The 57671-nt window shown below is 37.4% G+C and carries 55 protein-coding genes (1 of these 55 running past the window's edge); 21 read left to right on the top strand and 34 right to left on the bottom strand.

What is annotated here, in order from left to right; genetic code table 11:
- Together pheS and ACKWB9_RS00270 are read left to right on the top strand one after the other, a co-directional pair.
- A protein-coding gene (gene pheS / locus ACKWB9_RS00275; protein ID WP_414000969.1) for a phenylalanine--tRNA ligase subunit alpha crosses the window boundary here: on the top strand, nt 1-97 show its final stretch. The gene continues 926 nt to the left of window position 1, outside the view; the window shows 97 of its 1023 coding nt (coding positions 927-1023); its start codon lies beyond the left edge, outside the window; its stop codon occupies nt 95-97.
- 6 nt (nt 98-103) lie between these two features.
- Nucleotides 104-499 carry a hypothetical protein gene (locus ACKWB9_RS00270; RefSeq protein ID WP_414000968.1) on the top strand — a complete coding sequence of 132 codons (396 nt, stop codon included), beginning with the start codon at nt 104-106 and terminating at the stop codon, nt 497-499.
- Between the two features lie 59 nt (nt 500-558).
- On the opposite strand, the gene ACKWB9_RS00265 is transcribed toward ACKWB9_RS00270, so the two are convergent.
- Genes ACKWB9_RS00265 through ACKWB9_RS00255 form a run of 3 tightly spaced genes read right to left on the bottom strand, consistent with a single transcriptional unit; the run spans nt 559 to nt 2185 of the window.
- Nucleotides 559-1050, bottom strand: a complete 492-nt coding sequence (locus ACKWB9_RS00265; protein WP_414000967.1) for a YciI family protein — start codon at nt 1048-1050, stop codon at nt 559-561.
- Nucleotides 1047-1520: a CYTH domain-containing protein gene (locus tag ACKWB9_RS00260; RefSeq protein WP_414000966.1), complete on the bottom strand. Its 474-nt coding sequence runs from the start codon at nt 1518-1520 to the stop codon at nt 1047-1049. The genes ACKWB9_RS00265 and ACKWB9_RS00260 overlap by 4 nt, the downstream gene beginning before the upstream one ends.
- Nucleotides 1517-2185: an NAD(P)H-binding protein gene (locus ACKWB9_RS00255; RefSeq protein WP_414000965.1), complete on the bottom strand. Its 669-nt coding sequence runs from the start codon at nt 2183-2185 to the stop codon at nt 1517-1519. The genes ACKWB9_RS00260 and ACKWB9_RS00255 overlap by 4 nt, the downstream gene beginning before the upstream one ends.
- 27 nt (nt 2186-2212) lie before the next feature.
- Between ACKWB9_RS00255 and dinB the strand changes: the two genes are divergently transcribed.
- Nucleotides 2213-3313 carry a DNA polymerase IV gene (dinB, locus tag ACKWB9_RS00250; RefSeq protein WP_414000964.1) on the top strand — a complete coding sequence of 367 codons (1101 nt, stop codon included), beginning with the start codon at nt 2213-2215 and terminating at the stop codon, nt 3311-3313.
- A gap of 59 nt (nt 3314-3372) precedes the next feature.
- Here the strand turns inward: dinB and ACKWB9_RS00245 are convergent, their stop codons facing one another.
- The 8 genes from ACKWB9_RS00245 to ACKWB9_RS00210 form a co-directional block, all read right to left on the bottom strand.
- Entirely contained in the window at nt 3373-3762 is a 390-nt protein-coding gene (locus ACKWB9_RS00245; RefSeq protein WP_414000963.1) for a cupredoxin domain-containing protein, read from the bottom strand.
- Nucleotides 3763-3863: 101 nt separating this feature from the next.
- Nucleotides 3864-4412, bottom strand: a complete 549-nt coding sequence (locus tag ACKWB9_RS00240; protein WP_414000962.1) for a carboxymuconolactone decarboxylase family protein — start codon at nt 4410-4412, stop codon at nt 3864-3866.
- Between the two features lie 273 nt (nt 4413-4685).
- Nucleotides 4686-5534: a helix-turn-helix domain-containing protein gene (locus ACKWB9_RS00235; RefSeq protein ID WP_414000961.1), complete on the bottom strand. Its 849-nt coding sequence runs from the start codon at nt 5532-5534 to the stop codon at nt 4686-4688.
- Nucleotides 5535-5697: 163 nt separating this feature from the next.
- Nucleotides 5698-7059 carry an ATP-binding protein gene (locus tag ACKWB9_RS00230; protein ID WP_414000960.1) on the bottom strand — a complete coding sequence of 454 codons (1362 nt, stop codon included), beginning with the start codon at nt 7057-7059 and terminating at the stop codon, nt 5698-5700.
- Nucleotides 7060-7319: 260 nt separating this feature from the next.
- Nucleotides 7320-8021, bottom strand: a complete 702-nt coding sequence (locus tag ACKWB9_RS00225; protein WP_414000959.1) for a Cthe_2314 family HEPN domain-containing protein — start codon at nt 8019-8021, stop codon at nt 7320-7322.
- A gap of 262 nt (nt 8022-8283) precedes the next feature.
- Entirely contained in the window at nt 8284-8976 is a 693-nt protein-coding gene (locus tag ACKWB9_RS00220) for a hypothetical protein (RefSeq protein WP_414000958.1), read from the bottom strand.
- Nucleotides 8977-8978: 2 nt separating this feature from the next.
- Nucleotides 8979-10829, bottom strand: a complete 1851-nt coding sequence (locus tag ACKWB9_RS00215; protein ID WP_414000957.1) for an Ig-like domain-containing protein — start codon at nt 10827-10829, stop codon at nt 8979-8981.
- A 321-nt stretch (nt 10830-11150) separates the two neighbouring features.
- On the bottom strand, nt 11151-11375 hold the full coding sequence (locus ACKWB9_RS00210; protein WP_414000956.1) for a helix-turn-helix domain-containing protein: 225 nt from the start codon (nt 11373-11375) through the stop codon (nt 11151-11153).
- Between the two features lie 56 nt (nt 11376-11431).
- Between ACKWB9_RS00210 and ACKWB9_RS00205 the strand changes: the two genes are divergently transcribed.
- Nucleotides 11432-11629: a hypothetical protein gene (locus ACKWB9_RS00205; protein ID WP_414000955.1), complete on the top strand. Its 198-nt coding sequence runs from the start codon at nt 11432-11434 to the stop codon at nt 11627-11629.
- Between the two features lie 495 nt (nt 11630-12124).
- Here ACKWB9_RS00205 and ACKWB9_RS00200 read toward each other — a convergent pair whose 3' ends face one another.
- The 21 genes from ACKWB9_RS00200 to ACKWB9_RS00100 form a co-directional block, all read right to left on the bottom strand.
- Nucleotides 12125-12652 carry a DUF6933 domain-containing protein gene (locus ACKWB9_RS00200; protein WP_414000954.1) on the bottom strand — a complete coding sequence of 176 codons (528 nt, stop codon included), beginning with the start codon at nt 12650-12652 and terminating at the stop codon, nt 12125-12127.
- A 140-nt stretch (nt 12653-12792) separates the two neighbouring features.
- The gene (locus tag ACKWB9_RS00195) at nt 12793-13833 is read right to left on the bottom strand and encodes a Fic family protein (RefSeq protein WP_414000953.1); all 1041 of its coding nucleotides are present in this window, start codon (nt 13831-13833) and stop codon (nt 12793-12795) included.
- 302 nt (nt 13834-14135) lie between these two features.
- On the bottom strand, nt 14136-14810 hold the full coding sequence (locus ACKWB9_RS00190; protein WP_414000952.1) for an HNH endonuclease signature motif containing protein: 675 nt from the start codon (nt 14808-14810) through the stop codon (nt 14136-14138).
- 173 nt (nt 14811-14983) lie between these two features.
- Entirely contained in the window at nt 14984-15721 is a 738-nt protein-coding gene (locus tag ACKWB9_RS00185; protein ID WP_414000951.1) for a DUF2927 domain-containing protein, read from the bottom strand.
- Between the two features lie 266 nt (nt 15722-15987).
- Nucleotides 15988-17043 carry a hypothetical protein gene (locus tag ACKWB9_RS00180; RefSeq protein WP_414000950.1) on the bottom strand — a complete coding sequence of 352 codons (1056 nt, stop codon included), beginning with the start codon at nt 17041-17043 and terminating at the stop codon, nt 15988-15990.
- A complete protein-coding gene (locus tag ACKWB9_RS00175; protein ID WP_414000949.1) occupies nt 17043-18407 on the bottom strand; it encodes a DNA cytosine methyltransferase in 1365 nt (454 codons plus the stop codon). Before ACKWB9_RS00175 ends, ACKWB9_RS00180 begins: the two co-directional genes overlap by 1 nt.
- A gap of 2 nt (nt 18408-18409) precedes the next feature.
- On the bottom strand, nt 18410-18718 hold the full coding sequence (locus ACKWB9_RS00170; RefSeq protein WP_414000948.1) for a helix-turn-helix domain-containing protein: 309 nt from the start codon (nt 18716-18718) through the stop codon (nt 18410-18412).
- Nucleotides 18719-19427: 709 nt separating this feature from the next.
- Nucleotides 19428-21059: a hypothetical protein gene (locus ACKWB9_RS00165; protein ID WP_414000947.1), complete on the bottom strand. Its 1632-nt coding sequence runs from the start codon at nt 21057-21059 to the stop codon at nt 19428-19430.
- Between the two features lie 477 nt (nt 21060-21536).
- Entirely contained in the window at nt 21537-22238 is a 702-nt protein-coding gene (locus tag ACKWB9_RS00160) for a hypothetical protein (RefSeq protein WP_414000946.1), read from the bottom strand.
- Nucleotides 22239-22401: 163 nt separating this feature from the next.
- Nucleotides 22402-23298, bottom strand: coding sequence for a hypothetical protein (locus ACKWB9_RS00155; RefSeq protein ID WP_414000945.1), 897 nt, complete (start codon nt 23296-23298; stop codon nt 22402-22404).
- Between the two features lie 279 nt (nt 23299-23577).
- Nucleotides 23578-23979, bottom strand: a complete 402-nt coding sequence (locus ACKWB9_RS00150) for a hypothetical protein (protein WP_414000944.1) — start codon at nt 23977-23979, stop codon at nt 23578-23580.
- Nucleotides 23980-24203: 224 nt separating this feature from the next.
- Nucleotides 24204-25367, bottom strand: coding sequence for a hypothetical protein (locus ACKWB9_RS00145; protein ID WP_414000943.1), 1164 nt, complete (start codon nt 25365-25367; stop codon nt 24204-24206).
- A 40-nt stretch (nt 25368-25407) separates the two neighbouring features.
- The gene (locus ACKWB9_RS00140) at nt 25408-26259 is read right to left on the bottom strand and encodes an IS3 family transposase (RefSeq protein WP_414001419.1); all 852 of its coding nucleotides are present in this window, start codon (nt 26257-26259) and stop codon (nt 25408-25410) included.
- Between the two features lie 80 nt (nt 26260-26339).
- Complete coding sequence (locus ACKWB9_RS00135) at nt 26340-26630, bottom strand: transposase (RefSeq protein WP_414000942.1); 291 nt, start codon at nt 26628-26630, stop codon at nt 26340-26342.
- 159 nt (nt 26631-26789) lie between these two features.
- The gene (locus ACKWB9_RS00130; RefSeq protein WP_414000941.1) at nt 26790-27269 is read right to left on the bottom strand and encodes a hypothetical protein; all 480 of its coding nucleotides are present in this window, start codon (nt 27267-27269) and stop codon (nt 26790-26792) included.
- A 191-nt stretch (nt 27270-27460) separates the two neighbouring features.
- Nucleotides 27461-28624, bottom strand: a complete 1164-nt coding sequence (locus tag ACKWB9_RS00125) for a hypothetical protein (protein ID WP_414000940.1) — start codon at nt 28622-28624, stop codon at nt 27461-27463.
- A gap of 579 nt (nt 28625-29203) precedes the next feature.
- A complete protein-coding gene (gene pyk / locus ACKWB9_RS00120; protein ID WP_414000939.1) occupies nt 29204-30646 on the bottom strand; it encodes a pyruvate kinase in 1443 nt (480 codons plus the stop codon).
- A 2-nt stretch (nt 30647-30648) separates the two neighbouring features.
- The gene (locus tag ACKWB9_RS00115; protein WP_414000938.1) at nt 30649-31113 is read right to left on the bottom strand and encodes an IPExxxVDY family protein; all 465 of its coding nucleotides are present in this window, start codon (nt 31111-31113) and stop codon (nt 30649-30651) included.
- 117 nt (nt 31114-31230) lie between these two features.
- Nucleotides 31231-31962: a ribonuclease III gene (gene rnc / locus ACKWB9_RS00110; protein WP_414000937.1), complete on the bottom strand. Its 732-nt coding sequence runs from the start codon at nt 31960-31962 to the stop codon at nt 31231-31233.
- Nucleotides 31963-31971: 9 nt separating this feature from the next.
- A complete protein-coding gene (gene fabF, locus ACKWB9_RS00105) occupies nt 31972-33222 on the bottom strand; it encodes a beta-ketoacyl-ACP synthase II (RefSeq protein WP_414000936.1) in 1251 nt (416 codons plus the stop codon).
- Nucleotides 33223-33331: 109 nt separating this feature from the next.
- Complete coding sequence (locus tag ACKWB9_RS00100) at nt 33332-33565, bottom strand: acyl carrier protein (RefSeq protein ID WP_047247024.1); 234 nt, start codon at nt 33563-33565, stop codon at nt 33332-33334.
- 301 nt (nt 33566-33866) lie between these two features.
- Here ACKWB9_RS00100 and purN point away from each other — a divergent pair, with 301 nt between their 5' ends.
- The 4 genes from purN to ACKWB9_RS00080 all read left to right on the top strand — a co-directional run bounded on the left by purN (nt 33867) and on the right by ACKWB9_RS00080 (nt 38189).
- Nucleotides 33867-34475, top strand: coding sequence for a phosphoribosylglycinamide formyltransferase (gene purN / locus ACKWB9_RS00095; RefSeq protein WP_414000935.1), 609 nt, complete (start codon nt 33867-33869; stop codon nt 34473-34475).
- A 31-nt stretch (nt 34476-34506) separates the two neighbouring features.
- Nucleotides 34507-35142 carry a ribonuclease H1 domain-containing protein gene (locus ACKWB9_RS00090; RefSeq protein WP_414000934.1) on the top strand — a complete coding sequence of 212 codons (636 nt, stop codon included), beginning with the start codon at nt 34507-34509 and terminating at the stop codon, nt 35140-35142.
- Between the two features lie 108 nt (nt 35143-35250).
- Nucleotides 35251-36177 carry a PfkB family carbohydrate kinase gene (locus ACKWB9_RS00085; RefSeq protein ID WP_414000933.1) on the top strand — a complete coding sequence of 309 codons (927 nt, stop codon included), beginning with the start codon at nt 35251-35253 and terminating at the stop codon, nt 36175-36177.
- 113 nt (nt 36178-36290) lie between these two features.
- The gene (locus tag ACKWB9_RS00080; protein ID WP_414000932.1) at nt 36291-38189 is read left to right on the top strand and encodes an amidophosphoribosyltransferase; all 1899 of its coding nucleotides are present in this window, start codon (nt 36291-36293) and stop codon (nt 38187-38189) included.
- A gap of 908 nt (nt 38190-39097) precedes the next feature.
- Here the strand turns inward: ACKWB9_RS00080 and ACKWB9_RS00075 are convergent.
- Nucleotides 39098-39706, bottom strand: coding sequence for a superoxide dismutase (locus tag ACKWB9_RS00075; protein WP_414000931.1), 609 nt, complete (start codon nt 39704-39706; stop codon nt 39098-39100).
- A 121-nt stretch (nt 39707-39827) separates the two neighbouring features.
- Between ACKWB9_RS00075 and ACKWB9_RS00070 the strand changes: the two genes are divergently transcribed.
- The 4 genes from ACKWB9_RS00070 (at nt 39828) to ACKWB9_RS00055 (ending at nt 48415) form a co-directional block, all read left to right on the top strand.
- Nucleotides 39828-42923, top strand: coding sequence for a UvrD-helicase domain-containing protein (locus tag ACKWB9_RS00070; RefSeq protein WP_414000930.1), 3096 nt, complete (start codon nt 39828-39830; stop codon nt 42921-42923).
- A 7-nt stretch (nt 42924-42930) separates the two neighbouring features.
- On the top strand, nt 42931-44124 hold the full coding sequence (gene kbl / locus ACKWB9_RS00065) for a glycine C-acetyltransferase (protein WP_414000929.1): 1194 nt from the start codon (nt 42931-42933) through the stop codon (nt 44122-44124).
- 113 nt (nt 44125-44237) lie between these two features.
- A complete protein-coding gene (locus ACKWB9_RS00060) occupies nt 44238-45602 on the top strand; it encodes an OmpA family protein (protein ID WP_414000928.1) in 1365 nt (454 codons plus the stop codon).
- A gap of 74 nt (nt 45603-45676) precedes the next feature.
- A complete protein-coding gene (locus ACKWB9_RS00055) occupies nt 45677-48415 on the top strand; it encodes a PD-(D/E)XK nuclease family protein (RefSeq protein ID WP_414000927.1) in 2739 nt (912 codons plus the stop codon).
- Nucleotide 48416: 1 nt separating this feature from the next.
- Here ACKWB9_RS00055 and ACKWB9_RS00050 read toward each other — a convergent pair whose 3' ends face one another.
- Nucleotides 48417-49127, bottom strand: a complete 711-nt coding sequence (locus ACKWB9_RS00050) for an SDR family oxidoreductase (protein ID WP_414000926.1) — start codon at nt 49125-49127, stop codon at nt 48417-48419.
- Between the two features lie 328 nt (nt 49128-49455).
- Here ACKWB9_RS00050 and ACKWB9_RS00045 point away from each other — a divergent pair, with 328 nt between their 5' ends.
- From ACKWB9_RS00045 to ACKWB9_RS00005, 9 genes are all read left to right on the top strand, one after another.
- Nucleotides 49456-50316: an AraC family transcriptional regulator gene (locus ACKWB9_RS00045; protein ID WP_414000925.1), complete on the top strand. Its 861-nt coding sequence runs from the start codon at nt 49456-49458 to the stop codon at nt 50314-50316.
- Nucleotides 50317-50419: 103 nt separating this feature from the next.
- Nucleotides 50420-51742 carry an L-fuconate dehydratase gene (locus tag ACKWB9_RS00040; protein ID WP_414000924.1) on the top strand — a complete coding sequence of 441 codons (1323 nt, stop codon included), beginning with the start codon at nt 50420-50422 and terminating at the stop codon, nt 51740-51742.
- Between the two features lie 13 nt (nt 51743-51755).
- The gene (locus tag ACKWB9_RS00035) at nt 51756-52526 is read left to right on the top strand and encodes an SDR family NAD(P)-dependent oxidoreductase (protein ID WP_414000923.1); all 771 of its coding nucleotides are present in this window, start codon (nt 51756-51758) and stop codon (nt 52524-52526) included.
- Between the two features lie 9 nt (nt 52527-52535).
- On the top strand, nt 52536-53390 hold the full coding sequence (locus ACKWB9_RS00030) for a fumarylacetoacetate hydrolase family protein (protein ID WP_414000922.1): 855 nt from the start codon (nt 52536-52538) through the stop codon (nt 53388-53390).
- A complete protein-coding gene (locus ACKWB9_RS00025) occupies nt 53387-54217 on the top strand; it encodes an amidohydrolase family protein (RefSeq protein WP_414000921.1) in 831 nt (276 codons plus the stop codon). Before ACKWB9_RS00030 ends, ACKWB9_RS00025 begins: the two co-directional genes overlap by 4 nt.
- A gap of 3 nt (nt 54218-54220) precedes the next feature.
- A complete protein-coding gene (locus ACKWB9_RS00020) occupies nt 54221-55003 on the top strand; it encodes an SDR family oxidoreductase (protein ID WP_414000920.1) in 783 nt (260 codons plus the stop codon).
- A gap of 22 nt (nt 55004-55025) precedes the next feature.
- A complete protein-coding gene (locus tag ACKWB9_RS00015) occupies nt 55026-56156 on the top strand; it encodes an alpha-hydroxy acid oxidase (protein ID WP_414000919.1) in 1131 nt (376 codons plus the stop codon).
- A 291-nt stretch (nt 56157-56447) separates the two neighbouring features.
- A complete protein-coding gene (locus ACKWB9_RS00010; protein WP_414000918.1) occupies nt 56448-57065 on the top strand; it encodes a Panacea domain-containing protein in 618 nt (205 codons plus the stop codon).
- Entirely contained in the window at nt 57058-57513 is a 456-nt protein-coding gene (locus ACKWB9_RS00005; protein ID WP_414000917.1) for a hypothetical protein, read from the top strand. The genes ACKWB9_RS00010 and ACKWB9_RS00005 overlap by 8 nt, the downstream gene beginning before the upstream one ends.
- The last annotated feature ends 158 nt before the right edge of the window (nt 57514-57671 follow it).

Raw genomic sequence — 57671 nt, 5'->3', positions numbered from 1 at the left:
CCGTATTGCCCTTTTGCTGCATCAAATCTCCGATATCCGTTTATTGAGCGAAAACGACATTCGCTTTTTGGAACAGTTTAAACGTGCATTGTACTAGGGCTTTATGAAAAAGGATATTGAAATCCCTATAGCCAAGGATGTATATGTGGCCCTAGTCCACGAATGGAACGAGGAGTTTCTTTCCAAAGATTGGAATGCTTATATTTTGAACGATCGTACTTCTCCCATAGAAATGGTCATCATAGTATCCAAAGGGTATAACGGAGACCAAAAAACATCTACCATGCGCCATGCCATTGGTAATGTTGCTGCTAAATCCTATGAAAAAATAGAGGTGGTCCAAGAAGATGTGCTACAATTGAACAACGAATTTTTTGTAACCTATTATGCGGATGGCAAACTGTACGAGAAACGTTTTTTATTTGAAAAAAGCAGTGTTGTCACCGCTAATCTCACTATGATCCCCCTAATAGAAAAGGATGGGGTCTTTGCAAAATAGGAAAGCGTTAATCCCTTATCTTTAATTCACATTCGGATGCCGAGCTTGATGTTATATCCCTATCTAAGTGGAAAGCCTTTGGCCGCCCACCAGGGATGTACCTCTATGACCAATCTTCCCGCCATGACCATGGGATCTGCGTTTGCCAAACTATCGGCCATTTCCTGCGTAGGTGTATTGTAAATGGTTATTCCCCTAATTTCGCCATCATCTCCAAAAGGCCCGGAAATATCGGCATGGCCCAGTTCATACATTTTTCCCAAATGTGCCAAATGTAATGCTTGCAAGCTGTCCGTTTCCTTTTTGGATTGCGATCTATTGTCCCCTCTTTTTAAAAATGCGATAAAATATTGCTGCATTAACACGGTGTCCTTAGCCTTTTCGTCTACATAATCAATTATTTGAAAGCCTTTTGCGGTGAGTTCCTCTTTGATCTGCTTGGCAGATGGCTTAATTTCCTCCGTTGTGTTTAAAACTTCTTGTTTTGCAAGCTGTTCCCGCTTACAGGAAAGTATCGTTATGACGAACAATATAAATGCTAGATTTTTCATAAGTTCCATGTATTATAAGGTTTTATGGTCAATTGCGAATTGTAATATTTAACATCTCCCGTTACTTCCCTGCCCAACCATTCAGGTTGCTCAAAAGGTTCATTTTCAGAACCCAATTCCACTTCGGCCACAATAAGTCCTTTATTCGCTCCATAAAATTCATCTACCTCGAACAGATGGTTCCCGACAGGGACAAGATATCGTTTTTTCTCTAAAATGGGTTTTTCACAAAGTGCCAGCAGTACTCTGGCTTCGTCAATATCGATTTCCCTTTCCCATTCAAAACGGGAGGTTCCGCTTGTATTCGATTTTCCCTTCACTGTAATAAAACCACTTTTTCCTTTTATGCGAACCCTAACCGTACGTTCCGGATGTGTACTTAAAAAGCCTTGTACAATCTCGCTTTGCGAAGTGGATTCAGGCTTATACTTATTGGATTTTACTAAGAATTTACGTTCAATTTCAATCATGGTCCTGCCAACTTTTGTAATTCATCCGAAGGTATGCGTTCTTTCTCATAGGTATGGTTATCCAACCAGATCATGGCTTGTACAATTTGTTCTAGTCGAATAGATCTATATTTTTCCAATCCGCCTATCAAAATAGGGTCGACCACTTTCATTATTTGTTTAAAAACCCGTTCGCCCGTTCGGTTTTCTTTTCGGTTGCCTCCGATCAATGATGGCTGTAATATATGTACTTTGGGTATTTGCCGCTTTAAAATAGCCATTTCCATTGTTCCTTTGACACGATTATAAAAAATACGGCTATCGGAATCTGCGCCCAAAGCCGAAACAACTATAAAGGAAGGAATGCCATTCCGCCGGGCAATTTTAGCGGCGGCCACGGGAATACCATAATCTATTTTGTGATACAGCTCCTTATCCGGGGTTTTTGCAGCGGTAGTTCCTATACAGCAAAAAACCGTATCTCCCCTAAACTCATCTTGAAATGAATCAAAGTGAAACAAATCTACCAGAAATTCTTCCAATTTTGCATGGTCCAGACCAACACTGGATCTTGAAAAGAGTTTTATTTTGGCATAACGGGCATCTTCCAAGAGGTATTGAAGCAAGATGTTTCCCGTTAAACCCGTAGCCCCAAGAATAATTGCTGTTCTTCCCTTGAATCCCATCCAATTAATATAGGCTAATTTTGTAGAATGGCAAATAATCTTCCCCTGCGCAAAATAATACATGTGGATATGGATGCCTTTTATGCTTCCGTGGAGCAGTTGGACAATCCTGAGCTTAGGGGAAAGCCTATTGCCGTTGGTGGAAGTTCCAAAAGGGGCGTTGTGGCAGCCGCCAGTTATGAAGCAAGGAAATTTGGGGTACGCAGTGCCATGAGCAGCGTTTTGGCCCAACGCAATTGCCCTGAACTGATCTTTGTTAAGGCCCGTTTTGACCGCTATAAGGAAATATCAAAAAAAATCCGTACTATTTTCTTAGAATATACAGATCTGGTAGAGCCCTTGTCCCTGGATGAGGCTTATCTGGATGTTACCGTTAATAAAAAGGGAAATCCGTCCGCTACGCTTATCGCAAGGGAAATAAGGAAGCGTATCCTGAAGGAGACCGGTTTGAACGCCTCTGCGGGTATCTCCATCAACAAGTTTATTGCCAAGGTGGCCAGTGATATCAATAAACCTAATGGTCAAAAAACGGTCAATCCAGAAGAGGTAATCGCTTTTTTGGAAGGTCTGGAAATCCGAAAGTTTTATGGGGTAGGCAAAGTTACGGCAGCGAAAATGTATAAACTGGGTATTTTTTCGGGACACGATCTGAAGGCAAAATCACTGGATTTTTTAGAGACACACTTTGGGAAAAGTGGCAGTTACTACTATCATGTGGTAAGAGGTATCCATACCAGCGCCGTAAAACCGCACAGGACTCCAAAATCCGTAGGAGCGGAACGTACCTTTCGTGAAAACCTGAGCAGTGAAATATTTATGCTGGAACGTTTGGAACATATTGCCCATGAGCTGGAACATCGCCTCAAGAAATCCAATATTGCCGGAAAAACGGTAACCCTTAAAATTAAGTACAGTGATTTTACGTTGAACACACGTAGCAAGACACTCCCTTATTTTATTTGGGAAAAAGCACTTATCCTAGAAACGGCAAAGGAATTGCTATACCAGGAAGAACTTCAAAATTCCGTAAGGTTGCTCGGTATTTCATTGGCCAATCTGAATACGGAAAAGAAAGAAAAAGAGAATGGGGAAGAAGCAATATCCGTGCAATTGAGGTTTGAGTTTTAAAGCAAAAACCCCCATTGGCAATAGACCAATAGGGGTTTTATTAAACACTTGAACAAATTTTATAATACAATCAACGTGTTATCCGTAGATGTTGGGTTTAACGGGCAGAAATATACATACTCCCCTTTTTCCAATTTTGTAGGTTTTGATGATTGCTTTTTGCCTGTTGCCACTTGCTCCGTTACATAGGCAGTCTGGATGTGGTTCTCCGGTTTGGAGGCATCTTGTCCCTTTTTTACCAAAACAAAGCCTACATTATGACCCACGGCATTGTTGGAAATTTCAAATACATAAGTACCTGCTGATACTGTAATTTGCTTTTGGGTAAATTCTCCCGGTGTTTGCTCCAATGCAATGGTCTTAGGCGCATCTTTCATCATTTTATCCTGTGCGTTAGTGGATAAGATAGTACCAAGGGCCAATACAATTACTGTGATTACTTTTTTCATGATTTGTGATTTTTGATATTCCTTTTAATTAAGGAATCTTGTTTATACTAATTTTGATTTTGACCATACTTTAGCGGACGGCCTTCGCTTTTATTTGTATTTTACGCTTCAACTGCCTCTAAAGGTTGGGCTACTGGAAAATCCACGGGAACATCCGTAGTTTTGTGCAGATAATTGGAAATGGTCTTATCACCGACCAAAACAATGGTATCTACCAGGTTTTCTTTGGTCCATCCGGCATTTAAAAAATTATCTACTACCTCGGCATCCGTAGCACCTCTGTTCTCGGTAATATTTTTGGCCAATTTTGCCAAGGCATCGAACTTTGTATCAAAAGAAGCGTTACCACCTCTCAATTCAATGATCTGTTCATCTGTAAATCCGTTCATTTTTCCTATCGCCGTATGTGCGGACAAACAATATGTACAATTGTTAACTTGGCTTACGGCAAGGTTTACTACTTCTTTTTCCTTAGCGTTCAAGGAGGTTTTGACATTGCTCAATGCCAAATAGTTTCCCAATGCATTTTCTGAATGTGCATAGGTGGCATATAGATTTGGTACAAAACCTAGGGCTTTTTCCAAATTATCAAAAATTGCCTGGTTATTCGCTGTTACTTCTTCTCTTTTGGGTACATTAAACGTGCTCATAATATAGAATTTAAAATGTTATTGAATTAAATTGATATAAAGGGTTTCTCCGTATCACAATAAAAATCATGATGGTGTTTTTGATCGCAATGTGTTTTGGGACTTATCGTATTTACAGTCTCTTTTTTGCTTTGTCTAAATATTTCAATAAGATTGAAAATGGATATATGTCTTAATTTCATCTTGTCTTGTTTTTAATTACACTACAAAGATGCGACAACAAATAAGGGTTATGTTAGGAGCCATTGCCCGAGTACTGGTACAAATTTCCCTTTAGGCGGAAAGCTCGATCATTTCCCTAAATTGAGAGGGGGAGGTACCGGTCATTTTCTTGAAGAACTTGCTAAAATGCGCCGGATCGTTAAAGCCCAGTTCATAGGCGATTTCCTGATTCTGCTTATCCGTATAGTTCATAAGGCGTTTGGCCTCCAGGGCTACGCGTTCCAAAATAATCTGCTGTGGAGATTTTTGACCGTACAACGCAAAAAGGTTGGAAAGTGTTTTAGGGCTTTTAAAAAGAAGATCGGCATACTCGCTCACCTTTCGTTTTGTCCTAAAATGTGTATCCACCAAAACATTGAACTTTCGCACAACGTCCAATTGATCATTGTCCAGCACCTTTATAGTATGCTGCTCTTTGGCCAACCTTGTACAAATAATGATCAACCTTTTTAGCAGCATCTGAAGCATATCTCCCTGTATCTTGTCCTTGGTAGAAAACTCCTCTACAAAAATTTCGAACAACAAATTGAATTTATTCAACTGTGTTTCGGGAACGGTAACTATGGGTAAATCCTGAGTGCCAAAAAAAAGAATCCCATTGCAGGAAACCTCGCTGTCATGGTCATTTATACAATAAAACTCCCTGTTGAACAGAAATGCGGTCAAAGGAAGCCGTGTTCTTGAAAAACTAACATGTTGGAGGTAGGTAGTGGTCACCAACTGATTTGGAAGCAATTCTATGGTAAAGCCATCGATACAAAAATCTATGGGTTCCTCATTTCTATTCCAAAGAATACTAATATTCCCATCCTTTAGGGAAAAGCTGTCTTCATAGGTTTTTATATCGTCCGTGAACCCAAAAATGGAATTTAATTTGGAATCATGAAATTCAAACTTCATAAGCACTTCTTTTTAAATAGTAATAGCATATACTGTAATTATTAGTCTCTTTTTATGTTCGGCCTTTACACCCAAAATACAATTCTTTAATCGAATTCATTAAACAATAATGTTAATCATTATCTCTATTTTTCTATAAAGAAAAAGAGGGGTACGGCTTTACTTAATAAAAAGAATAATTGCTTACAAAATACTCGATATACTTTGGTAATTGCGTTCCCAAATAATAAGGCAAATTCATTAATAAAAAAGAAGTGCCTTCTATTGTTGTTGAATTTTCCACTTTAAATTCTCCCGCATACATTCTAATAGCATATGGGTGGCCTGCCTTGTCCATGAATTGATGCAGGGATTTCAATGTCCCCGTTGCGCCCGATTTAATTTCTATGGGAATGATCTTATTACCATGCGGATATACCAAATCTACTTCCGAGGAAGACTGTTTCTTTTCACGGATCCAAAAATTTGGTTTCGTATCTGTTATTGTATTCAATGATATGACCTCTTGGATTATCAGATGCGGTATTATGGCTCCTTTGAACGTATTGTCCAAATCCTCCATTCCTAACATTTGGGCCTGTATTTCTAAAGTATAATTCACCAGACCTGTATCTAAAATTTGTAACCTTGGTGATTTTTTGATGTCGGGTTTCATCGGTGGTTCTATATCCGTGGTAGGGTAAATCAATTGTATGATTTTAGCGGCATCCAAATTACGCATGGCTTCCCCTACTTCCCTGGACCTATAATTTGACTTTCCGAAATTTTGGAATTTAATACGCTGGTCAATATAAAGATGGGCCGTATCCGTAATATGTTTGATTACCCTCCTTTGACTTCCGTTGGAAGCATATTTCTCCACATCATTTTTATACGTCCCCCATATACTTTCATAGACCTTGGGGAGTTCTGCCAAATTATTATTTTCTATATCTGTTTTCACAATTTCCGGCATGCCACCAATAATGGCATATCTATGGAACAGATCCAACAAAACTTTATGTACCACGGGTTTAAGGGGAATAGCATTCAACTGTTCCATAGCGGCAGTATGTTGAATGGCCCCTAGATACTCATGGAAATTTAAAGGATAGAGATACAAATATTCGATACGGCCCACGGGAAAACTCTCTACATCCTTCATGGCAAATTCCAATAAGGACCCGGCCGCAATGACGTTTAAATCGGGAACTTCCTCAAAAAAATAACGCAATGATCGAATAGCTTTGGGTAATTCCTGTATTTCATCAATAAAGAGCAAAGTATTCCCCTGTTCCTTCGGACTGATGTTATTGGATAAGAATAATGCCTCTACAAGTGTTCCAACATCATCATAAGTTTCAAAAAACCTTGTATCCGATGCTTTTTCAAGATTTAGGAAAATATGATGCTTATAGTTCTTGGCAAATTCCTTTACCAAGGTCGTCTTTCCTACCTGCCTTGCCCCTCTCAATATGAGCGGTTTCCTGTTTTTACTGACTTTCCAATCCTTCAAATAAGCAGTGGCATGTCTTTTAAATTTCATTTTTTAACCAATTTGTAACAAAGTAAGGGTAAAATTTAAAATATTTTGTAACAAAGTAAGGGTAAAATTTAAAAATAATTGATTTTTAAACTGTACGAAAAACAGGGAAGCCTTCATTTTAAGGGAAGCTTACAGAGGGTTTTCCGAAGAAAAATCAGACGTAGCAAACGTGCAACGACCTTTGTTTTAGCCTAACACTAGCAATTTTTTATATACGGTGTTGTGCAATGTTATTTTAATTTTCGTTTCATTTTTTCATATTATAAATTTAAGTCGTTAAAAATCGGTAGCATACTTTTAAAACAACTCTCATTCGTTTTATGAAATTCCTCTTTTTTTTCTTTTATAAAGTCCGTTAATTCCTTTTTTCTAAAATGTTTAAAATACGGTTTTTCATTCAGAAGTTTTTTTGAAAAGTCTAAATGATAAAACATTTGAATTCGTCTTAACTGATTGTCAAGATAGGAATGTCTATGAACAATTGTATTTCTCTCACTACTATATCCATTTAGCGTTTTTTTAAATTCATTAAAGTGTTTTGTAGTTTCAGTTCTTGATACTTTAAGATTTCTTATGATTACTCTTTCATTAACGTCTTTTTCGTCTATTCCTAAATGAAATACTGCATTTATTGTTTGCAAAATTCGGTCAGTTAATGATGAAAGTCGGATTATATAATTTTCAATATTATATGTTATATGGTCGCCTCTGCTTATTTCCTTTTTTGAATAGTTGAAGTTTGAAAATAATTCCAATGCATTTTCAAGTTGTTTGCATAACTCTAGTAAATGAACACCATAAAATCCAGTATTATGAATATAAAACTCAAATTCCGAAAATTCAGGGTCCTTTTCTAATTCAACATCTGATAGACTTAAATCATAATCGACAAGTATTAATTTACTGTCATCTAATAAATTAGTCACAAAAGTGTGGGTTAATAATTTGTCTAAATTGGTCATCCTCTAATATTGCACAACGGTTCGGCTAAGCGTAGTGCGGGAGCAAACTGGCGTTTGCTTTCCGCCGCGCACATAGCGAAATCTTTTGGTTTTGATTTATTCTTTCCTGTACAGAGCAAAATCCAAAAGATTTTGCGGTCTTTAGAAAAATACGCAAACCTTTCGTTTTAGCTCAAAAGTCCGCATTACGTATAGGTTGTGTTACCTGTTGGCTTTTTGATTTTAGTAATTTTGTATTTCGTTCAAAGTAAAATTAAAGCTGCTATTGATTATTTAATGGGATTGCTATACCGAGAGCGGTTCTTAAGCCTGTCCAATTTGTTTTGACCTTTTCACCGGCATTGTTTTCTAAGTGAAAATCGCTGTTCTCTTGAAACATCAGGGTTCCACCAAAAGTTAAATCAAAACCTACCGATGCCTTGATAATCAAAAATGATAACGGATACTCATAAATTACCCGTGCCCCAACACCCAAGTTTATCGATTGAAAATCTATATTTTCTTCTGTTACGTCATCTAATATCTCGGTGAAGTTCTCCAAACTCATTGTTGAATACATTCCAAATCCACGCAAGCCAAGAGTGAAATTACTATCTGTTTTATTGAAAGGCACTAAATATTCAGCACCTAAAGTATACCCTTTTAAAGATTCCGTAATTCTCACGACCCCTGAAAAATCTGAATACGATAGTTTTCCACCTGTGGTATTGTAGCTCCCAAAAACAAGCACATTGGCATTTACTATTTCATAACCCAGAGTGAAACCAATGTTTCCAGGGAAATCGTCGGTTGTTTGAATCGGTATTTCTGGCAAATCAGCCTTAAACTCCTCTTGAAAATCTGAAAGTGATGCTTGTGAAAAGGTGTTATAATTGGTTTCAAAAACAAGTTTTCCGCTTTGCGAAAAAACGCCAAACGATGAAACCAATAATAGTATTGAAATTAGTATCCTCATAATTATTGGAAATCTTTTAAAACATATCCGTTAGGCGAAATCAGAAAGTCTTTCTGTGCTAAATAGAAGTAGTCATCGTCTTGAATTTCTATTCTTTTACTATTGGTAGTACCTGAATTTAAATCATAGAATACCAAGTAATATTCAGACTGTAGCGATAGAATCTTGCCCTGTGAGGGTATGTATTCTACTCGATCTCTATTCGAGTGGTTCGGAATCTGATTTATCGCTGACGTCAACAAATCTACTTCCCTCACAAAACTTGTTGCCAAATATACTTTGTTGGTATCGAGGCTATAATCCGTATGCAATTCGTTATTATCATATTCATGTGCATAGACCTCGGTCAGACTGCTATTTGTTTTGCGATAAATTTTACTATTAATGTTCAAGTAATTGCCATTGACCGACATGCCGAATGTATTGCTCCTACGTCGATAGCTCTCAATTACCAAATCTTTAGACGGAATATCATAGACCATCACAGTCTTAAAATTCTCAACGTCATCAATAGCGAATGTATTATTTCTAAATCTGGCAATTGTAGTATTTGTCTGCGCTGCGCTGTTGAATTCTGATATTTGGTATTCGCTAATGATATTAAAAGTAGTGCTGTTGACCTCTATTGATTTTGTATTTAAGTCAACTATAAAATTATTGCTTTGATTAAAAGAGAAGTCACCAATAGCATTGTTCGAATTGATAATTAAATTTCTTTTTATCAGCGCTAAGGTGTTTGGATTTAATTCATCAATATAAATTGAACCATCATCTTGAACACTTAAGGCATACAGCTTGTCGGTTAGTTCATTGTACAAAAATCGCTTGTAATTATCTACCTCGAACACTTCACCACGATAGTACTCACCTGTTAACTGTTTTCTCGGTGTTTGATAATACGACAGGTTATTGTCATTGGCGGTCAACTCTAAACGGTAATCATATTTTCTACCGAAAACATAATTATCGAAAGGGGCATTGTGTATTAATTCATTAGCGGTAATATCAATACCGACTTCATCTCTGAAACCAGAGGTATCATAAACCAGAAGCGCATTTTTGATGTTGTTGTATAGGGGATAATCCGTCCATTGAAAATGAAAATCGCCATCGGCTGTTGATGGTACGCTCAACTCGAAAGTATCAGGAATAGTGATTTCTTTCATTTCGGAATCGATAAAACCGAAACTGTTTTCAATTCTGATTTTGTATCGTAAGTTGAGATCTAAGGATATATTGTCATTAATAACGCCACTTTCCAAAATCGCTTTAGTTAAATCTAATTGACCTATAAGCTGATCTAATTCGTCATAAATTAAAAGCCTTGGGGTTAAGCTTTCACCAATCTCTTCGATTAACGAATAGTCATCAAAGTAGATGAAAATAGAACCATCAACCAATTCAACATCCTCTATTTCTAATGCGATGCCTTTTTTATCTACCGTAAAAGAAAACTCCTCTATATTGAAATAAGATTCTGCACCAACAACTTCGGCCAAACTGCCTGAATTGGTTTTATAGTAGTACTCGACGCGTAAGATGTGTTCACCATCTTCTAAATTTTCAATGTTTAGCGAAAATGAGCCTATTGATTGCGTATAGGTATCTACGAGGGTGCCATCGACATAGAATTGTATTTCGTACAATTGATTATTGCTAGGTGCTGAATAGTTATACGTAATGTCTTTCGTATCTCTAAAAGTGTCACCATCGTTGAAATTATTTAAGCTTAAGCTAGCGGAAGGTTCGATTAGCTCTATTTCTTTATAATAATCATTCGAGAATTGGTACTCACAGCTGAAAAATAGAAGGGCTATGGCAATCGACAAATACCTTAAAGATTTATTTTTCATTAATTTGTCCGTTTTTCGCACATTAAATTCGTTCAAACTAAAATAACACGAGAACAGCTTTAAAAATCATTTTTTCGGTCATAATCTTATTTTTTAGCTTACAGGTAACGTTATTGTGTATGGTTTCGTTGCGGACATTTCCATCGGAAATTGTCCGCCTAGATTCAAACCATTGCATAAAATTAAGGATTTCCACCAAGGAAATCCACCGCAATTAATTATAGGTATTGTTATCTTCTGTAGCGACACGTTCGAGTAAGCACGCTCCGCTATTTTCTTTTTTATTCCGCCCGAGTAAAGTCCATTATAACGGCGGGTCGTCTAAAAATCCACTAAATCTTTGACTTCCAATCCCAAAGCATCGGCCAAAGCCTTAAGGGTACAAATTGTCGTGTTGATATCGCCTCTTTCTATTGCGTTTATCTGACTACGGGAAACATTGGATTCGTAGGAGAGATCGTAGGTAGAGATGTCTTTTTCGGTTCTGATCCGTCTTAGTCTCTTGCCGAGTGCCTTTAAGTATTTTTCATCCCTAATTTTAGTCATGGGGCTAAAGTCCCAAATATTGTTTAGATTTATAGTCCTATATATCGGACTATGTTATGTGTGAGAAACAACAAGATGATTTGTTTGAGATGATAGATGAAAGTTATGGTTCTCCTGAGAAATTGGCCAAGCATCTGGATTTGGCCTTAGAAATGTTGTTCTATGTTGAGGAGGACACTTTTGATAGGAGGGAAGTTCGGTCCGTTGTTTCGGCTCTAAGGACTATAATCAGTACTTTGAGACAGCAAGATTAAATTCCCCATGTCCATTTAGTCTGTCCGAGTAAGAAGTCCGTCTACGCAACAGTTACTTTCAGATTGGCAATTCCATCCACACGTCTTTCATGATATCCTATTTCGTTTTCATTTTTTTCAGATGAGCAAAGTCCATCGCAACAGTTGCGCTTGAGTAGGATATTCAGGTTTGTATATTTAAATCTAGCTTACAACACCAAAAAAATTTAGCAGACAATAGGCTAAGAAAAAAATTAAAAAGGCACGCCAAATCCATTTTCCAAATTTATTTTCATAAATCCATTCCCTAAATTCCTTTTTTAATTTATCCACGAACATTAAACTTTTTTGAGCTATTGAAGATAACGGCTCAGTATAACCGTCAGTTACGGGTTTATATGCGTTAATTTTCGGTTTAGCACTGACCTTTGCAATTCCGAGTGGATTCGGACGTAGTCGTCCCGATAGCTATCGAGGACACCGTAATTGCGGTTATACATTGTTGTACACCGTTTTTTATTCAATCAACATTTTTTTCATTTCCTTAATGGAGTCCGTATATGCTGATACTTGATAGCCTTTTCCGATTCGGATCGGCGCATCGTTCATTCGATTGGTCAAATCCCTTATTGGCATATTTTCAAGATTTTCAAATTCACGTTTCCACCAGTCCAGTTCATAAAGCCTTTGGTTTTGAAATCCGGTCGTACTGCGGTCACTGTCGGTCGGCAAAAACTCCAACTGTCCGATTGTCGCGTCCAACTTTTCAAAGTCCATTATTATTCCGTCGTAAACCAGTTGTCCATATAACGACTCTTTGAAAATTGTCTCGATGTTTATCAAGTCCGCCGTTTTGATATCCGTCAATATCACGTTGTATTTGGTAATTCCATTCGTAAGTAACCAGCATTTTTTTCTGTCCACGTAGAAAACCGTTGCGTTCCATTTCCCAAGTTTTCCCGAATCGGTATTTTGTTCGGTCGAAATCAATTTCTTGACCAACTTTTCAAGTTTTTTCGTAGTATGGATTTTTGTTTTATTCAAATGGTGTAGAACGGTTGGTGTATGTGGAGTGCCGAAGTCTGAAGCTCTTTCCTGTCAGACCGTGATGAAGTTAGTACGAGAGCTAAAGCTCAAATTAACCACCACATTCGGCATTACATATACATTGTTATAGGGCGTTTTCATTTTATTGAATAATTTGTTCCTGGTCCAGTTCCATATTTTTCAATTAGGTTTTGTTTTATTAATTCTGGCAAAACCCGCTTAACAGTCGGACTTGGAATACCAAGTTTTTTGGCAATATCCCCAGATTTACATCCTGCATTATTTTCTATAAATGTCAAGATAGATTTTTCTCGTGGCGACAGTCTTGTTTCTACCCCTTTGCTTTCCAACTTTTTCATTAATTGTCTTTGAATATTACCAAGAGCATCAAAAAAGAATCGTATCCAATCAGTTACATCCTCATTTGGTCTTTGCGCCTGACACCCACGCAATACTCTATAATATTCTGTTTTCCTACTTTCAATTTCGTGCTCAAAACTTACATACTCTATCCATTTATATCCGTTTTTTAATAAAAGTAAAGTTGCAAGTAATCTACTCAGTCTTCCATTTCCATCTTGAAATGGGTGAATACTTACAAATTCATAAGCGAACAAAGCACATTTCACTAAGGGGTGGGGTTCTTTGTCAGTAGCATACCAATCCACGAGTTCTCGCATTGCATCCTCTGTAGGAAATCCTACCTCTGTTGTTTGAAAAATAATTTGTCGAGTGCCATCAGGCAGGTTTGCTTCCACAGCATTACGATGTTGTTTATAATCCCCTTTATGCCATTTGTCCTTTTGACTGTATTTCAATAATGTGTTGTGTAAGCTTTTTAAACCATTTTCAGTTACTGGAATATCTTGAAAAGATTCTGAGATTATGTCTAATGTCTCAAAATAACCAACGACTTCTTGGGAATCTCTATCAACAATTTTCGTTATGTCTATTTCCTTAAGCAGAACCTCAACTTCTTCATTAGATAATTTCGAGCCTTCAATTCTTGTCGATGCCCCAACACTTCTAACAGTAGCAATTGTTTTGAGTTGCTTTAAGCTTTGTCCTTCCTTCTTTTCTATGGAAGTCCAAGAAGCATCAAACCTGTCTATTTGGCTAATTAACCTAATGAGTTCCCAATCAATATTTAATTTATACGTATGCACTTTATTTTCCATAAAACAAAACTACAAAAAACACTATTACTGATACGATATGATTCGTTTTTATCCGATAGATATACGAAAACAATGATACGATATGAGCCTTTTTGATGCGGTAATGAGCTGTTTTTCAAATGCCCTGTAACGGTCTCGTATAACCGTCAGTTACGGGTTAATATGCGTTAATTTTCGGTTTAGCACAGGCTTTAGCAATTCCGTGTGCCTGCCTACGGTATGCAGGGGTTTGGGCATAGTCGTATCGATAGCTATCGAGGACGCCGTAATTGCGGTTATACATTGTTGTACACAGTTATTTCTCAATTCTTTTTTTTGACGTAAGTTTTATTTCCATTTGAATTTATGTAATATTTTCCTCCTCTTGGACCTGTCTGAATTGTTCTACTTGAAGAACTACTCGGAATCGAATAACTTGGCGAGGAATAAGTCGGACTCGAATAATAGCTATTTGAAGTACTTTTTTTAGATTTCACATAGACTTTTTTTCCGCTACTATTGTAGTAGTATTTTCCGCCTCTACTTCCAGTATAAATTGTTCGTCCGCTATTGTTTGTTCCAGAATAAGTGGATTTTGGTTTTGAAGTATTTCTGTAAAGGCTGTTATATGTCGAATTGGAATAATAATTCCGTTTAGTAGTAGAATAAGTAGAGTTACTTCTGTTTGCTCTTTCTCTTGCAGTTTTTCTTTTATGTTGTTCTACAGTCAATAATTGCATATTGCTTGGATCATCTGTTCCTCCTTCTGATAGAGGAATGATATGGTCAATTTCATATCCATATGGAATTTTATAATAGCCTTTAGCTTTTAAAAATTCCTTTTTGTTTGCTTCACTTCTCTTAACGAGTGGTTTTCCTGTTGTCGAATAATATTGCCCATAATAATATTCGGTTTTTCCAATCTTGTAGGTTTCTTGAGCATAAGTCAAAAAGCCTATTAGAAGAGAAAATGTTAGAATTAATAGGTTCTTATTCATTTTTATCGGGTTTAATTGCTTATAACGGTTTTGTATTATGGTTTGTTGCGAGAAAATCCGCTATGATTTTCGGACGTGACACAAAGTTAATTAATACGCTTTGATTTCCTGCCGGAAATCAACCAGCAATAAATTATATACGGTGTTGTAAAACGTTTTTTATAGATTCATTATTATTTAATAATTTCTCTTAGAACCTGTTCAGTTTCTAACCTGTTCAATCCTGTTTCTATTTTTTTGTTATATAATAATTGTATTAATTTTTTATCAAATTCGGAAAAGCTCAAGACACTCTTTTTTGTATCGTATTTAGCTTGATAAAAAACACTGTTTGAGTATAAATCAGAGTCATTTCCAAAACCAAGTGATTGAGTTATTTCTTCGATAATTGCAGTTTTTTGAAATTCAATAGGTTTTGATGTGTTAATAAAAATGGATGTGTTATGAATTATATTTTCACGAAAATTATAGTTAAAAAAGCCAAAACTATTTTTATTCACATTGTTAAATATTTTCTTGAAAGGTTCAGGGTAAGTTTTGAGTTTTTCATCTGAACATAAGAATAAATGACCATTTGCATTTATAGGGTCATTAGATATTGAAATTTTAAAATTATCAGAAACTAATTCATTTATTTTTTCAACTGACTCTGTTATAAAATCAATTTGTTCTTTATAATTTTTATCTTTTACTATATATAAATTTAGTGGTGTTTTCCATTTTCGAGTAACCTTTTTTGAATTCCCATATTCTGCTCCTAAACAAATCTCATTGAAATATAATATTAACTCTTCTTTTGATTTATCTACAAACACTATTTTTTTATCAAATTGATATTTATAATAATTGTTTCCTAAAAAGATTAGGAATAAAAAGGAAATTATAAAATAGATATTTCGAAATATTCTCATTCAGTTAAATGTTTTACAACGGTCTTGTGTATGAAACGTAGCGGATTTTATACACTCACTTTTCGGTTTAACACAGACCTTTTTTATATTTACTCACTTTGGTTTAAGCACCAAAACCGCTATTTTTTATATACTTTGTTGTGTTTTCGTACTTTTTCCCGCAAACTTGCTAGCGTTGGCAAAGACATACTCTTTTGCGATTTTTGGCTTGTGTTTTGGCTGTAGCGAATTGCAAATGTGTATGACTTTTAGCGTTGGCAAATCCGTCAGAGTATTAATTCTGTTAACATTTGTTTTATGTCCAAATGTTTTGCTCCTTGAACTGACTTTGAGTTCATTCCAACCAACTCAATCCAATCCATAATTTTTTTCTTTTCGGTCGTTTTTTCATTCCAATATCCCGTCAGCTCAATTGCAGAAGTATTAATCAAGATTTCCAAAACAGAATCTATATTGTCAAAAAGTTTGATAAATACTCTCGGAATGTTTTTATATGTTTTGTTTTTAATCAAATAATCGGCTTTTCCTCCAGCTGTAAATAAATCTCTAACATTCGGACAAACAACAGCCTCTCTCGTTATAAGCCAAATTGCAAGTCGAGCAAACTTATCTCCACGATTACTAAAAACCTCGGGAAAATAGACCATTGCTCTGTTTTTTATCTCTTGCTTTTCTTTTAGACTTAAATTATTCCAAATGTTGATAACAAGATTACTCGCTTTCTCTGTGTCTTGAATCCACCACAAATCTTGTCCTGGTTTCAATTTACTTTTGTAGTAATCCGTAATTGGTTTAATTGGGTTTTTCTTTTGACGTAAAGTATCGTAAGAAGTATTGATTTTGTCAAAAATGGTTTTGCCTTCTTCCAAGTTCATATCGATTAAATACCTTGGCGAATGCGTAACAACGACTTCCGATAAACATTCTTCGTAAGCACGACATCTAAATTCAATTGGTTTTCCAAGTTTACCGAAAAGCATAAAAATTCGCTCTACATCATCTACTCTTGTAGATTCTAAAACACTATTTCCTGTTGTTTTCCAATGATTTTGAGTTGTAGTTTTGACCTCTATTCCGTAAAATTTTTTCGCTACAATATCTGGGAATTTTTGACCGCCAATTAGTTCAATTGAATTTTCAAATTGTGAACCAACTGCTAAATCGGTCATTACATCTCGAACATAAGGTTCTAGTTTATTCCCTCTTAATTGCTCAATCTTTTTAGGTGACTTCTTTGCGTGAGCGTTTAATTCCTCAATTGTAGAATTTAATAAAGCATTGAACTCACTTTTATGTGGTTCTGAATTAACTGATACTACCATTATTTTTTAAAATATAAATCCCAAACATTTTCTATTCTCTTTGCTAAATTATAGGCGAGTAGTGGTGGAACAGCATTACCAATTACTTTGTACGCTTTTGAAGGACTTACCAAATACGAACCTTTACGACCTTGTTTGCTTGCAATTACAAATTCATAATCAGGTGGAAAAGTTTGAATTAAGGCACACTCTCTTGGTGTCAATCGTCTTTCCTTAAGTCCTTTAGAAAGTTCTTCGGTTAATATTCCTCCGTTCTTTTTCGATAGCCTTCTGAACTCAATATTTCCGTGATGTTCTGCTCTAATCGTTGGGCTGATTCCATCTGGTTTTATTTCTATTTGACCTTGGCAATGTTTACCCATAAATTTTGCTTTCGAGTAAAATTGTTGAGATAAATCTTTTGATTTTTCAGGTTCTTTAACGTTTGCAAAAAGTTCTTTTAAATCTACGTGACGCTTTAAATCTTCGCCGTCTGTTGTGTATGCGTGAGTTGGTTTAGGGTATGGGTTATATTTATCTGAAATAATCTCTTTTTCTAATTGTTCAAGTGCAGATTTTTTCAAAGCAGATTTTTTTATACCTATAAAGAAAACTCGTTCTCTTGATTGTGGAACACCATAATCTGCTGCGTGTAAAACACGAGGGTTTAAAACTAAATATCCATTATTTCCAGTAGAAGAAAAATCACTTTGAATAATGTCTTTTACGTTTGAAAGATTTACCAAACCCTTTACGTTTTCTGCAATGAAAATTTTTGGTTGTGTTATTTCAATAACTTGTTTCATCCACATATAAAGTTGACCACGAGTTTCTTCTGTTGCACAAGTTTCTGTGTTTAGTTCTCCTTTGTGATTTTTATGCGAATTAAGACCGTTTCTTTTTCCGGCAATACTAAAATCTTGACAAGGGAAACCGCCAGTTACTATGTCTATATTTCTCGGAAAAACTTTTGTTCCGTTTTGGTGTAGTTTTACTAAATCAACTATGCTGTCAGTTTGGTAATCCTCTGCATTGTGTCCTCTTTTTGAAAAATAGTTTACCCAAGCGTTTCTTGCACCTTTTAAAATGTCATTCGCAAAAACTGTTTTAAAACGTGTTTTTGAGAGTTTTATAAAGTTATTGTCGAGTTCTTGCGCTATAAAGTTTGGATTTAAAACCTCGTTTACTGAAGATTTTAAAACAGAAAAATCTCCTTCAAAACCTAAATCCATTCCTCCACAACCAGAAAATAAAGAAAGCATATTTAAGGTCGATTTTCCCTTTTGTTCTTTTTTTTCGGTTTTTGCTTTAGGATAAAATTTTACTGCCAATTGAGGTTCTTCAACTACGCTTGTATTTTCTGTATCGGTTGTTAATGTTCGCATAGTTAATTTTGTATTGGGTGTGATTTTAAATATTTGATTTTTTTCTCAGCAACTTTTAGCACTTTACTTGCACAATCCTCGTCTGCTATTTCATAAGCAATTTTATCACTTATAAATTCTACCAAAAGCTCGTCTTTATCAAGTTTTAAGATTTCCGAAAGTTTCTCTAACATTTCTTTTGTCGGTTTTCGCTCGTTTCTTTCGATTTTACTCAATATTGCTTGGTCAATATCGACATAGGCAGAAACTTGCCTTAAAAGAAGTCCGAGAGCTTGTCTTTTATTCCGTAAAATTTGTCCGATTGTTTCCATTTGAAAATTATTACTTGACAATAAGTGTCAAATATAGTTTGTCAAATTTTGGAAAACAAGAAATTCAGATTGTATTTTTCAGAGCGTTGGAATTTAGCGTTGGCAAAAACCGAAAGTGCTAAAATATACGGCTGGTAGTATGAAACACAACGGTCTCGTATAATCGTCGGTTACGGATTTATATGCGTTAATTTTCGGTTTAACACAGGCTTTAGCAATTCCGAGTGGATTCGGACGTAGTCGTCCCGATAGCTATCGAGGATTACAAATTTATGGCAAGTGGCCGGGCCTATTATAACTTATGATCATACAGATGCCGGTGAACCCTAAAAAAAGATGTATCACACATTAGGATGCGGAGCAAGTTATATTAAAAGAAAAAAGGTGGTTTAAGATTTAAACAACATATTTAATTATATTTGAGACACTGGACTAGGGCTTTTCATAGGAGCCATTGTTGGGCAACGTTTTTGTTTGTAGATTTTTGGATTTCGTCCAGTTTTATTGACTCTTCATCCCATTCCTCCTCAATGTCAGAGTTGCTTTTAAGTCCAAGCCAAAATTTGGCTGAATTCCCAAAAATATTTACTTTATCGAAGTGCAGTATTCGCAGTGATTCCGTGATTACCATTTATAATTGCAAAAATCCTTATCTGTGGTGTTTTCAAATGGGTCAAGAAATTCGTAAAATAGATTAGCGCCCACCATATTAAGAGCCGCTAAGTATCGTTTTTAGCGTATATATATCCACTGGAGCGGCATTATATGGCCGAGGGATTCCATTTTGACTGTCAAATAATAACTCCTCATATTTTAAATTTCCCGTGGAACCAATGAGTCTTATGTTCTCTATATCTGGGGTTTTTATTATTTCTAAATCAAACTGATTTGCGTCAGCAAGTGATTCAATTATTTCGGGAAATTCAAAAGACTCAATATTTAGGTTGACTTCATCTTGTTTTTTATGAAGGTAATTCCATCTAACGGTTCTATCTCCATCTGGTAACGTTTTTGAGGTAAATAGATTGAATAAATCGAAATCCCCATTCAAAAAAATTGATTCTTGATTCTTTTCTGCACTCCAATTAGGAATTTCTATACTTTTTTCACCAACAACGGAAACGGACATACTACTATAGCCATTAATGGAAAACAGCATATCGCTTATTATTAGATTAAAACCGTTTATCATGGGAATTTCAACAGCACCATTATCAGTATTCTCAAGTGATGCAGTATACATAGATGAAAAAGTTAGGTTGTGAAAGGCTGTTTCATCTTTGAAACCTTTTACTGATATAAAATATCCTTCTACATCATTGGGTAAGTAAATGTTTCCTATTTTATCTGGGGGAAGAAATTGGGAATAAGAAATTGATTGGTTGTTCGGGTTATTTACAAACAAATATTTATAGTCCTCCATTCTAATTCTTTCAAAACTCAAATCTAGTGTTGAGTTTGTAGTATGAAGAAATAAATTATTTAGGTTGCTGTTACTGGAAACACGGCCTTGTAAATTACTTAAAAATCCATTTGGTTCCTCTATGACATTACCGGTTGAAACATCGACGAAGGCACCCAAACCATTTATATTACTTCCATAGAATGATTGGGCAATTCTTTCAGATTCAATTTCTTGAATTTCAAATGAAAAAGACTCATAGGCCGGATTAGGATTATAAGTATTTTCTGTAAAAGCTCTTGCATTTTCTTGGAATTTAATTAAATCGGTCCCAGGTTCAATATTGGCAATGGATTTTATCTCAGAAAAAACTAAGTTATCTGATCCGAGCATTACGTAAGAAGTTATTATAATTGGTTGTTCTGTAAAATTGTCATCTGCATATAATTTTACATTTTCAAAATCTTTGAATACTTCTACATTAGTAATTAATTCACCGCTCATTTTATTTGCGGACATAAATACTCTACCATTAACTATCAAAGTTGGCGAAGCAATACTTGCCAATAATTTTTTGATAATAAAGGAGTTTTCTACTTTGGTTTCATTGCCATCTTCATCTACAGAATAGAAAATAAATGTGTTTTCACCTGTGGGATAATCAAAAGGATTTATATCAAATTTGAAATTCTTATCCGTGTTTTTTAATACTTCTTCACCGTTAATTACAAGTGTGTTATTTACAATACTTGAATCATCAGTGATGTTGACTGTTATTTGGGTGAAAGCCTCAATTTCTGTTGTTATACCTTCTACAGATATTTGTGGCGCATTTGCATTTTCTTCAATGAAATCATCAGTACTGTTTTCTTCCGATTCACAGGCGATGGCCAGGAAAACAAGTAAGGTAAGAAGTAATCGTGGTGAGCGGTTAAGCATATTGATTCGAATTTAATTTAATTATGGAATACTAATCTCTATTTTTCAAATTATCAATGGCAAAGAGTTTTATCTTTCTTAAAATTCATTACAATTCCAGATGAAATGCATCCAAAACTTTTATTTCTACAATAGAACGTCTTTTAATAGATTTATATTTTGTTATACGTATTTAACTTCTACTCCAATAGATTTATCTTTCAATACTTTCATAATGAATTCTCCGACATTGCTAATTTGAAGATGTTTAAATTTTTTATTCAGAATTGTTTTAAATGTTGCCTAACGTTTAGTATAAGGAACGCAGGGCAGAGGATAAGAACTACATTTCGAATTATAACTAAGCCAAATTTACATATTTTGCTTTTATTTTTCTCTAAATGCCAAATTGGAAATTTGGCGACCTCATAAATAAGCACAGACTTTTAAATTCAGCCAAAATTGCCCTATGTTTTTTATACAGTGTTAGCAACTGGGTTATTCTTTCTTTTTGATTTCTACGTCAATTATTTTTAGAGATAAAAGCTTAGTAAATAATTCAAGTATTAATTTATAAATATTTGATATTTCAATAGTTCCAAATACACCAGTTCTTTCGGCAATTCCTTGTTCAATTAAATCATCTATCGAATTATTGTATTTGTATTTTATTTCAAAAGCTCTTATTTCAATGCAAAGTTGACTTACGTCAGATATTATTTCCTGGTCAATATCTAAAGAATGAAAACCTATTATTGTCTCTAATTTAGTGTTAAGATTGTCCAATCTTTTTTTCTCTAAAGTAACTAAGTCAAATTTCTCATCAGGATTTAGATTTTGAAACTTACTTAAAATCAATTTCCTTACTTTTAAATGAGTTATTTCTTTGAATAAGTTTAGGTCTATTATTCCAATAAACTTATGATTTTTTAAGTCTTTTTTTGTAGTATAAATAGATAATTGTTCAGAAGTTAGTTCCTTATCTTTAAAAGGGGATTTTTCAATAAATCCACAAAATTCTTGAATAATATAGGATATTTTGGTGGTTATAAATTTCTTTCTTTTTTTCTTCAGTAGTTTTAAAGTGAAATGAGGTATTGCTAAGATGGATATTAAGATACTAATTATTAAGAAAATCAAACTTACAAATGAGTTCATCAAAAATGAATCCCAATCAAAACACGAAAAAAAATCACTCATAAATATTTTGGTTTTTCCTTGTTGCTAACGGTCTCGGCTATGAGTAGTTGCGTGGGTTAGCATTTAACTTTGCGAGTACACACCTATCTGAAAATCCACCAGGATTTTCGTAAGTAGGCTAGAACTAGCAATTAATTTTATACGTTGTTAGCACACGTTATTATTATTCAAATGTTACAGGTTCAGAATCTTTTCCCTCAAACATTGTATAATAAGTGTACTCACTTTCTCCTTTATACCAGCGATATCTTGATTGTTTAAACCTAAACATATTCAAAACTTCTTGAACTTGAGTTTGAAATTCCTTTTTGTTTTTATTAGCAGCAAATACTCCTCCACTAAAATTTATATATTTTTTCCCAGTTCCATTTGCTGAAACTTCAATGTCGTTTTCCCACATTTTGTTTGCAACAATTTTCGCATATTGTTTTCTCAAATTTGGAAATTCTCTAATTTGTATTCGAGAAACTTTTGATTTAAGTTTTTTGCCTAAATTTTTAATTTCAGTATTTTCTGACTCTTCTGCTTCTTTAATTATTTTCGCCCAACTTCCGAAAACAACTATATCCATTTGAAGTTCATCTATTGAGTTTCCATCAGCAAATTTTATTCCTTCGTCTATTGATTTTATTTCTCTTTCAAGTTGTTCTTTTTGTTTTAAAAGTTCTTCTTTTTTAGCATTTTCTGCTTTTAGTTCATTGGCAATTCTTTTTTCTTCGTCTGTTAAGTTGCTTAAACTGTCAGCCCTTTTTATTAATAATTGAGCATTATTATATAAACTGTCAGTTTCTTGAATTTTTTCTAACTCTGAAATTGCGTTTGAGTAATTTCCATTTTCTATATATTTATTCGCACTTTCAATATTTGCTTTTGCATTTATTGTGTCGTCAATAAACATAACTCCTAAAATTCCTGTAATAACTATACTTAAAAACCAATATCCAATAACTTTTAATCGAGTTGGTTTATTTGTCCAACGCAATACTAATGATGGTTTTACAAGTCCAACAATTAATGCAATAAATAATGCAAAACTTAATAATCCTAAAATTCCTGCCATAATTTTTCTTTTTCCGTTTGGTTTTGTTTAAAATTTCAAATCTATTTTTTTACTAAAAAGAAACTATACGGTTTTCCGTAATCGTTCAATTTTAGCACGATTTTTTGTTTTATGTGTGCTAACGGTCTCGTATAACCGCAGTTATGGGACTGAAGTTATTGGTTTTTCGGTTGGGTCGCAAGCCTTAGCAATTCCGAGTGGATTCGGACGTAGTCGTCCCGATAGCTATCGAGGACGCCGTAATTGTGGTTATACATTGTTGTACAACGTTTTTTATATTCAGTTTGCGATTCCAATTGTTTTAAAAAGTTCACGAGCTTTAATCAAGTCAGATTGAGTTTTGAAATTTCCCAAATTCCTTTTCTTTCCGTTTTTCAATTCTAGCGCAAACCTTTTCTTTCCAAACACAGTCTTTTCTTCTAGTCGATTTATTTGTCCAATAGGAATTTTTTCTGCGGTTGACATTTTAAACAAAAACATAAAAAGAACAACTAATGAAATAATTCCCAATCCAATCCAGATATATTCAATAAAACCATATTCAGTTGTTTGTTTTCCAAATATTCGGATTACTGCGTTTGCTAAATTTAATATCATTAAAATTTTTAAAATCAGATATTGATTTTTTAGCCCATCTTTGATTTCGATTGAGTTTTCTGATTCGTTTAATTTTATTTTCATCCCTTTTTCAGTTTTCTTGGCAAATGCTGTACAACGGTTTAGCTATGAACAGTACGGGAGCAAACTAGCGTTTGCTTTCCGCCACGCACATAGCGAAATCTTTTGGTTTTGTTTTTTCTTTTTTTTGTCTAAAGCAAAATCCCAAAGATTTTGCGGACTTTATAAAAATACACAAACCATTCGTTTAAGCCCGAAGCCCGTATTGTTTATAGGTTTTGTTGTAGCTAGTTTTTCTTGAATTTATAACGAGGAATTTTTGATATTTCTCCTTCGCCATAATACTCGGATTCTTTTTCAACTAATTGCGATAATTCTTCATCGAATTTCCATTTACTCTTTAACATAGTCCAGTTTAAATATATAAACTCATCTTGCTTGAAACATACCAGACCTATTGCTTTTGTAGCTCTTTTTTTGTATTTATATATTTCTGTAAAATTGATTAAAGCTCTCTCCCAATCAGTTGTCTTATCCATTGAAAGCGGTAAAAAGATAAAAGCACAGTCAGTTCTAGAAATATAAAACCTTAGCGGTAATGAAAATTCATTTTTCTTAGCTGTTTCGATAATTGAAAGAAAACGTTTTTTGAACTCAGATAATTCGTAACGCTTTAATTTGGCAATCTCAGCTATTAAAATATGATAATCGTTAGATTGACGTTGTTCAGGAATTCTAATCTTTTCTCGAAAAGACTCCATAAAGTTATTAATTCTATAACTGTTTAAATCCGAATCATATTCAGACATATTTGAAAGAAAATCAAGATTAACGAAATCAGTATTATCACTATTTAAAAAGTGAGCAATTATATATTGCTCCTTACAACTATTAACGAATTCTCTATGTTTTAAGAATAGTTCTTCTCTGAATTTTAGATACTCGTCTAATTCACTTGGAGTTACAAGAAATTCGCAAATATTATAATAATCATTAATATTGAAAATATGTATTAGTCCTTCGATTTTACTTTCGTTAAATTTTAGCAGCTCATACTCTTCCTTTAATTTAACATCACATTTATAAATTATCAATTTATTGATGTTTTGTAAATTAACTTTTGAAACATCTATGGTTTGATTTTGACGATTCACGATAGGAATCGAATCATATTTTTTTAAATACTTAGAGGTCTCTTTTATTTGTTTTTTTGCCTTATTTAGAACTTTATTTTTGAACCAATTTTCAGTAGAATGTTTTGCTTCGTTAATATTCCTTTCTTTAATCTGAATGATGAAAAGTAAATCGTCTAGAATCAGTATGTTATCAGCAAGTTCTTTTGTGCCACCTTCGGGATAAAATTCATTTTTGGAAAATGTGAATTCTTTGAAGAAAACCTGAGAATTAATTTCAGTAACTAGGTATTCCGATATGTTATGATTTTCTTTCAAATGTCTAGTCCTGAAATATGGCTACAGGTTAAAAATAGATTTACGCTGTTTTTAAATATACCATATTAGGTGTATTATAGTTTAAAGATAGATGTAATCTAATTTCATTGTATAGATTGATTGCATTTTTTGTTGCACGCTTAGCGTGTTTTAAGCTATCAAAGGTTTGGTCGAGATAGAACTCGTCTTTTAAGATACCGTTTACACGTTCAGCGACGGCATTTTCATAGCAATGGTTTTCTTCAGTCATACTAATTCCAATGTCGTTTCTTTTTAAAATTTGCGTGTAAACGTTGCTGCAATACTGTATGCCTCTATCCGAATGATGAATAAGTCCTGTGGTGTCTTTAGCTTGATATAAAGCTTTGTTTAAAGCTCTTTCACAGCCTTTAAGTTCTAGACTGTCACTAATGTCATATCCAACTATTTTTCGGCTGTGCATATCTGTAATAAGTGCTAGATAACAAAAACCTTTTATAGTTCTGATGTAAGTGATATCGCTTGCCCAGACTTGGTTTGGTTTAGTTGTTTCGATGTTTTTAATGATGTTCTTGTACTTGTAGAACCTGTGCAATGAATTAGTTGTTTTATAAGTTGGTTTCTTTCTAAGTGTGAGCATATTGTATTTTCTAAGAATTTTGAATAGGGTATCTCTACCTACTTTTAGATTGGCATTTGAAAACTCAGTATCTAGTGATTTGGTAAGTTTTCTAACACCTTCCCTAGGAAGGGATTTGCGTCTATTCTTGACTATTTCTACAACCTTTTTCTCCATCTCTAAACGCTTGTCTTCTCTACGTTTGTATTTGTAGTAGGCATCACGTTTAAGGTCTAAACAGTTGCAAACATTAGCTAAAGAAGCAAATCCCTTTGACTTTTTCCTGGCTTTTATTAAGGCTTGATATTTAGCTTTTTTTTAGTTCTAGAACAGATTTATAACCAAGCTGTTCTGCAGCTACCTCTAGATAGGATTCATCGATTAAAGCATCCATATCCTTTTTCAAGAGCAGTTTTTTTAAGCTGTTCAATTTCCTTTTGAAGCTGTTTAATACGAGTTATTTCGTCTTTTGTTTTCACGGTTACTCTGGTGTTCATTAGGTCTTTACGATTGTACTTCTTAATCCATTCGTTAATGGTAGAAGAGTTGATACCATAAGCCTTACCTAATTGATACTTGTTTAGTTTTCCAGTGGTAAGTTCGTCTAAAATTTTGAGTTTAAAAGATTCTGAATAACGTCTAATTACTTTGTCATTTTTGTACATAATTGTAAAAATTATGTAGCCTTTATTCAGGACGGGGCAAAATTAAAGGCAACGGTCTCGGCTATGAGTAGTTGCGTGGGTTAGCACTTAACTTTGCAAGTACACACCAAACTGAAAATCCTAGCGGATTTTCAGAAGTATGCGAGAACAAGCAATTACTTATAGCCATTGTTGTAGCCAGTTTTTAATTTTTGTTTTATTATCCAAAACTTCTGGAAACCACCAGCCTTTTTGTTCTTTTAAATATTCTTTTCCGTTGTCGTCAATAATTTTTATTCCGCACACATATGGGTTTTCGATAAATCGATTGTCGTGTGGATAAGGTCTGCTCAAAGTCAAGTCAAATTCAATTGTCATTTCCGCACTTTTTACAAAACCCATTGATGAGCCACTGTCCTCAACTAATTTTGGAAACCATTTTGTCCAATATCCGATTGATTTTGAGATTTTTCTTGTCAATAATTCTTTCGGTTCTGATTTATTGTTTAGAATGTCGACTTCAAGTCTATTGAGTCCAGTTTTCCGCATTTCAGTCAATAATAATCCAAGAAAATAGTCAGTTTCCATATAGTTCATTAAACTCACAAATGAGTGTCCGAAATTATGGGAAACGCTTTTTAATGTTTTATGACTTGGCATTTAAATTCTGTTTTTCTCAAATTGGCTACAACGGTCTCGTATATGAAACGTAGCGTGCAAAAAGACACTAGCTTTTCGGACAAACACAGAGCCGAATTTTTATGTTTTGTTTTTATCTTTTCTATCTTAAAAGCCAAATTTAAAAATTTGGCGACTTTGCAAATACATACAAACCTCTCGGAAAGCCTATACTAGCTATGTTTTATATACATTGTTGTGCCACGTTTTTTATTCGCGTTATGTTCGTAAACCTCTATTCCTAATTGGTTTTTAATTGCAATTAGATTATCAGGTAATTTGGTTTCTAACGCTAATATTACTCGACTATTTGGAATAAGGTCATTTACTATTTGTTCCGCCTCTAACAAAGCTTTATATTTTACACATTGAAATAGTCCTCTTTGAATATCTGCAGAATTTGAAATAAATGATTTTACCTCAATTCCAATAATTTCATCTTTGTTCTTAAAAACAACATCTATCAAGTCCATTGAAGGTAGTTCATATTCAGTAACTCCGTTGAGTTTGGTTGATAGTCCAAACAATTCTGGATTTCCGGCTATGAAGTTTTTAAAGTCTTTATGTTGTTCGCTTTCTCCTCCTTTGCCATAACGTGGTCTAGGTTCTTTTAATTTTTGGTCAAAATCTGTTTCTAGAGGTTTTAAGTTAAGTTCTGATAAAACCCAATACCAATCTTTGTATAAATAGATGTCAGTAAGTATTTTGTCAACTACTTTTCTTTTTTGACTTTTGTTTAATGATTGAAAATCAGAATATTCAATAAATTCTTCAACTCCTGAGCCTGGAATTTCTTCGGATTTATTTATGACTATAAAGTTTATAAGAGGTATTTTTTTGTCGGTTTTCTTTGCTAAGTCCTTAATCCAATTACCAATAGCTCCTAAAACATAGTTCAAATTCCGAGCATTAGGCATTCCAATTTCTCGGGCTAAATCAGAATAAAATATTGGTTTTTCAGCTCTGGCTTGTCTTACCAAAATCGGAAAAGCGAGTTTTGCACGTTGAACATATAATTTATCGTCATTACTCAAATCCGTTTTCGATTTTTCGCTCGTTGATTTTTTTATTGCTCTAATGGAATTTGCTCCGAGAAGATAGTTAGCATTTCCGTCCCATTGAATTTTGTCTTTTGCTTTAAGAGTTTGCAAAGCATTCCTAACATTTCTTTTCCATCTTTCCTGTTGGTTGTAATCAGCTAGTGGGTCAAAATCTCCTGACTCGAAATGGTCAATATTACTTTCTACAATTTGATAGATTTCTAAAAGATTTATCCAAGAATTTTTAGGAAGTTTTTCTAATATTATGTCTCTAAAAGTTTCTTGGTTTGTAATCATCTATCTGGTTTTGTAAATGTGGCACAACACATAAATAACTCTGTATTTATGTCCGTTTTTCCAAAAATAAGAATTATTCGCTACCCCATATAGTATAAGAGGTTGTATAAAATGAATCATGCAGGTATTTCGTATAACAGGTTAGGCAAAACTATTAGAAATGTTATACAAAATACCCGTATGGATTTTTTAAAATATTCTTTTGAGTCTTCCGAGCATCGGGTCAAGAACATCGTTCCTATAAAATTTAGATTTAATAAAACCTTGATAGCAGATCTACGCAAAAGGTTTTCATCCGCAAAATGGAACGCCACTAAAAAATCATGATATTCACTAGGGAAGGAAAAAATGACAAAGTCAGGGTGCAAAAAGGCGATTTTTTAACCCATTGAAAAAGTTTGAACGGGTTCAATAATAAAACCCCCAATATTTTAGCAAGTATCGGGGTCTTTTTGCCCTAGGACCCAAAAATCGAATTTTGTATTCTACCTCACCCCCAACTGCCCAAAAAGGCAGTTCGAATGGCTCTAAAGGAGCGGTGAAATCGGACCCCCACCCAAAGGTCGGGGAGTTTTCAAGTTAAAAATTACAGTTTTCTATTTCCGTAACCCGCAATGTGTTTACCATTCCCTTATCTTTAATGGGCATTGCCGCCAGACTGATCAACATATCCCCAACATCCAGGAATCCTTTTTTACATGCGATCTGGTTCACATCTTCGGTGGTTTCATCCGTAGAGACAAACCGGTCATAATAAAATGCCTTTACGCCCCATAGCAGGTTCAACTGCGTTAGGATTCTTTTGTTGGAGGTAAAGACCAAAATGTGTGCGCTTGGTCTCCAGGCCGAAATTTGAAATGCCGTGTATCCGCTATTGGTCAAGGTAGAGATGGCCTTGGCCTTAATTTCATTGGCCATGAGTGCGGCATGATAACAGACCGATTTTGTAATATATCTATTGGTACGGATATGGGGAGGTTCATGAGGAACATGTATAAGTTCCGAACCTTCTACACTCTCTAAGATACTTGCCATCTTCTCGATTACTTGAACGGGATAATTCCCCACGGATGTCTCCCCTGAAAGCATAACGGCATCTGCCCCGTCCATTACCGAATTGGCCACGTCGTTCACCTCCGCCCTTGTAGGCGTTAAACTGGTAATCATGGTCTCCATCATCTGAGTGGCGATAATTACCGGAATCCTTGCTTTCTTGGCACGAAGTACCAATTGCTTTTGAATTAACGGAACTTCCTGTGCCGGTACTTCAACGCCCAAATCGCCCCGGGCCACCATTAGTCCATCACAATATGCAACGATCTTATCTATATTTTCTACGGCTTCGGGCTTTTCGATCTTGGCAACGATCGGGATTTTATGTTCCGAATGTTTATTGATGATATTTTGAAGATCGATCAGATCCTGACTAAAGCGAACAAAGGAAAGTGCGATCCAGTCCACTTCTAGGGAAATGGCAAACTCCGCATCCTTGACATCTTTCTGCGTCAACGCCGGTAAAGAGATATTGGTATTGGGAAGGTTCACGCCCTTTTTGGACTTTAAAGGCCCTCCCTGGATAACTTTGGCCTTTACCTCATCTTTCCCGTTGGTCGTAACCACTTCAAAAATCAATTTGCCGTCATCCAGAAGAATACGTTCGCCTGGCTTGACATCTTTTGGGAATTCCTTATAATTCATATATACCCTTTCTGAAGTACCTTCAAAAGGTTCTCCCGTAACAAAGGTTATTTCATCGTCCGGACTCACAACGACCTCTCCTGCCATTACACCTACCCTTAATTTAGGCCCCTGTAGATCCGCTAAAATAGAAGTGTTGGTTTCCAGTTCCTTATTCAATTCGCGTATCATCTGTACACGTTGCCTTACATCTTCATAATCTGCGTGTGAAAAGTTTATTCTAAAGACATCCACTCCCGCCTTTATCATATTTTTTAGCACCGCTTTCTTGCTAGTTGCCGGCCCCAGGGTAGCTACGATCTTCGTCTTCTTCTTCGTTGGCATTTTTAAAATATTAAATTGTTCTTAGATTTCAGTTTATCGGTCTCTACTTCATAGGCCGCCATTATCCTTGGCATACCCAGTATGGTTTTAAGTATTTCTTTATTATCGATTTCTTCTCCTTCTTCTATTTTCAAAAAGTAATCCACATCTTTTAGGTCCGGAACCAATTTTGGATAGGATGCCGTAGGTTCATGCTCGAATAGGTCATTATTCGATAAAAACAATTGTTTTGAACTTTGGTTTGAGATCAGCACCCAATAACCGCCATCATAATCATCTTGCCACTCAAACAATGGAAAAGAACCGTTCTCTCCCAAGTCCAGATCCGACTTTACCCTTTTAAATTCCGCTTTTAGGTTTTGATTTAGTCGATATACCATGGAATAATCTTCCAAGGTAGTATGCAGGGCTATCAAAAGAAAGGAATCGTCATAAAAGTCATCGCTTATTTTATAGACTGCGGCCATAAAAAAATGTAAGCCGTAAATATAGGACTATTAACCAATACCGCCTAAGAAGAACCTTTGTTTAATACCAAAGAAAAGTTATGGCAACATTAGCGCAAGGTTATAACCGCATAAAATTTATTCCATTTTATCCTGAAGGGCAAAAAACGCACGTTTGGAAGCACGTTCTTCCGCTTTTTTCTTGGAGGTCGCCCTTGCCTTGGAAACTACATTCCCCCCAATGGACAATTTAACGGCAAAGTGCTTTAAGGAGTCATTTCCCGTATCTTCATAGACATTATAGTTAAACGTCTTTTTTTGCTTTTGGCACCACTCTATCACCAAGCTCTTATAGCTAATGACCCTGCCTTCCAATTGCTCGATATCCACATAGGGTTCAATGACCCGTTTGTTGATGAATTTTTCACAATAGACATAGCCCCTGTCCAAATATATGGCCCCCACCAGGGCCTCGAACACATTTCCATGTATATTTTCCCCAAAATGGGATTTTGGAATCCTGCTCTCTACAAACTTGATCAACTTAAGGTCTTTCCCTAGTTCGTTCAAATGCTCCCTGCTCACGATTTTAGAGCGCATTTTGGTCAAATAGCCCTCATCCCCATTTGGAACTTCATTATACAAATGTCTGGATATAATGGTTCCCAACATGGAATCCCCCAAAAACTCCAAGCGTTCATAGTTCATGGGGTTTCCCTTCTCGTCTCTTTTGTTCATGGAACGGTGCAGAAAGGCCTTTTTGTAATAATTAAGGTTTTTAGGCCTAAAACCCAATATATTCCTGATTCCCAAAAAAAAATCCCCATCCGCTTTGGAATGGGAATTGAATATATTTTTAGGGAAGGCCATAAAGGTGTGTTAGCTAATTTTTTTGAACACCACGCAGGCATTGTGCCCTCCAAATCCAAAGGTATTGCTCATAGCTACCTTTACATCTCTTTTTTGGGCCTTGTTCAATGTAAGATTTAACGTTTGGTCTATCTTTTCGTCCACGGTGGTATGGTTTATGGTAGGTGGTACCGCACCATGTTCCATGGCCAAAATGGAAGCAATGGCTTCAATGGCCCCGGCAGCGCCCAACAAATGGCCTGTCATGGATTTTGTGGAATTGATATTGATATTTCTGGCGTGTTCGCCAAATACTTCGGAAATGGCCTTTAATTCCGCCACGTCACCTAATGGCGTTGATGTACCATGCGTATTGATCGCATCTACCTCATCAATACTTATGTTGGCATCCCGCAGGCAATTCTCCATTACACGTACTACCCCTATCCCATCTGGATGTGGAGCGGTCATATGATGTGCATCACTGGACAATCCGCCTCCGGCCACTTCAGCATAGATTTTTGCCCCACGGGCTTTGGCATGTTCGTATTCCTCTAAAATAAGTGCCCCTGCCCCTTCTCCTAATACGAAACCGTCCCTAGTGGCATCAAAAGGTCTTGAAGCGGTTTCCGGACTGTCATTTCTTGTGGACAACGCATGCATGGCCCCAAATCCGCCCATACCCGCAATGGTCACCGCAGCTTCACTGCCGCCGGTAACTATTACATCACAATGCCCCAAGCGAATATAGTTCAGGGCATCTATCATTGCGTTGGCAGAAGAGGCACAAGCCGAAACCGTAGTATAGTTGGGACCCATAAAACCATGTTTTATAGAAATGTTGCCCGGAGCGATATCTGCGATCATTTTTGGGATAAAGAAAGGATTGAACCTCGGTGTTCCATCACCTTGGGCATAGTTCATCACCTCATTTTGAAAGGTTTCCAAACCGCCGATTCCGGCACCCCAGATAACACCTACCCTAAACTTGTCCAGGGCATCCAGATCTAATCGGGCATCTTTGATGGCTTCGTCCGAAGACACGAGGGCGTACTGGGCAAATCTATCCAGTTTGCGGCCTTCTTTCCTATCAAAATAATCCTCCGTTCTATAATTTTTTAGTTCACAGGCGAATTTTACCTTGAATTTTTCGGCATCATAATACGTAATCGGTGCTGAACCACTTTTACCATTTACCAAACTATCCCAATACTCCTCAATATTATTACCAATCGGGGTGAGTGCCCCCAAACCGGTAACCACAACTCGCTTTAATTGCATTGAACCTATTTTTAGTTTAAAAGATAAACCAGATGTAAATTAAAAAAAATTATCCATGCAGAGCATTTACCGCATGGATAATTTGAATTCTATTTATGAAATCATAAAATTACTTCGCTTCTTCTATATAGCTGATGGCCTGGCCAACAGTTGCGATATTTTCGGCTTGATCATCCGGGATCTGAATATCGAATTCCTTTTCAAATTCCATAATCAATTCCACGGTATCCAATGAATCTGCCCCTAAGTCGTTAGTAAAGCTAGCTTCTGATACCACTTCGTTTTCATCAACTCCTAATTTATCAACAATGATAGCTTTAACTCTTGATGCAATGTCTGACATAATAATATCGGTTTTTAAAAATTTAAATTGTTGGCAAAAATAAAAAACTTTGGATTAATAACGTCAATTGTCGTTAAAATGTCACGTAATTTAAGAAAATTAAAGAAACACTCGCTCCTTTTCCCGCAAAATTACGAGCATGGAGTTATCATAGGCCTTCCGGTTTTTAAAAATCCTCTTATAAAATTTTTGCCCCTTCCTTTAATTCATGTCGGTCGGCAGGCAGGTCTATTTCTTTATCTTATTTTTGTCATATCCCGGCAACCTTGCCGGGCCGGTCTAACTTAAAAATGATTTTCTTTTGAGCACCAAACGAATTGTCCTCTTTGCATCCGGATCGGGTTCCAATGTTGAGAACATTGTACATTATTTTAATGATAGACCCCACGTACAGGTTTCCGCTGTACTCACAAATAAAAGGGATGCTAAAGTTTTGGACAGATGCAATCGGCTTAATATAAGCAGCCTGTGTTTTAATAAAACGGCATTCATGGAGAGCGACTGTGTACTGAATGTGTTACGCTCCCTGCGACCGGACCTCATAGTGCTTGCCGGTTTTCTATGGAAAATCCCTAAAAATCTAATCGAAGCTTTTCCGGATAGTATCGTAAACATCCACCCGGCCCTTTTACCTAAATATGGAGGAAAAGGTATGTATGGAATGCGTGTTCATGAGGCGGTCAGGGAGAACAACGAGACTAAAACAGGTATTACGATACACTATGTAAATGCCAATTATGACGAAGGGGCCATTATCCATCAGGCAAAGGTCACAGTTGAACCAAAAGATAGCCCGGAGGACATTGCAAAAAAAGTCCATGAATTGGAATATGCGTATTTCCCAAGGATCATTGAAGAAATTTTAACCCCCCCCCCGGGACGGCCAAAAGTAATTCCGGATAAACTATAATATACGTTAAGGCTCTCAAGAATTTTGTTTTATGGCCAAAAAGGGAAAGTTTTATGTAGTATGGAAGGGCAAACGTCCCGGGATTTATACCTCCTGGGAAGAGTGCAAAGCGGCCATATCCGGCCACAAAGGTGCGGAATTCAAATCTTTTCCCAATTTTCAAATCGCCCAAAGAGCGTACAATAGTAATTATGCGGCATATAAGGGGAAAAAGAAAGGAGGGCCGGAACTCTCTCCCAAAGAACTTCTAAAAATAGGGCAACCTAATTACCATTCCATTTCCGTAGATGCGGCCTCAAGCGGTAATCCAGGCATAATGGAATACCGGGGCGTGGATACCAAAACCGGAAAAAAGCTGTTCAAACAGGGCCCGTTTCCCGAAGGCACCAATAATATAGGAGAGTTTTTGGCCATTGTTCATGGTCTGGCCTTTTTAAAAGAGCAAAAGAGCGATCGGATCATTTATACGGATTCTAGAACGGCCATGAGCTGGGTGCGAAAAAAAAATTGTAATACCAAGTTGGTAGAGCATCAAAAAAACAAGGTCCTTTTTGATCTGATCCGCCGTGCGGTCTCCTGGTTAAAACAGAATACCTATGATACCCCTATTGTAAAATGGGAGACCAAGGCCTGGGGCGAAATCCCTGCGGATTTTGGAAGAAAGTAATCATTTTCTTTCTTTTGAATGGTTTTTAGCAACTAATCATCGGAACACCTGTTCATAGCTCGCTATTCGCAATCCAAAGCTGTATATTTGCACCGAAATTTAGAATGAATGGGGAAACTTTTAATTGTAGGTACGGTTGCTTTTGACGCTATTGAAACACCATTTGGGAAAACGGATAAAATTCTTGGTGGTGCGGCCACTTTTATTGGCTTGGCCGCTTCGCAATTTGATGTAGATTCAGCCATAGTCTCTGTAGTTGGAGAAGATTTTCCAAAGGAATACCTGGACTTGTTTACCTCCAGGAATATAGACATTTCCTCCCTTGAGATCGTGGAAGGTGGCAAGACCTTCTACTGGAAAGGCAAATACCACAACGATCTAAATTCCAGGGATACCTTGGTTACGGACCTAAATGTATTGGCCAACTTTGATCCCGTTGTTCCCAAAGGGTATAAAAACCCGGATGTAGTAATGTTGGGAAATCTCCATCCCAATATTCAGCTCAGTGTAATCGATCAATTGGAAAAGCGACCAAAACTTATCATTCTGGATACCATGAATTTTTGGATGGACCATACATTAGATGAGCTTTTGACCGTTATAAAGGAAATAGACGTTATTACGATAAACGATGAGGAAGCCCGCCAGTTGACCGGTGAATACTCCTTGGTAAAAGCGGCACAAAAAATCTTTGAAATGGGGCCTAAATACGTAGTCATCAAAAAAGGGGAGCACGGCGCTCTTCTGTTTCATGAAGACGAGGTCTTTTTTGCTCCTGCATTACCCTTAAAGGAAGTGTTCGACCCTACTGGTGCGGGCGATACTTTTGCAGGTGGATTTTCCGGTTATTTGACGGACACGAACGATATATCTTTCGAGAATATGAAAAATGCCGTAATTCACGGTTCCAATTTGGCATCGTTTTGCGTAGAACGCTTCGGCACGGAAAGAATGGTAGGCTTAAAAAGAAAGGACATCATGAAAAGATTACATCAATTTAAGGCATTAACACAGTTTGACATTGAATTACAATAACCATACGCCCCTTATTTTAGTGCTTTTTAACCCCTCCCCCGAAGGAGAGGTATTTATCCAACAAGTAGGTTAAAATAAAATGGGTCGTTTAAAACAATACAAGAAAATAAAAAATGAGTGACGCTATTAAACATGAGTGTGGTATTTCGGTCATCCGTTTACTCAAACCGCTTGAGTATTATAAAGAAAAATACGGGTCCGCATTTTATGGTGTAAATAAAATGTACCTCATGATGGAAAAGCAGCACAACCGTGGACAAGATGGTGCAGGGTTTGCGAGTATAAAATTGGATGTTGAAGCGGGGCAACGTTATATGAGCCGTGTACGATCTTCCGATCAACAGCCCATTCAGGATATTTTTGCCCAGATAAATGACCGTATCAATAAAGAACTTAAGGAACATCCGGAATATGAAAATGACGTGGCCCTACAGAAAAAACATATTCCTTATATAGGTGAGCTGCTATTGGGCCATGTAAGGTACGGGACTTTTGGGAAAAACAGTATTGAAAGTGTCCACCCCTTCCTTAGGCAGAACAACTGGATGCACCGAAACCTTATTGTGGCAGGAAATTTTAATATGACCAATGTCCATGAGCTTTTTGATAATTTGATACAGTTGGGGCAACATCCAAAAGAAATGGCGGATACGGTAACCGTAATGGAAAAGATAGGTCATTTTCTAGATGATGCAGTGGCCAAGCTGTATAAGCAAATAAAAAAAGAAGGGTATTCCAAGCAAGAAGCTTCCCCTATTATAGCCGAGCGACTCAAGGTCTCCAAAATTTTAAGACGTGCGGCCAAAAATTTTGATGGTGGTTATGCCATGGCAGGCTTATTAGGGCACGGGGATGCCTTTGTTCTAAGAGATCCCGCAGGAATAAGGCCTACCTATTACTATAAAGATGATGAAGTTGTAGTCGTGGCATCGGAAAGGCCCGCCATACAGACCGTTTTTAATGTGGCTTATGACAGCGTAAAGGAATTGGATCCCGGTCATGCCATTATTATAAAGAAGGACGGGAAAACATCCATTAAAGAAATTTTAGAGCCCACGGAAAGAAAAGCGTGTTCTTTTGAACGTATCTATTTTTCAAGGGGTAGTGATAAAGAAATCTACCAGGAACGAAAAGAATTGGGAAAACTGGTATTTCCCCAGATTCTTGAGGCCATTGACCATAACATAAAAAAAACGGTATTCTCCTATATTCCCAATACTGCGGAAACTTCTTTTTTTGGCATGGTCAAAGAAGCTCAAAATTATTTGAACAAAAAGAAAGAGGAGCAAATTTTGGCCCTGGGTTCCGGAATAACCAGCGAGCAACTCCATGAAATACTGGAAGTGCGACCACGGATCGAAAAAGTAGCTATTAAAGATGCTAAATTAAGGACCTTTATTACCCAAGATAGTAGCAGGGACGATTTGGTGGCCCATGTATACGACGTTTCCTATGGCTCTGTAAAAAAAGGGGATAACCTTGTTATTATAGACGATAGTATCGTTAGGGGCACAACGCTAAAGAAAAGTATTCTCAGGATTTTGGACCGTTTATCCCCTAAAAAGATTATTGTTGTTTCTTCCGCCCCCCAAATACGGTATCCGGACTGTTATGGTATAGACATGGCCAAATTGGAAGATTTTATAGCATTCAAAGCAGCATTGGAACTGCATAAGGAAAATAACTCCATGGACCTAGTTGATGCCATCTACAAGAAATGTTTACAACAGACCCAATCCAAGGACAAGGATGTAATAAACTATGTAAAGAAATTTTACGCCCCTTTTAGCGCAAATGAAATATCCCATAAAATAGGTCAGTTATTAAGTTCCGATGATATAAATGCCGAGGTGCAGATCATTTATCAATCCATTGCCAGTTTACATAAGGCCTGCCCAAAGAATTTAGGAGATTGGTATTTTACGGGAAACTATCCTACCCCTGGCGGAAATCGAGTAGTAAATAAAGCTTTTATCAACTTTTATGAAGGCAAGAACGAAAGGGCTTATTAACATTTCATCGATGAAATTCATATCAATTGTGTATTTTGTCGATAAAACATGCAGTTAAACGATAGAATGGTTTTTTTGGATAGGAGCCATTCTATTTTAGACTTGCCATAGCATAAGTAGGTTAAGTTCATGGTAAGATTTGGGGCAAAAAAGGTGGAGAGTTCTCCACCTTTTTTATTTTCACTATCGACCGTTTTTTCCTTTCTTCAATTTATTTGTCTTATTTTCTTATAACTCTATGGCACAAATCATTATTTAAAGGTCGTTCAACCCATATATTGGAAGTTAGACCAATACCTTTTTTATACGTTTTTATAAATTATACTTTTGGAGGACCATAGCATAAGTAGGTTAAGTTCATGGTAAGATTTGGGGAAAAGGCGGAGCAATGCTCCGCCTTTTATTTTTTATAGATCGAACATCGTCTTCTTTTATTTTTTTACTGTAGGACAATAATACATAACGGGTATTTCATCTAAAGATCAGAACGTTTATCCAATACCTTTTTCTAGAGCGTATAAGAACTATATTTTTGGGGGACCATAGCATAAGTAGGTTAAGTTCATGGTAAGATTTGGGGAAAAAAGGTGGAGCATTGCTCCGCCTTTTTTATTGCCCAAATCTAAACCGTTATAATCCCCTTTATCGATGAGCCGTCATATTTACTATAGCCACAAAAGGGTCAAAGAATTTAAAATTTTAAAAAAAATCTTTTTTATTTCCCACAATACCAGTAATTTAGTATCGCCATAGCATAAGTAGGTTAAGTTTATGGTAAGATTTGGGACGAAAAGGGTGGAGGCTTCTCCACCCTTTTCTATAGGGGAAAGCCAAGAAAAAACCACTTAAAGATGGTGCTCTAAGTGGTTGTCACTCTTTAATTTAACAAGTATTTTCCTTGTTTGTCGTTATTTATTTTCTGCGTACGTTTTAGCCACCTCGTCCCAATTTATAATATTGAAAAAAGCACTCACGTAATCAGGTCTTCTATTTTGATAATTTAGATAATAAGCATGCTCCCATACATCAAGACCTAAAATAGGGTGTCCTCCACATCCAACTCCGGGCATGAGCGGATTGTCCTGATTGGGAGTGGAACATATCGCTACTTTTCCGCCTTTGTGAACACAAAGCCAGGCCCATCCAGAGCCAAATCTTGTCCCTGCCGCCGCACTGAACTTTTCTTTAAACCCATCAAAAGAACCAAAAGCTTCATTGATCGCGTTGGCCAACTCCCCACTAGGGTTTCCTCCTCCATTAGGGGAAAGAATGTTCCAAAAAAGCGAATGGTTGTAGAATCCACCTCCATTGTTTCTCACGGCACCGTTGTCCATATCCAAATTAGAGAGTATCGCATCAATGGATTTTCCTTCCAGTTCCGTTCCCGCAATGGCTCCATTTAACTTGGTCGTATATCCGTTGTGGTGTTTTGTATGATGTATTTCCATTGTCCTAGCATCAATATGAGGCTCCAGGGCATCATACGCATAAGGCAATTTTGGTAATTCAAAAGCCATAATTTTATCGTTTTTATGTTAATATTTGTTGTATTTCAAATTTACAGATTTTAACATTTATATTCCTATAATTATTTGTTAAGAACTGTGCTTTAATCCTTATTTTGCATATAAAAATCAGGTGGAGGACTGTCCGTTTAAAATATATAATGCTTCCGCAGGTTCGGGAAAGACTTATGCACTTTCCAAAGCATACCTTAAAATCGTCCTTTCCTCCGCGAACGGTTTCAAGCGTATCCTGGCCATAACGTTTACCAATAAAGCCGTGAACGAGATGAAGCACCGTATTTTGGACAGTCTTTATCAATTTAGCATAACGGATATTGAAAATACCGCATCCCCGCTATTTTTAGAGATATCAAAAGAGCTAAAACTCCCCGCCCGAACACTTCAAAAATTGAGTGGACATAGACTTAAGGAAATTCTACACAACTATGCTTTCTTTGACATTTCTACGATCGATAAGTTTACGCATAGATTAATACGGACTTTTGCCAAGGACCTAAAATTACCTCAAAATTTTGAAGTTGTATTGGACCGGGACCTGCTCCTGGACGAAGCGGTAGGACGACTTATTTCCAAGGCCGGGAAGGATATGGGGCTTACCAAGATACTATTGGACTTTGCCTTGGAAAAAATTGATGACAATAGAAGTTGGGACATGGGGTATGATCTACTTAAGATGGGCCAATTGCTGTTCGACGAAAACAATACCTCCCATATAAAATCGTTCGAGGATAAGGAGCTTGCCAACTTCCTGGGATTACGGCAAAAACTCCTTTTAAAAATAAAGGCGGCAGAAAAAAAATCTATTGAGATCGCAGGGGAAACCCTGGAATATATTGAACAGGTAGGGTTGGAGTTCACGGACTTCCCCAGAGAGACACTTCCAAATCATTTTAAAAAGGCAAAAGCCGGTAATTTCTCGCCCAATGCCCTATACAGCAACAAATTGGAAGAGAGTCTTATACAGGGCAACATTGTAAAAGCCAATGTTACGCCTCCATCCCTGGAACTAACTACGGCATTCCTAAAAAGATATACCGCCCTAAAAACGCAAATCTATCATAGAGGGTTTTTCTTAAACGCCTATAGAAATCTTGTTCCACTCACCTTATTGAACGTCATACAAAAAGAGCTTAGAAACATCCAACAGGAGAAAGACCAGCTTTCCATATCGGAATTCAATAATATTATATCCAAAGAAATAAAAAACCAGCCTGCACCCTTTATCTATGAGCGGTTGGGAGAAAAATACCGCCATTATTTTATAGATGAGTTTCAAGACACCTCGGAAATGCAATGGAGCAATCTCATTCCTTTGATAGGCAGTGCGTTAGAAGGCATGGACAATCGGGGCGAACAAGGTTCGCTATTTATCGTTGGAGATCCCAAGCAGGCCATATATCGGTGGCGCGGAGGTAAAGCGGAACAATTTCTTGAACTTACCGCTAAAAAAGTTCAACCTTTTTCCGTAAATGGAGAAACCCGATCCTTACCCAAAAACTATCGTAGCTACGATGAAATCATACATTTTAATAATGATTTCTTTCAGAGCGTTAGTCCTTTTTTAGACAGTCCCATATATCAAGAACTCTTTAAAAAAGGGAATCGGCAACAGACCAATAACAAAAAAGGAGGTTTTGTAAAACTATCGTTCCTAGAGGAGGAAACCGATGAAGGTTATGGACAAAGAACCTTTGAGACAATTCAGGAAGTTCTTTTGAAAGGGTTTGATTATGGAGACATCTGTATTCTTACCCGGAAAAAAAAGCACGGTATCGCATTGGCGGATTATCTCATGGCCCAGGATATTCCCATTATCTCCAGTGAATCGTTATTGCTGTCCAAAAGTACCTGTGTTAAATTTCTGGTGGACCTCATGAAGTTTGCCCTGTATCCCAAGTCCGAAGAAATCAATTATGACCTCTTACGGTTTTTATATTCCGATGCCGGTGATATACATAGCAGTATTCAAAAAAGAATACATCATTTGGAAACGGTTTTAATCGAGGAATTTGATTTTAATATCCGCAAATTCCAACGGGAGACGCTGTATGACGGTATAGAACGTGCCATAAAAAAGTTTGATCTTGCCCCAGGTTCAGATGCCCATATAACCGCTTTTATGGATTTAATCATGGAAGTGGAGCAAAAACAGGGAGCGGACATATCCTCCTTTCTCTCCTATTGGGAAAAGAAAGGTCATACTTTGAGTATAAATACCCCCGAAAATATAAATGCGGTACAGATAATGACCGTTCATAAGGCCAAGGGACTGGAATTTCCTATTGTTATTTTTCCATATGCCAACACCAATATCCTAGAAGAAATAACCCCTAAATTATGGGTTCCCGTTGCACCTGAAAAGTTTTCGGGCTTTAAGGAATTATTGATCAACAAGAAAAAAGAAGTTACGGCTTATAGTGCCATAGCATCCGACCTCTATTATGAAGAAGAACATAAATTACAATTGGATGCCTTTAATTTATTGTACGTGGCCCTCACAAGGGCTATATCCGGTCTTTACGTAATTAGTTTACGTGATTTGAGAAAGGACGGAAGCTATAAGAGCGATTTGTATTCGGGCCTATTTATCCATTATTTGAATACCGTTAATTTATGGAATCCCGAGAAGTTGGAATATAAATTTGGAACCTTAGCATTTAACACCCCTCGTACAACGCAAACAAGCCCCAGTCTTGATATATCCTATACATATACCCAAAAAAACAGATCTGATTTTAAGATTTTAACAAAGGCCGGTATGCTTTGGGAAAGCAATAGGGAGTCCGCTATTGAAAAAGGTAATATAATCCATGCCGTCTTAGGGGAAATAACATATAAGGAAGATATGGAAGGTGCTATTAAAAAGGCTATCGTGAAAGGTCTTCTGTCCGAAAAAGAGGAGGAAAATACGAGAATCAAAATCCTTAAAATTATTGATCATCCAGAATTGAGGCCCTTCTTTTCCAATGAATTCAATATTTGGAACGAGCGGGATGTACTTATGGAAAACAATATGGTCTTAAGACCGGACAGAATTGCCATTAAGGATAAAAAAGCCTACATTATTGACTATAAGACAGGAGGTGAAAGCACAAAATATCATGAACAATTGGAAAATTATGCAATGGCCTATTCAAACCTAGGTTTTGAGGTAGCGGACAAAATCATTGTGTATATTTCGGACAAAATTAATATAGCACATATTTAAAAAGAACATGTACGGAAAAATAAAGACGTTTTTACAGGAAGAGTTAAAAGGCATAAAAAGTGACGGCCTTTACAAAGAAGAGCGTATCATAGTTACCCCCCAGGATGCGGTCATTAAAATAGACAGTGGAGAAGAGGTCATAAATTTTTGTGCCAATAATTACTTGGGGCTCTCGTCCCACCCGGATGTAATACAGGCCGCTAAGGACACCTTGGACAGCCATGGATTTGGAATGTCCTCCGTGCGGTTTATTTGCGGCACACAGGATATCCATAAACAATTGGAAAAAAAAATAGCCGATTTTTACGGAACGGAAGATACCATACTGTACGCTGCCGCATTTGATGCCAATGGAGGGGTCTTTGAACCCTTACTGTCCGCACAGGATGCCATTATTTCGGACTCCCTGAACCATGCATCCATTATAGATGGCGTGCGGCTTTGTAAAGCAAAGCGCTATAGATATGCCAATAGCGACATGGCAGATCTGGAAAAACAATTACAACAGGCGAACGAGGATGGGGCCAGGTTTAAAATTGTGGTGACGGACGGTGTCTTTTCCATGGACGGCCTGGTAGCGCCATTGGACAAGATTTGCGATCTGGCCGACCAGTATGACGCCATGGTCATGATAGACGAATGCCATGCAACGGGATTCATCGGGAAAAAGGGAAAAGGTACTTTAGAGGAAAAAGGCGTAATGGGCCGTATTGATATTGTTACGGGCACTTTAGGCAAGGCCCTGGGCGGTGCCATGGGCGGTTATACGACCGGTAAAAAAGAAATTATAGAAATCCTTCGGCAACGTTCAAGGCCCTATCTATTTTCCAACTCCTTGGCACCTGCCATTGTCGGGGCTTCCATTAAGGTATTTGACATGTTGGAAAAAGATACCACACTTAGAGACCGGCTCCAGGAAAACACGGATTACTTTAAAAAAGGAATGAAAAGTGCCGGATTCGATATTATCGATGGTGATTCCGCCATAGTCCCCGTTATGCTCTATGATGCCAAACTCTCACAAAAAATGGCCGCTATGCTTTTAGCAAAGGGGATTTATGTAATCGGGTTCTTTTACCCCGTGGTCCCCAAGGGGAAAGCAAGGATTCGTGTCCAACTTTCGGCAGCGCACAAAAAGGAACATTTGGATTTTGCGATCCAGGCTTTCACCGAAGTCGGGAGGGAATTAAATATCGTTTAAAAGCCCCGTTTTTCCTATAAACTGTGTTAAAAAAAATAGGAAATTGATTTTGTTAATAATATTTAACAACTTACATTTGCAGCTAATAAACACTTAAACTTAAAAAATTCAACATGAAACATCTTAGCAAATTATTGGTTGTTGCCCTGCTTTTTGTAGGATTTAACAGCATACAAGCGCAAGACGAAAATAATCCTTGGCAAATACAGTTTGGGGTTAACGCTATTGACGTGTTCCCTGCAAATGATGAAAATCTTCCTGCCGCGGCCACAGGTTCTTTTGGTAGTGAGTTTTTCAATGTCAACGACCATTGGAACATTCTTCCATCCATTTCCTATATTGGTGTATCCAAGCATGTAGGCAATGGTTTCTCTGTAGGAGCAAGAGGTTCTTTAAACAGAATTACCAAATTGGGAGACGTTAGCGTTGATGATCTTTCCCATTATGCTATAGATGGTACCATAAAATATAACTTCATCAAAAAAACCACGGTAATCGATCCTTTTATTGAAATAGGTGGTGGTTACACATGGGTCGATGAAATTGGGGCCGGAACTGCAAATGGTGGCCTTGGTCTGAACATTTGGTTCTCCGAGAACATTGGTCTTACACTACAATCTAGCTATAAGCATGCTTTTGAAGATTATGGTGTGAAACACTTTCAGCACTTAGCCGGTCTTTCCATTAAGTTCGGAGGAACTGATACGGATGGTGATGGTATCTATGACAAAGATGATGCCTGTCCAGAAGTTGCCGGTCTAGAAGCGTTCAACGGTTGTCCTGATGCTGACGGTGATGGTATAGAAGACAGTAAAGACAGCTGCCCTAACGAAGCCGGTTCCAAAGAAATGAACGGATGTCCTGACGCTGACGGTGATGGTGTTGCGGATAAGGACGATGCTTGTCCTAACGAAGCCGGTCTTGCCGCTTTACAAGGATGTCCTGATGCTGATAGCGATGGTGTTGCCGATAAGGACGATGCTTGTCCTAACGAAGCTGGTCCTTCTGAAAACAAAGGATGCCCATGGCCGGACAAAGACGGTGATAGCGTTCTAGATAAAGACGATGCCTGTCCAGATGTAGCCGGTACCGTTGCTAACAATGGTTGCCCAGAGGTTACCGAGGAGGTTCAGAAGCAATTGAACAATTATGCAAGAACTATCTTGTTCGATACCGGTAAAGCTTCATTGAAAACAGAAACTGTTTCCGTATTTGTGGACATCATCAAAATCTTGAAAGAATATCCAAACTCTAAGTTTACCGTTGAAGGTCACACGGATAGTGTAGGTAGTTCTAAATTAAATCAAGCTTTATCTGAGAAAAGAGCGAACTCTGTACGTGACTTCTTGATCAAAGAAGGTATTTCCGCTAGTAGATTAACTGCTATTGGATACGGTGAAGATAAACCTATCGCTACCAACAATACAAGAAACGGTAGAAAGCAAAACAGAAGAACAGAAATCAACTTGGTAAAATAAGAAGATTTCCAATAATAAAACTTTGTTTTAAAATTAAAGCTCCGCAGTTGCGGAGCTTTTTTTATTTTTAATCCATGCGCAGTTTTATAGATGAAGTTATAGATGACATTTGGCCCAATTATGAAAACATAAGTGCCATTATCTTTGTCCTGCCCAGTAAAAGGGCCGGCAATTTCCTAAAGAAAGCCATTGCCCAAAAAGCGGGTACCGTTATAATTTCGCCCATAATTTATAGCATCGAAGAATTTGTAGAAAAGGTTTCCGGACTCTCTTACGCAAATAACACACAACAACTTTTTGAATTGTACGAAGCCTATCTTCGGACAGGGACTTTTAGCAAAGATTCGTTTGACACCTTTTTCCAATGGGCACAGACCTTATTACAGGACATAAATGAAATAGATCGGTATCTTATAGATTCACAAAAATTGTTTTCCGGCCTTTCCGATATACAGGAAATAACCCATTGGTCCGTTAGTAGCAAGCCTACCGAAATGATGGTAAATTACCTCAACTTTTGGAAACATCTTGGAGCCATCTATGAAAACTTCAATTCCAATCTGTCGAACAAAGCCTTGGGGCATCAAGGCCTAGTCTATAGAAAAGCATTTGAAAAAATTCCTTTATATCTTCAAAAAGAACCGTCTCCCCATATTTTTCTCGGATTCAATGCACTGAACACATCGGAAAGCCATATCATTCAAACCATTTTAGAAAATTCAAATTCCCGGATTTACTGGGATATCGATGCCTATTTCCTGAACGACCCCGTTCATGATGCCGGTCTATTTATTCGTCAACACAAAAAATCCTGGGGTTATTTCTCAAAAAACAAACTCAAGGGCATAAGTGACCACTACCTTTCTAAAAAAGACATTGAGGTTATTGGTGTTCCTAAAAACGTTTCCCAGGCCAAATATGTGGGGACTCTTTTATGCGAAATAAATGCAACGCATTTGAACGGGTTAAAAAATACCGCCGTAATCCTTGCCAATGAAAATTTGTTGAACCCTCTACTTAATGCCGTTCCCAAAGAAATTACTTCCATAAATATAACCATGGGGCAAAAATTGGAGGCTACGCCCATGGCATCTTTTTTTATGGACGTAATCTCCCTGTTGGAAGCAAAAACACCCAAAGGCTGGTTTTATAAAGATTTTTTAAATTTTATACTACACCCCCTGTCCGCTATTTTATTACAAGACAATGGCGTTTTTAGGGAAAAGCTCATTACGCTGATCTCTGAACGAAATCTGATATACGTCACCTTGGAATTCATTCAAAAGACCTTTCAAGAACCCATTCCTTTTTTAACGATCCTTTTTTCCGGAAAGGAGTCAAATCCAATGACAATCATTGATAAAAACCGAAAATTGATTCTTTTGTTAAAAGAAAAACTTTCAGAAACGAAAGATCATATGGCATTGGAACAATTATATAAGTTTCACAATTTATTCAATCAGGTACAGGATATTATTTCCAAATATTCCTATGTAAGCAGTGTTAAAGCATTTAAAAGCCTTTTTGGGGAACTATTGTCTCCTGAAACATTGGATTTTCAAGGCGACCCTATGGAAGGCCTTCAAATAATGGGGATGTTGGAAAGTAGAAATCTGGATTTTGAAACGGTTATCCTAACATCTGTCAATGAAGGTATATTGCCCTCCGGTAAATCCCATAATTCCTTTATTCCCTTCGATCTAAAAATAGAATATGGTCTGCCTACCTATAAAGAGAAAGATGCCGTTTATACTTATCACTTTTATCGGTTATTGCAAAGGGCCAAAAATGTGTATTTAATCTACAATACGGAACCCGATGTTCTGGAGGGCGGTGAAAAAAGCCGATTGATAACACAGCTATTAACGGACGGGAACCGAACCGATATCATAGAAAAAATAGCCGCCCCTTCTATTTTGCCCGTTAAAATGGAAAGGGAACAGATTACCAAAACAGCCAGCCTTCATAAAATGATCTTGGATCACGCCCAGAAAGGATTTTCTCCCAGCTCCCTGAGCAATTACATTAGAAACCCTATGGATTTCTACAAACAAAATATACTGGGTATCGATAAAATGGCAACTGTGGAGGAAACCTTGGCAGCCAATACCTTTGGCTCTATTGTACATGACAGCCTGGAACAGCTCTACACTCCGTTTGTTGGAAAAGAACTATCCAAAGCACTTTTATTGCATGCCAAGACCAAAATTGAGGGCGTAGTAACCCATAACTTTAAAAAAACCTATCTGGACGGAGATATCAGTTCGGGCAAGAACTACCTGTCCTATCACGTCATCATAAAATACATCCAAAATTTTATCGATATGGAAATCGTAGAGGCCGAAAAACATTCCATAAAAATAATCGGTCTGGAGCAAAAACTGAATATAAGCCTGTCCGTTCCGGAAATAGGTGTTCCCGTAATCCTAAAAGGAAAGTTGGACCGTATTGACGAGTGCGACGGAATTACGAGAATTATAGATTACAAAACGGGAAAGGTAGAACCAAGAAATGTGGAAATCATGGATTGGGACACCCTTACCAAAACATATGATTATAGCAAGGCATTTCAGCTCTTGTGCTATAGCCTTATGTACAAAAAATCCGTTGGTGTTAAGGAACTACAGGCCGGAATCATCTCCCTAAAAAACATGGGCGAAGGTACCATGCTCTTTGCTAAAAAAGAATCCGTACGCGGGGCAAAAAACAACAATATAGAGACCGATGTCCTAAACGAATTTGAACAATATCTTTTTGGGTTGATCCAAGAAATCTGCAATCCCGAAATTCCGTTTACGGAGAAAATCGTTTAACCTATTTTTTATCGGGCCTTGTGGGTCGCACCTCTATTTTGCTCGGCAAGGTTCTCGGGTGCATTTGCAGCAGGTCCAATACCAGTTTGCCTATGTCCTCCGGTTGGATCTTCCAGGCATCCTTTTCATCGGGTTCGTTATTGTTAAAATGGGTGGCAACCGATCCAGGCATTATGGTAGAAACTTTGACATCATATTTTCTTAAATCCAACATCGCCGCCTGTGTAAAGCCCACTACCCCAAATTTGGTGGCATTATACCCAGCCCCGGAGGCAAAAAAATTGGTCCCTGCCAAACTGGCCAGGGTCATATAATACCCCTTTGATTTTTTTAAGGCCGCTACCGAAGCTTTCAGCGTATGAAAAACACCGTTAAGATTAGTGTTTATCATCTGGTGCCATTGCTCCTCGGACAATTCATCTACCGGGGCAAAATTCCCGACTCCTGCATTGGCCAGCACAACATCCAACTGTCCCCATTGGTCCAAAATATGTTGAACCGCTTTTTTTTCGTCGTTAAGTTGCGTAACATCCGATTCCAAGGCCAGTACCATATCCTCATCTCCCAAATACTCCGCGGCCTTTTCCACGGTCTTTAAAGTACGGCCGCTAATGGCCACTTTCATGCCCGCATCGATCAGGGTTTTGGCAACAGCAAACCCTATTCCTTTTGAACCACCTGTTATATAAGCAACCTTATTTTTTAAATCCATAACATTCTTAATTTGGATACCTTATGCTAAGGTAGTTATTAATGTACTTTTCAGAAATTTTCCAAATTATCTTTACAATATAGGCTAAACATTTGAGCCTTCGTTGCACTCGTCCTGTTACAACCTCTTTTTTATTCTTCAGTACGGGTACGGGCAATGTTTTCTTGTTTCTTGTCGTAATAATGATATTGCCATTACGGTTTCTCTATTCAAGAAAGTGTTGGGAAAACTGGACAAAAAATAGATATAGTCAGTAAAACAAAATCCCAATACCGGTAAAAAGCCGCATAAAAACCTATCTTGTATTCCCTAGTTTTTTTGCAAAATCATGAAATTACACCATATTGAACGATCAGATTCCAAAAACGGGTCGTTTAGCGTAAGTCATCATACATATGCCCATTTTCTTGAAGTTTGGCACTACCATAAAGAAATTGAGCTTGTTTTTGTCCTGAAAAGTACCGGCACACGGTTTATTGGGGACTCCATAGAAAAATTCGAAGCCGGGGACTTGGTATTGATCGGGGAGAACCTGCCCCATATGTGGCTCAATGAAGGTTCCTATTTTAGTAATCCCTCCCCAAACAACGCAGAAGCGATTGCCATTCACTTTGAAAAAAATTTCTTGGGACACGAGTTCTTGGCCAGGCCGGAAATGCAAAAAATTACACGCTTACTTGAAAATTCAAAAAAAGGAATACGGTTTTTAAATCCCTCTCCGGACATTCTCAATGACATCATGGCATTGCCCGAACATAAATCCTTTGAAAAAATGATTCGGTTCCTGGAATTGCTCCAAAAATTGTCCTGCCACAAGGATTTTTGTTTACTCTCCGGCCCTGATTCCGATACCATTGCCCCGAACGGTAAACATAAAAGGCTCACAAAAGTTTATGAATACACTTTTCAAAATTTTAAATCGAACATTTCACTCCAGGATGTGGCGCAAATTGCAACTATGAATCCATCCGCTTTCAGCAGATATTTCAAACAGGTCCATAGAAAGACTTTTACGCAATATGTAAATGAAATAAGAATAGGTTACGCCTGTAAACTTATTTTGGAAGACAAACAAAATATCGCCTCTATTTGTTACGAATCGGGGTTCAACAATCTATCCAATTTTTACAGGCAGTTTAAGCTGATAAAGGGTACATCTCCCAAAACATATGTCAAAAAATTGCCTTAATTTGTATAAATAAGGTGCTTATGCAAAAAGAGTATATACAATGGCAATTTATTAGGTAGATTTTTAATCCCCAGGGAAGTAATTTTCCAAAAAATAGTTTTCAATGACCGAAAAAACAGTTATCACGGATATCGTGGTCAAGGATATTCGCTTTCCAACGAGCAGGACACTGGATGGATCTGATGCCATGAACCCAGATCCCGACTATTCCGCAGCTTACGTGATATTGAAGACCAATAGCAAAAAGGGTCACGAGGGGCATGGCCTTACTTTTACCATTGGCAGGGGCAATGAAATCTGCGTACAGGCCGTTCATTCCATGTCCCATCTATTGAAAGGTGTGAGTCTCGAAGCTATCATCTCGGATATGTCCGGGTTTTGGCGTATGCTTACCGGGGACAGCCAATTGCGATGGTTGGGACCAGAAAAAGGGGTCATTCATTTGGCCACGGGTGCTTTGGTAAATGCGGTATGGGATCTTTATGCCAAGGTCGAAGGGAAACCTTTATGGAAATTGTTGGCCGATATGTCTCCGGAAGAACTCGTCGCTTGTGTGGATTTTACCTATATCACCGATGTAATAACCCCCCAAGAGGCCCTTGCTCTGCTCCAAGAAAAAGAGGCCTCAAAACAGGAACGGATTACCGATCTCTTAAAAAATGGCTATCCCGCCTACACCACTTCTGCGGGCTGGTTGGGATATTCCGATGAAAAGATGCGAAGACTTTGTAGGGAGGCCAAAGAAAATGGTTTTACACATCTAAAAATGAAAGTCGGTTCCGATTTGGATGATGACCTAAGGCGTGCCGGAATCATTCGGGAGGAAATCGGTGAAGAACTTAAGTTAATGATGGATGCCAACCAAAAATGGGATGTTCAGGAGGCCATCTCGAATATGGAACAATTGGCCCAGTTTGACCCATGGTGGATCGAAGAACCCACAAGTCCCGACGATATACTGGGCCATGCCAAAATCGCAAAAGCCGTGGCGCCCATTAAGGTCGCTACCGGTGAGCACTGCCAGAATAGGGTGGTTTTTAAACAGCTGATGCAATCCAATGCCATAGGCATATGCCAAATAGATAGTTGTAGGGTCGGTGGGGTCAATGAGATTTTGGCCATTCTTTTAATGGCCGCCAAAATGAAAATTCCCGTTTGTCCTCATGCCGGAGGCGTTGGACTATGTGAATATGTACAACATCTCTCCATGATCGATTATATTGCCATAAGCGGTTCCATGGAAAATAGAATCATTGAATATGTAGACCACCTGCACGAACATTTTTTAGACCCCGTGACAATAGTAGAAGGTGCCTATATGCCTCCCAAACTACCGGGCTATAGCATTACAATGAAAGAGCGATCACTGGAGGACTATGAATTTCCGCATGGGATTGTTTGGCAAGTGGAACAAACGAATATTTAAAAAATTGAATACAATGTACGATTTATCCGGAAAAACAATTATCGTAACCGGTGGGGCCAGTGGAATAGGAAAGGCCATTGCCCTTAAAATGGCCAGTGTTGGTGGTGAGGTCCATATCTTGGAATTTGATGAGCCCAAAGGACGGCAAACCGTGGAGGAAATCCGTAGAATGAACGCCAAGGCTCATTTTCACCCATGTGATGTATCCAAACAAGATAAGGCGAAGCAAATTATAGATGATGTCCATGCTCAAAGCGGCATTGATATCCTTATCAATAATGCCGGAATCGCCCATGTGGGCAACCTTGAACAAACGGATGAGGAAGCCATGGACCGGATTTATGATGTTAACATCAAAGGGGTCTACAACTGTATGTATGCCGTAGTCCCGCACATGAAAAAACAAGGAGGAACCATACTCAATATGGCCTCCATTGCCTCTACGGTAGGGATTTCGGATCGTTTTGCCTATTCCATGTCCAAAGGGGCCGTATTGACCATGACCTATTCCGTGGCCAAGGATTATATCGAATATGGTATCCGGTGCAACAGCATATCACCGGCAAGGATACATACCCCTTTTGTAGATGGGTTCATTAAAAAAAACTATCCGGGAAAAGAGACGGAAATGTTCGAAAAACTATCAAAGACCCAACCTATAGGACGAATGGGAACACCAGAGGAAGTTGCGGCCTTGGCCTTGTTTTTATGCTCTTCCGAGGCTAAATTTATTACAGGAACAGATTTCCCCATAGATGGGGGATTCATAAAATTGAACGGATAAAAAAATGATATGAGATTAATTCGATTTGGAAATCAAGGGGAGGAAAAACCAGGTGTGGAACTAAAAGACGGTCAACGGTTCGATGTCTCCGCTTTTGGAGAAGATTATAACGAATCTTTCTTTCAAAATGACGGTCTTGAGCGGTTAAAGGTCTGGGTGTCCGAAAACACTCAAAACATGCCTTTGATAAAAAAAGAGACCCGTTTAGGACCTCCTATTTGCAGGCCTTCAAAAATAGTATGCGTAGGCTTAAATTATGCACAACATGCCGCGGAAAGTGGTATGGCCGTTCCCAAAGAGCCAGTGCTGTTCTTTAAATCCACTTCGGCCATCGTTGGCCCCAATGATGATCTGATCATACCGAAAGGAAGTGAAAAAACCGATTGGGAGGTAGAACTGGCAATAGTGATCGGCAAAAAGGCCTCTTATGTTTCCGAAACCGATGCCCTAAACTATGTTGTCGGATATGTACTACATAACGATTATAGCGAACGCGCCTTTCAAATTGAAAAGGAAGGGCAATGGTGCAAAGGAAAGGGTTGCGATACCTTTGCCCCTATCGGGCCCTTTGTCGCTACAAAAGAAGAAATCAAAAATCCCAATAATCTGGAATTATGGCTAAAAGTGAATGGAGAAACCATGCAAAACAGTTCTACTTCCGATTTTATTTTTAATGTACAGGAGGTCGTTAGTTATATCAGTCGATTCATGACCTTATTACCGGGCGATATCATTTCTACAGGTACGCCTTTTGGAGTGGGTCTAGGATTCGATCCCCCAAAATACCTAAAACCAGGGGACGTTGTAGAATTGGGGATAGAAGGTTTGGGTGTTTCCAGGCAAACCTGTAAGGCATATAAATGATCATAGACAGCCACCAACATTTTTGGAATTATAATCCCATTAGGGACAATTGGATCGACGAATCTATGCAGGTTATCCGAAGGGATTTCCTTCCAAAGGATTTAAAACCGATCCTTGAAGCCCATCATATTGATGGCTGTATTGCGGTACAGGCAGATCAGTCCGAAAAAGAGACGCTTTTTCTATTACAATGTGCCCGGAAAAACCCTTTTGTGAAGGGTGTTATTGGTTGGGTAGATTTAAAGGCTGATAATGTGGGGGACAGACTTGCTTTTTTTACCGAAAACAAAAGCCTAAAAGGTATTCGACATATATTACAATCGGAGCCCACAGGTTTTATGGGTCAAAAAAAGTTTAAAGAAGGTATTTCAAAACTTAACAAGTACGGCCTTGCTTATGACATTTTGGTCTATGGACATCAGTTAACGGAAGCCGTACAATTGGTGGGGGAGTTCCCCGATCAAACTTTTATTTTGGATCATATGGGTAAACCAAATCTCAAAAAAGGGGATTTAAGCCAGTGGAGCCGGGAAATTCAAAAATTGGCCAAGCTTGAAAATGTGTATTGTAAAGTTTCAGGGATGGTAACGGAAACGGACTGGAACAATCGGGACAAAACAGATTTCCGATATGTATTGGACACTGTATTTGAATCCTTTGGAATTGAAAGAACCCTATTCGGTTCCGATTGGCCGGTTTGCCTGCTTGCTGCAAAATATTCAGAAGTTTATACCTTGGTAGATTCCTACGCATCACAATTGAGCAAAGAAGAAAAGGATATGCTGTATTATAAAAACGCCGTAAAAGCCTATCGGCTAAACCTATAGCTTATGGATTTAGAACTAAAGAACAAAGTATTCATCGTAACCGGAGGGGCAAAAGGAATTGGTAAGGGAATAGCTGTGTTCTTAGCCCAGGAAGGTGCTATTCCTTTTATTGTTGGGCGCAATGAAAACGATATTTTGCTTGCAACGCAAGAAATCCATCAAAATGGGGGAAAGGCCTCATATGCCGTAGCGGAACTAACAGATCCCGATCAATGCAAAAACGCAGTATTCAAAGCCTTTGAAGAGTTTGGTACTATTAACGGGTTAGTGAACAATGCTGGATTAAACGATGGTGTAAGCCTGGAAACGGGAACGCATGATGATTTTGTACTTTCGTTAAAACGCAGTGTCGTCCATTATTTTACCATGGCACATTTTTGCCTGCCCCATTTGAAGAAAAGCAAGGGTGCCATTGTAAATATAGCCTCCAAGACGTCTGTTACCGGCCAGGGGGGAACTTCCGGTTATGCAGCGGCGAACGGAGGACGCAATGCATTGACACGGGAGTGGGCCGTTGAGCTGCTTCCCTATGGAATAAGGGTCAATGCCATTATTGTAGCCGAATGTTTTACCCCCCAATATCAGAATTGGATAAAAAACTTTGAGAACCCCGAAGAACGTCTAAAGATTATTGAGGATAGGATTCCTTTGGAAAAAAGAATGACCACTGTGGAGGAAATCGCCCATACCACCGTTTTTTTACTGTCCAACAAATCGAGCCACACCACCGGCCAAATAGTATTTGTGGACGGGGGCTATACCCATTTGGACAGAGCCATAGAATAATGATAAGAAAAACACATGTCCTATGAAATATCCCGTTGTTGCAGACCTGCGGAAAAAAGCTAAAAAAAAAATGCCGAAGTTCGCCTTTGAGTATTTGGATGGTGGGTGTAATGAGGATGTCAATCTGATCAAGAACACTTCAGATATCCGAAAAGTAGAATTGGTGCCCCGATATCTTAAAGCCTATACCTCAAGCAGTCAAAAGACCGAACTTTTTGGTCATGTTTACGATGCCCCTTTCGGCATTGCACCAGTGGGATTGCAAGGACTCATGTGGCCCAATTCACCGGAAATTTTAGCCAAGGCCTCACTGGAACACAATATTCCCTTTGTACTCAGCACGGTTTCTACCAGCAGTATTGAACGCATTAGCGAACTGACCGAGGGCAGGGCATGGTTCCAACTTTACCATCCGGCAAAGCAAGCCCTAAGGGATGATATCATACACAGGGCCCAGGCCGCAGGGTGCCCCGTACTGGTCATTTTATGTGATGTGCCCACCTTTGGGTATCGCCCAAGGGATATGAAAAATGGGCTCGCCATGCCCCCCAAGATGACCCTCAACAATATCTTACAGATTTTGGGAAAACCAAAATGGGCCATGGAAACTTTATTGCACGGACAGCCTACTTTTAAAACGCTCGAGCCCTACATGTCCGATAAAATGAACCTAAAACAGCTTGGACGGTTTATGGACGACACCTTTGATGGCCGTTTGAACAAGGAAAAAATCAAGGCCATTAGGGATATGTGGAAAGGGAAATTGGTGTTAAAAGGCGTTGCTAGTGAAGAAGATGCCGAAACGGCTATAAAATTAGGACTTGATGGTATCATTGTCTCCAATCATGGAGGTCGCCAGTTGGATGCTGGTGAATCTACCATAGTGCCTTTAAAGAGAATCGCAAGGAAATTTGGAAATCGCATAACCATTATGATGGACAGTGGACTCCGATCCGGTCCCGATATCGCACGGTGCATGGCAAGTGGCGCGGAATTCACTTTTATGGGGCGGTCCTTTATGTACGGTGTTTCCGCACTGGGCAAAAAGGGGGGCGACCATACCATTGCCATATTAAAAAAACAATTGCAACAGGTCATGGAACAGCTCTGCTGTGAAAACACCGCTGATTTTGCCGATCACTTGTCTAAATAACCATAAAAAATAATGTTAGTCCCATCTAGAGGATGGTCAAAAAGATTTTAATGATTTCCTCTTAAATAACGAAATTGTATAACACGTCAAGATAGAAAAAAGACAACATAATAAAAACTGTTCTTTCTGCAAGAAATGTAAAATATGCACCGTTAAAACAACTCTTTTTTTAGTAAAGACAAAGAATTCCCTTATTCAGATTAAACAAGAATAAAGAAATTTTTACGTTAATTAGTTATGTGACAATACATAAATTGATTACTGGCAATATTATTGATACCTTTGTTTTAAATGAATTTCGGAATTCCATTAAATAGAAAAGGGTTTACCAAGCAAGAAATTGACAAACTTGGTAATACCATAATATATCTTTCTAAGAAAATTCCATCATTGTCAAAAACTCAATGCTTAAAGCTATTATACTTTTTAGATGAATTTTCGATTAAAAAATATGGTATACCGGTTTTGGGATTGAAATACGAGATATGGCAATTTGGTCCTGTATCTCAGGATGTTTATGTTGAATTAACCTCAGTTCCAGAAATACTTTCAGAATATATTACTACTAAATCAGAAGTATTGCCTCATGGTTATGTAATGGTTGAAGTTCTTCCTAAGAAGGATTTCAATGATGATGAATTTTCGGATAATGACATGTTTATTCTTGAATATGTTGTTGCCAAATTCGGTAGAAAGAATGCCTCCGAAATGTCTGATATAACTCATCGCGAGGGGTCTTTATGGCATCAAATAGCTCAGGAAAAAGGGCTTTTGGAATTATTTGAAAAAAAGATTGTTAGGACATCAAATTATCATATTGATTTTAGTAGACTTTTAGATGACGAAAAGAAAAAGGTTTACATTGATTATATTGATAACTCCAATTTGCTGAGGGCATACAATGTTTGATTTATTTAGCATTATTTATTTTACCCCATTTTACTTTCCAAATGGTAAAAGCTCTCCGAAAAATAAGTACTTCATCCCAATTCATGAAGATAGCAATGGCAAAATCATATTTGCATATTTACCAACATCTCAAGATTATGTGCCGGATAAATACTTAAATCATGGATGTATAGAAGTAAAGACTGAAAATATCAGTTGTTATCTTTTTGCTAAAGATCGTATTATTACTGATCGTGGTTTCTCCTTTCCTTTCAACACATTTGTGTATGCATATCAAATGAATGAATTTTCAAAAGAAATAATGGAAAGTGTTTATGAAAACGAAAATGTAGATTATGAGGTTATCGGCAGATTAACTAAAAAGGAAAGGGATTCTTTTATAAAATGTCTTATTAACTCTCCGTCTGTCAAGAGGAAAATCAAAAAGATTCTTGCTGACATCAACTAATAAAAACGATAAAACCTCAACATATTGATTACTAATTAGGGATGTTCAGGAATAGGGATAGGTATTCCATTGTAGGTTTGGTTTTTTGTGCTCTTTGTTTTTGATCAAGCTGCTTTTTGCGCTTGATTTTGGATCCGTTGTCCTATTTTGAGTGCATT

Source organism: Maribacter spongiae, assembly GCF_047345125.1.
Taxonomy (GTDB): Bacteria; Bacteroidota; Bacteroidia; order Flavobacteriales; family Flavobacteriaceae; genus Maribacter.
This window is presented reverse-complemented; position numbering and strand designations above follow the sequence as displayed.

Coding starts and splice junctions, on each gene's coding strand:
- ACKWB9_RS00040 (WP_414000924.1), top strand. CDS start 50,420: ATGACCGAAAAAACAGTTATCACGGATATCGTGGTCAAGGATATTCGC.
- ACKWB9_RS00170 (WP_414000948.1), bottom strand. CDS start 18,718: ATGGAAACAATCGGACAAATTTTACGGAATAAAAGACAAGCTCTCGGA.
- ACKWB9_RS00045 (WP_414000925.1), top strand. CDS start 49,456: ATGAAATTACACCATATTGAACGATCAGATTCCAAAAACGGGTCGTTT.
- ACKWB9_RS00175 (WP_414000949.1), bottom strand. CDS start 18,407: ATGCGAACATTAACAACCGATACAGAAAATACAAGCGTAGTTGAAGAA.
- ACKWB9_RS00155 (WP_414000945.1), bottom strand. CDS start 23,298: ATGGCAGGAATTTTAGGATTATTAAGTTTTGCATTATTTATTGCATTA.
- ACKWB9_RS00130 (WP_414000941.1), bottom strand. CDS start 27,269: ATGCCAAGTCATAAAACATTAAAAAGCGTTTCCCATAATTTCGGACAC.
- ACKWB9_RS00055 (WP_414000927.1), top strand. CDS start 45,677: ATGCGCAGTTTTATAGATGAAGTTATAGATGACATTTGGCCCAATTAT.
- ACKWB9_RS00245 (WP_414000963.1), bottom strand. CDS start 3,762: ATGAAAAAAGTAATCACAGTAATTGTATTGGCCCTTGGTACTATCTTA.
- fabF (WP_414000936.1), bottom strand. CDS start 33,222: ATGCAATTAAAGCGAGTTGTGGTTACCGGTTTGGGGGCACTCACCCCG.
- ACKWB9_RS00010 (WP_414000918.1), top strand. CDS start 56,448: ATGAATTTCGGAATTCCATTAAATAGAAAAGGGTTTACCAAGCAAGAA.
- ACKWB9_RS00085 (WP_414000933.1), top strand. CDS start 35,251: ATGGGGAAACTTTTAATTGTAGGTACGGTTGCTTTTGACGCTATTGAA.
- ACKWB9_RS00215 (WP_414000957.1), bottom strand. CDS start 10,829: ATGAAAAATAAATCTTTAAGGTATTTGTCGATTGCCATAGCCCTTCTA.
- ACKWB9_RS00025 (WP_414000921.1), top strand. CDS start 53,387: ATGATCATAGACAGCCACCAACATTTTTGGAATTATAATCCCATTAGG.
- ACKWB9_RS00205 (WP_414000955.1), top strand. CDS start 11,432: ATGTGTGAGAAACAACAAGATGATTTGTTTGAGATGATAGATGAAAGT.
- ACKWB9_RS00190 (WP_414000952.1), bottom strand. CDS start 14,810: ATGAATAAGAACCTATTAATTCTAACATTTTCTCTTCTAATAGGCTTT.
- ACKWB9_RS00265 (WP_414000967.1), bottom strand. CDS start 1,050: ATGAAAAATCTAGCATTTATATTGTTCGTCATAACGATACTTTCCTGT.
- ACKWB9_RS00235 (WP_414000961.1), bottom strand. CDS start 5,534: ATGAAGTTTGAATTTCATGATTCCAAATTAAATTCCATTTTTGGGTTC.
- ACKWB9_RS00180 (WP_414000950.1), bottom strand. CDS start 17,043: ATGGTAGTATCAGTTAATTCAGAACCACATAAAAGTGAGTTCAATGCT.
- ACKWB9_RS00195 (WP_414000953.1), bottom strand. CDS start 13,833: ATGGAAAATAAAGTGCATACGTATAAATTAAATATTGATTGGGAACTC.
- ACKWB9_RS00270 (WP_414000968.1), top strand. CDS start 104: ATGAAAAAGGATATTGAAATCCCTATAGCCAAGGATGTATATGTGGCC.
- pyk (WP_414000939.1), bottom strand. CDS start 30,646: ATGCCAACGAAGAAGAAGACGAAGATCGTAGCTACCCTGGGGCCGGCA.
- ACKWB9_RS00015 (WP_414000919.1), top strand. CDS start 55,026: ATGAAATATCCCGTTGTTGCAGACCTGCGGAAAAAAGCTAAAAAAAAA.
- ACKWB9_RS00005 (WP_414000917.1), top strand. CDS start 57,058: ATGTTTGATTTATTTAGCATTATTTATTTTACCCCATTTTACTTTCCA.
- ACKWB9_RS00030 (WP_414000922.1), top strand. CDS start 52,536: ATGAGATTAATTCGATTTGGAAATCAAGGGGAGGAAAAACCAGGTGTG.
- ACKWB9_RS00035 (WP_414000923.1), top strand. CDS start 51,756: ATGTACGATTTATCCGGAAAAACAATTATCGTAACCGGTGGGGCCAGT.
- ACKWB9_RS00050 (WP_414000926.1), bottom strand. CDS start 49,127: ATGGATTTAAAAAATAAGGTTGCTTATATAACAGGTGGTTCAAAAGGA.
- ACKWB9_RS00075 (WP_414000931.1), bottom strand. CDS start 39,706: ATGGCTTTTGAATTACCAAAATTGCCTTATGCGTATGATGCCCTGGAG.
- ACKWB9_RS00100 (WP_047247024.1), bottom strand. CDS start 33,565: ATGTCAGACATTGCATCAAGAGTTAAAGCTATCATTGTTGATAAATTA.
- ACKWB9_RS00230 (WP_414000960.1), bottom strand. CDS start 7,059: ATGAAATTTAAAAGACATGCCACTGCTTATTTGAAGGATTGGAAAGTC.
- ACKWB9_RS00080 (WP_414000932.1), top strand. CDS start 36,291: ATGAGTGACGCTATTAAACATGAGTGTGGTATTTCGGTCATCCGTTTA.
- ACKWB9_RS00125 (WP_414000940.1), bottom strand. CDS start 28,624: ATGATTACAAACCAAGAAACTTTTAGAGACATAATATTAGAAAAACTT.
- kbl (WP_414000929.1), top strand. CDS start 42,931: ATGTACGGAAAAATAAAGACGTTTTTACAGGAAGAGTTAAAAGGCATA.
- ACKWB9_RS00185 (WP_414000951.1), bottom strand. CDS start 15,721: ATGAGAATATTTCGAAATATCTATTTTATAATTTCCTTTTTATTCCTA.
- ACKWB9_RS00090 (WP_414000934.1), top strand. CDS start 34,507: ATGGCCAAAAAGGGAAAGTTTTATGTAGTATGGAAGGGCAAACGTCCC.
- ACKWB9_RS00160 (WP_414000946.1), bottom strand. CDS start 22,238: ATGAGTGATTTTTTTTCGTGTTTTGATTGGGATTCATTTTTGATGAAC.
- ACKWB9_RS00255 (WP_414000965.1), bottom strand. CDS start 2,185: ATGGGATTCAAGGGAAGAACAGCAATTATTCTTGGGGCTACGGGTTTA.
- ACKWB9_RS00115 (WP_414000938.1), bottom strand. CDS start 31,113: ATGGCCGCAGTCTATAAAATAAGCGATGACTTTTATGACGATTCCTTT.
- ACKWB9_RS00135 (WP_414000942.1), bottom strand. CDS start 26,630: ATGTACAAAAATGACAAAGTAATTAGACGTTATTCAGAATCTTTTAAA.
- ACKWB9_RS00020 (WP_414000920.1), top strand. CDS start 54,221: ATGGATTTAGAACTAAAGAACAAAGTATTCATCGTAACCGGAGGGGCA.
- ACKWB9_RS00225 (WP_414000959.1), bottom strand. CDS start 8,021: ATGACCAATTTAGACAAATTATTAACCCACACTTTTGTGACTAATTTA.
- ACKWB9_RS00210 (WP_414000956.1), bottom strand. CDS start 11,375: ATGACTAAAATTAGGGATGAAAAATACTTAAAGGCACTCGGCAAGAGA.
- ACKWB9_RS00165 (WP_414000947.1), bottom strand. CDS start 21,059: ATGCTTAACCGCTCACCACGATTACTTCTTACCTTACTTGTTTTCCTG.
- ACKWB9_RS00150 (WP_414000944.1), bottom strand. CDS start 23,979: ATGAAAATAAAATTAAACGAATCAGAAAACTCAATCGAAATCAAAGAT.
- ACKWB9_RS00060 (WP_414000928.1), top strand. CDS start 44,238: ATGAAACATCTTAGCAAATTATTGGTTGTTGCCCTGCTTTTTGTAGGA.
- ACKWB9_RS00260 (WP_414000966.1), bottom strand. CDS start 1,520: ATGATTGAAATTGAACGTAAATTCTTAGTAAAATCCAATAAGTATAAG.
- ACKWB9_RS00240 (WP_414000962.1), bottom strand. CDS start 4,412: ATGAGCACGTTTAATGTACCCAAAAGAGAAGAAGTAACAGCGAATAAC.
- ACKWB9_RS00220 (WP_414000958.1), bottom strand. CDS start 8,976: ATGAGGATACTAATTTCAATACTATTATTGGTTTCATCGTTTGGCGTT.
- rnc (WP_414000937.1), bottom strand. CDS start 31,962: ATGGCCTTCCCTAAAAATATATTCAATTCCCATTCCAAAGCGGATGGG.
- dinB (WP_414000964.1), top strand. CDS start 2,213: ATGGCAAATAATCTTCCCCTGCGCAAAATAATACATGTGGATATGGAT.